53 protein-coding genes, 4 tRNA genes and 1 pseudogene (1 of these 58 only partly in view) are annotated in these 56175 nt (G+C 62.7%); 20 read left to right on the top strand and 38 right to left on the bottom strand.

What is annotated here, in order from left to right; all coding sequences use genetic code 11:
• Together IRZ77_RS16900 and IRZ77_RS16895 are read left to right on the top strand one after the other, a co-directional pair.
• Positions 1–275: the final stretch of an aldehyde dehydrogenase (NADP(+)) gene (locus IRZ77_RS16900; RefSeq protein WP_196173965.1), read on the top strand. It extends 1303 nt beyond the left edge of the window; only the last 275 of its 1578 coding nucleotides appear in the window; its start codon lies off the left edge, out of view; its stop codon occupies positions 273–275.
• Between the two features lie 2 nt (positions 276–277).
• Complete coding sequence (locus tag IRZ77_RS16895) at positions 278–1525, top strand: NAD(P)/FAD-dependent oxidoreductase (RefSeq protein ID WP_108479993.1); 1248 nt, start codon at positions 278–280, stop codon at positions 1523–1525.
• 126 nt (positions 1526–1651) lie between these two features.
• Here the strand turns inward: IRZ77_RS16895 and xenA are convergent, their stop codons facing one another.
• Positions 1652–2743, bottom strand: a complete 1092-nt coding sequence (gene xenA / locus IRZ77_RS16890) for a xenobiotic reductase XenA (protein WP_046616488.1) — start codon at positions 2741–2743, stop codon at positions 1652–1654.
• A 50-nt stretch (positions 2744–2793) separates the two neighbouring features.
• Here xenA and IRZ77_RS16885 point away from each other — a divergent pair, with 50 nt between their 5' ends.
• Complete coding sequence (locus IRZ77_RS16885) at positions 2794–3129, top strand: ArsR/SmtB family transcription factor (protein ID WP_046616489.1); 336 nt, start codon at positions 2794–2796, stop codon at positions 3127–3129.
• Between the two features lie 167 nt (positions 3130–3296).
• Here the strand turns inward: IRZ77_RS16885 and mqo are convergent, their stop codons facing one another.
• Together mqo and IRZ77_RS16875 are read right to left on the bottom strand one after the other, a co-directional pair.
• The gene (mqo, locus tag IRZ77_RS16880; RefSeq protein ID WP_108479994.1) at positions 3297–4934 is read right to left on the bottom strand and encodes a malate dehydrogenase (quinone); all 1638 of its coding nucleotides are present in this window, start codon (positions 4932–4934) and stop codon (positions 3297–3299) included.
• A gap of 328 nt (positions 4935–5262) precedes the next feature.
• On the bottom strand, positions 5263–5454 hold the full coding sequence (locus IRZ77_RS16875) for a YhfL family protein (RefSeq protein WP_046616491.1): 192 nt from the start codon (positions 5452–5454) through the stop codon (positions 5263–5265).
• Positions 5455–5711: 257 nt separating this feature from the next.
• Here IRZ77_RS16875 and IRZ77_RS16870 point away from each other — a divergent pair, with 257 nt between their 5' ends.
• Positions 5712–6329, top strand: a complete 618-nt coding sequence (locus tag IRZ77_RS16870; RefSeq protein WP_025340245.1) for a LysE family transporter — start codon at positions 5712–5714, stop codon at positions 6327–6329.
• Positions 6330–6399: 70 nt separating this feature from the next.
• Positions 6400–6504: pseudogene (locus IRZ77_RS26980) on the top strand (addiction module antidote protein); the annotation flags it as partial.
• 97 nt (positions 6505–6601) lie between these two features.
• Here IRZ77_RS26980 and IRZ77_RS16865 read toward each other — a convergent pair.
• The 5 genes from IRZ77_RS16865 to dapA all read right to left on the bottom strand — a co-directional run bounded on the left by IRZ77_RS16865 (position 6602) and on the right by dapA (position 10307).
• Positions 6602–6691: transfer RNA gene (locus IRZ77_RS16865), tRNA-Ser, on the bottom strand.
• Between the two features lie 91 nt (positions 6692–6782).
• On the bottom strand, positions 6783–7493 hold the full coding sequence (purC, locus tag IRZ77_RS16860) for a phosphoribosylaminoimidazolesuccinocarboxamide synthase (protein ID WP_004375217.1): 711 nt from the start codon (positions 7491–7493) through the stop codon (positions 6783–6785).
• A 30-nt stretch (positions 7494–7523) separates the two neighbouring features.
• Complete coding sequence (locus IRZ77_RS16855; protein ID WP_046616493.1) at positions 7524–8282, bottom strand: MBL fold metallo-hydrolase; 759 nt, start codon at positions 8280–8282, stop codon at positions 7524–7526.
• Complete coding sequence (gene bamC / locus IRZ77_RS16850; RefSeq protein ID WP_004375223.1) at positions 8283–9404, bottom strand: outer membrane protein assembly factor BamC; 1122 nt, start codon at positions 9402–9404, stop codon at positions 8283–8285.
• A gap of 15 nt (positions 9405–9419) precedes the next feature.
• Positions 9420–10307 carry a 4-hydroxy-tetrahydrodipicolinate synthase gene (gene dapA, locus IRZ77_RS16845; protein WP_046616494.1) on the bottom strand — a complete coding sequence of 296 codons (888 nt, stop codon included), beginning with the start codon at positions 10305–10307 and terminating at the stop codon, positions 9420–9422.
• 259 nt (positions 10308–10566) lie between these two features.
• Here dapA and IRZ77_RS16840 point away from each other — a divergent pair, with 259 nt between their 5' ends.
• Complete coding sequence (locus tag IRZ77_RS16840; protein WP_013973793.1) at positions 10567–11127, top strand: glycine cleavage system protein R; 561 nt, start codon at positions 10567–10569, stop codon at positions 11125–11127.
• Positions 11128–11138: 11 nt separating this feature from the next.
• Entirely contained in the window at positions 11139–11612 is a 474-nt protein-coding gene (locus tag IRZ77_RS16835) for a peroxiredoxin (RefSeq protein WP_013973794.1), read from the top strand.
• A 116-nt stretch (positions 11613–11728) separates the two neighbouring features.
• Here the strand turns inward: IRZ77_RS16835 and IRZ77_RS16830 are convergent, their stop codons facing one another.
• Complete coding sequence (locus IRZ77_RS16830) at positions 11729–12799, bottom strand: AI-2E family transporter (protein WP_085600999.1); 1071 nt, start codon at positions 12797–12799, stop codon at positions 11729–11731.
• A gap of 19 nt (positions 12800–12818) precedes the next feature.
• Positions 12819–13058, bottom strand: a complete 240-nt coding sequence (locus IRZ77_RS16825) for a sulfurtransferase TusA family protein (protein WP_004375233.1) — start codon at positions 13056–13058, stop codon at positions 12819–12821.
• Between the two features lie 122 nt (positions 13059–13180).
• Here IRZ77_RS16825 and IRZ77_RS16820 point away from each other — a divergent pair, with 122 nt between their 5' ends.
• Positions 13181–14617: a M48 family metalloprotease gene (locus IRZ77_RS16820; RefSeq protein ID WP_025340255.1), complete on the top strand. Its 1437-nt coding sequence runs from the start codon at positions 13181–13183 to the stop codon at positions 14615–14617.
• 109 nt (positions 14618–14726) lie between these two features.
• Here the strand turns inward: IRZ77_RS16820 and nadA are convergent, their stop codons facing one another.
• Together nadA and IRZ77_RS16810 are read right to left on the bottom strand one after the other, a co-directional pair.
• Positions 14727–15785, bottom strand: coding sequence for a quinolinate synthase NadA (gene nadA / locus IRZ77_RS16815; RefSeq protein WP_003254747.1), 1059 nt, complete (start codon positions 15783–15785; stop codon positions 14727–14729).
• 295 nt (positions 15786–16080) lie between these two features.
• Positions 16081–17589: a YdgA family protein gene (locus tag IRZ77_RS16810; protein ID WP_108480116.1), complete on the bottom strand. Its 1509-nt coding sequence runs from the start codon at positions 17587–17589 to the stop codon at positions 16081–16083.
• 445 nt (positions 17590–18034) lie between these two features.
• Here IRZ77_RS16810 and IRZ77_RS16805 point away from each other — a divergent pair, with 445 nt between their 5' ends.
• The 3 genes from IRZ77_RS16805 (at position 18035) to IRZ77_RS16795 (ending at position 22632) form a co-directional block, all read left to right on the top strand.
• Positions 18035–19387 (top strand): APC family permease, encoded by a 1353-nt coding sequence (locus IRZ77_RS16805; RefSeq protein WP_085600996.1) that lies wholly within the window; start codon positions 18035–18037, stop codon positions 19385–19387.
• A gap of 66 nt (positions 19388–19453) precedes the next feature.
• The gene (gene mcpU, locus IRZ77_RS27440; RefSeq protein ID WP_085600995.1) at positions 19454–21517 is read left to right on the top strand and encodes a methyl-accepting chemotaxis protein McpU; all 2064 of its coding nucleotides are present in this window, start codon (positions 19454–19456) and stop codon (positions 21515–21517) included.
• A 155-nt stretch (positions 21518–21672) separates the two neighbouring features.
• Complete coding sequence (locus tag IRZ77_RS16795) at positions 21673–22632, top strand: cation diffusion facilitator family transporter (protein WP_085600994.1); 960 nt, start codon at positions 21673–21675, stop codon at positions 22630–22632.
• 166 nt (positions 22633–22798) lie between these two features.
• Here the strand turns inward: IRZ77_RS16795 and IRZ77_RS16790 are convergent.
• The 18 genes from IRZ77_RS16790 to IRZ77_RS16705 all read right to left on the bottom strand — a co-directional run bounded on the left by IRZ77_RS16790 (position 22799) and on the right by IRZ77_RS16705 (position 36430).
• Positions 22799–22874: transfer RNA gene (locus tag IRZ77_RS16790), tRNA-Lys, on the bottom strand.
• A gap of 60 nt (positions 22875–22934) precedes the next feature.
• Positions 22935–23609 (bottom strand): 7-cyano-7-deazaguanine synthase QueC, encoded by a 675-nt coding sequence (gene queC / locus IRZ77_RS16785; protein ID WP_108480114.1) that lies wholly within the window; start codon positions 23607–23609, stop codon positions 22935–22937.
• Positions 23610–23626: 17 nt separating this feature from the next.
• Positions 23627–24274: a 7-carboxy-7-deazaguanine synthase QueE gene (gene queE / locus IRZ77_RS16780; protein WP_015271468.1), complete on the bottom strand. Its 648-nt coding sequence runs from the start codon at positions 24272–24274 to the stop codon at positions 23627–23629.
• A 160-nt stretch (positions 24275–24434) separates the two neighbouring features.
• On the bottom strand, positions 24435–25241 hold the full coding sequence (gene ybgF / locus IRZ77_RS16775) for a tol-pal system protein YbgF (protein WP_135002173.1): 807 nt from the start codon (positions 25239–25241) through the stop codon (positions 24435–24437).
• A gap of 6 nt (positions 25242–25247) precedes the next feature.
• The gene (gene pal, locus IRZ77_RS16770) at positions 25248–25748 is read right to left on the bottom strand and encodes a peptidoglycan-associated lipoprotein Pal (protein WP_003254755.1); all 501 of its coding nucleotides are present in this window, start codon (positions 25746–25748) and stop codon (positions 25248–25250) included.
• A 53-nt stretch (positions 25749–25801) separates the two neighbouring features.
• Positions 25802–27073, bottom strand: coding sequence for a Tol-Pal system beta propeller repeat protein TolB (gene tolB, locus IRZ77_RS16765; RefSeq protein WP_046617157.1), 1272 nt, complete (start codon positions 27071–27073; stop codon positions 25802–25804).
• 26 nt (positions 27074–27099) lie between these two features.
• Entirely contained in the window at positions 27100–28197 is a 1098-nt protein-coding gene (tolA, locus tag IRZ77_RS16760; protein WP_046617158.1) for a cell envelope integrity protein TolA, read from the bottom strand.
• The gene (gene tolR / locus IRZ77_RS16755) at positions 28197–28649 is read right to left on the bottom strand and encodes a protein TolR (protein WP_196173963.1); all 453 of its coding nucleotides are present in this window, start codon (positions 28647–28649) and stop codon (positions 28197–28199) included. The genes tolA and tolR overlap by 1 nt, the downstream gene beginning before the upstream one ends.
• A 14-nt stretch (positions 28650–28663) precedes the next feature.
• Positions 28664–29359 carry a protein TolQ gene (gene tolQ, locus IRZ77_RS16750; RefSeq protein WP_015271471.1) on the bottom strand — a complete coding sequence of 232 codons (696 nt, stop codon included), beginning with the start codon at positions 29357–29359 and terminating at the stop codon, positions 28664–28666.
• Between the two features lie 2 nt (positions 29360–29361).
• Positions 29362–29814 carry a tol-pal system-associated acyl-CoA thioesterase gene (gene ybgC, locus IRZ77_RS16745; protein ID WP_015271472.1) on the bottom strand — a complete coding sequence of 151 codons (453 nt, stop codon included), beginning with the start codon at positions 29812–29814 and terminating at the stop codon, positions 29362–29364.
• Positions 29815–29939: 125 nt separating this feature from the next.
• The gene (gene ruvB, locus IRZ77_RS16740; RefSeq protein WP_108480111.1) at positions 29940–30986 is read right to left on the bottom strand and encodes a Holliday junction branch migration DNA helicase RuvB; all 1047 of its coding nucleotides are present in this window, start codon (positions 30984–30986) and stop codon (positions 29940–29942) included.
• Positions 30983–31600, bottom strand: coding sequence for a Holliday junction branch migration protein RuvA (ruvA, locus tag IRZ77_RS16735; protein ID WP_015271473.1), 618 nt, complete (start codon positions 31598–31600; stop codon positions 30983–30985). The genes ruvB and ruvA overlap by 4 nt, the downstream gene beginning before the upstream one ends.
• A gap of 109 nt (positions 31601–31709) precedes the next feature.
• Positions 31710–32234 carry a crossover junction endodeoxyribonuclease RuvC gene (gene ruvC, locus IRZ77_RS16730; protein WP_004375291.1) on the bottom strand — a complete coding sequence of 175 codons (525 nt, stop codon included), beginning with the start codon at positions 32232–32234 and terminating at the stop codon, positions 31710–31712.
• 185 nt (positions 32235–32419) lie between these two features.
• Positions 32420–33166 carry a YebC/PmpR family DNA-binding transcriptional regulator gene (locus IRZ77_RS16725; protein WP_108480109.1) on the bottom strand — a complete coding sequence of 249 codons (747 nt, stop codon included), beginning with the start codon at positions 33164–33166 and terminating at the stop codon, positions 32420–32422.
• A 114-nt stretch (positions 33167–33280) separates the two neighbouring features.
• Positions 33281–35056: an aspartate--tRNA ligase gene (aspS, locus tag IRZ77_RS16720; protein WP_025340263.1), complete on the bottom strand. Its 1776-nt coding sequence runs from the start codon at positions 35054–35056 to the stop codon at positions 33281–33283.
• Between the two features lie 95 nt (positions 35057–35151).
• Entirely contained in the window at positions 35152–35373 is a 222-nt protein-coding gene (locus IRZ77_RS16715) for an FmdB family zinc ribbon protein (RefSeq protein ID WP_003254776.1), read from the bottom strand.
• A gap of 92 nt (positions 35374–35465) precedes the next feature.
• On the bottom strand, positions 35466–35795 hold the full coding sequence (locus tag IRZ77_RS16710) for a ribbon-helix-helix domain-containing protein (protein ID WP_024087590.1): 330 nt from the start codon (positions 35793–35795) through the stop codon (positions 35466–35468).
• 161 nt (positions 35796–35956) lie between these two features.
• On the bottom strand, positions 35957–36430 hold the full coding sequence (locus IRZ77_RS16705; RefSeq protein ID WP_025340264.1) for a Dps family protein: 474 nt from the start codon (positions 36428–36430) through the stop codon (positions 35957–35959).
• Positions 36431–36708: 278 nt separating this feature from the next.
• On the opposite strand from IRZ77_RS16705, the gene IRZ77_RS27180 reads away from it, so the two are divergent.
• Positions 36709–37302 (top strand): cold-shock protein, encoded by a 594-nt coding sequence (locus IRZ77_RS27180; protein ID WP_085600991.1) that lies wholly within the window; start codon positions 36709–36711, stop codon positions 37300–37302.
• Positions 37303–37364: 62 nt separating this feature from the next.
• On the opposite strand, the gene IRZ77_RS16695 is transcribed toward IRZ77_RS27180, so the two are convergent.
• Both IRZ77_RS16695 and IRZ77_RS16690 read right to left on the bottom strand, forming a co-directional pair.
• Complete coding sequence (locus IRZ77_RS16695) at positions 37365–37571, bottom strand: SlyX family protein (protein WP_025340266.1); 207 nt, start codon at positions 37569–37571, stop codon at positions 37365–37367.
• A 1-nt stretch (position 37572) separates the two neighbouring features.
• On the bottom strand, positions 37573–37992 hold the full coding sequence (locus IRZ77_RS16690; protein ID WP_046616207.1) for an HIT family protein: 420 nt from the start codon (positions 37990–37992) through the stop codon (positions 37573–37575).
• Between the two features lie 692 nt (positions 37993–38684).
• Between IRZ77_RS16690 and IRZ77_RS16685 the strand changes: the two genes are divergently transcribed.
• From IRZ77_RS16685 to IRZ77_RS16675, 3 genes are all read left to right on the top strand, one after another.
• On the top strand, positions 38685–39950 hold the full coding sequence (locus IRZ77_RS16685) for an OprD family porin (RefSeq protein ID WP_108480107.1): 1266 nt from the start codon (positions 38685–38687) through the stop codon (positions 39948–39950).
• A gap of 160 nt (positions 39951–40110) precedes the next feature.
• Positions 40111–41826 (top strand): proline--tRNA ligase, encoded by a 1716-nt coding sequence (locus IRZ77_RS16680; RefSeq protein ID WP_046616209.1) that lies wholly within the window; start codon positions 40111–40113, stop codon positions 41824–41826.
• A gap of 20 nt (positions 41827–41846) precedes the next feature.
• Entirely contained in the window at positions 41847–42800 is a 954-nt protein-coding gene (locus tag IRZ77_RS16675; protein WP_046616210.1) for a lipoprotein, read from the top strand.
• Positions 42801–42827: 27 nt separating this feature from the next.
• Here the strand turns inward: IRZ77_RS16675 and dinB are convergent, their stop codons facing one another.
• A complete protein-coding gene (gene dinB / locus IRZ77_RS16670) occupies positions 42828–43886 on the bottom strand; it encodes a DNA polymerase IV (RefSeq protein ID WP_178081787.1) in 1059 nt (352 codons plus the stop codon).
• Between the two features lie 220 nt (positions 43887–44106).
• Between dinB and IRZ77_RS16665 the strand changes: the two genes are divergently transcribed.
• From IRZ77_RS16665 to IRZ77_RS16650, 4 genes are all read left to right on the top strand, one after another.
• Positions 44107–44183 (top strand) — tRNA-Met (locus IRZ77_RS16665).
• Between the two features lie 134 nt (positions 44184–44317).
• A tRNA-Met gene (locus IRZ77_RS16660) sits at positions 44318–44394 on the top strand.
• A 259-nt stretch (positions 44395–44653) separates the two neighbouring features.
• Positions 44654–47296: a bifunctional lysylphosphatidylglycerol flippase/synthetase MprF gene (gene mprF / locus IRZ77_RS16655; RefSeq protein WP_196173961.1), complete on the top strand. Its 2643-nt coding sequence runs from the start codon at positions 44654–44656 to the stop codon at positions 47294–47296.
• Positions 47296–48588 (top strand): virulence factor family protein, encoded by a 1293-nt coding sequence (locus IRZ77_RS16650; protein ID WP_135002171.1) that lies wholly within the window; start codon positions 47296–47298, stop codon positions 48586–48588. Before mprF ends, IRZ77_RS16650 begins: the two co-directional genes overlap by 1 nt.
• Positions 48589–48652: 64 nt before the next feature.
• Here the strand turns inward: IRZ77_RS16650 and IRZ77_RS16645 are convergent, their stop codons facing one another.
• Positions 48653–50563, bottom strand: coding sequence for a potassium transporter Kup (locus IRZ77_RS16645; protein ID WP_046616214.1), 1911 nt, complete (start codon positions 50561–50563; stop codon positions 48653–48655).
• A gap of 235 nt (positions 50564–50798) precedes the next feature.
• On the opposite strand from IRZ77_RS16645, the gene rimO reads away from it, so the two are divergent.
• The gene (rimO, locus tag IRZ77_RS16640; protein ID WP_013973825.1) at positions 50799–52130 is read left to right on the top strand and encodes a 30S ribosomal protein S12 methylthiotransferase RimO; all 1332 of its coding nucleotides are present in this window, start codon (positions 50799–50801) and stop codon (positions 52128–52130) included.
• Between the two features lie 71 nt (positions 52131–52201).
• Here the strand turns inward: rimO and IRZ77_RS16635 are convergent, their stop codons facing one another.
• From IRZ77_RS16635 to IRZ77_RS26970, 4 genes are all read right to left on the bottom strand, one after another.
• Entirely contained in the window at positions 52202–52951 is a 750-nt protein-coding gene (locus IRZ77_RS16635; RefSeq protein WP_108480106.1) for a hypothetical protein, read from the bottom strand.
• Positions 52952–53007: 56 nt separating this feature from the next.
• Complete coding sequence (locus tag IRZ77_RS16630) at positions 53008–54681, bottom strand: DUF5666 domain-containing protein (RefSeq protein WP_153671178.1); 1674 nt, start codon at positions 54679–54681, stop codon at positions 53008–53010.
• Entirely contained in the window at positions 54678–55523 is an 846-nt protein-coding gene (locus tag IRZ77_RS16625) for a DUF6502 family protein (protein ID WP_135002168.1), read from the bottom strand. The genes IRZ77_RS16630 and IRZ77_RS16625 overlap by 4 nt, the downstream gene beginning before the upstream one ends.
• Before the next feature lie 143 nt (positions 55524–55666).
• Positions 55667–56175 (bottom strand): hypothetical protein (locus IRZ77_RS26970; RefSeq protein ID WP_230388101.1); only part of this gene is annotated, 509 nt, incomplete at its 5' end.

Genomic DNA, 56175 nt, shown 5'->3' with positions numbered 1-56175 from the left:
CCCGAGCGCTGCTGCCGACCCTTGAACGCAAGGCTGGCCGCATCCTGGTCAATGGCTGGCCGACCGGTGTAGAGGTATGCGACGCGATGGTCCATGGCGGGCCGTTCCCGGCCACCTCCGATGCCCGCAGCACCTCGGTGGGCACGGCGGCGATCCTGCGCTTCCTGCGCCCGGTGTGCTACCAGGACTTCCCCGATGCCCTGCTGCCGCAGGCGCTGAAGCACGGCAACCCGCTGCAACTGCGGCGCCTGCTCGACGGTAAACGGGAAGGCTGAGCATGGTCGAAACCGCTGAAACCGATATCGTCGTGGTCGGCGCCGGCATTGTCGGCGTCGCCTGTGCCCTGCAACTGGCCCGCCAAGGCCGCCGGGTAACCCTGGTCGACCGCCAGGCACCCGGCCAGGGCGCGTCCTACGGCAACGCCGGGCACCTGGCCACCGAGCAGGTATTTCCGATTGCAGACCTGTCGATTCTCAAACGCCTGCCGCGCATGCTGCTGGACCCGATGGGCCCGCTGCGCCTGGACTGGAAGTACCTGCCCAAGGCCATGCCATGGTTCACCCGCTTGCTGCTCAACCTGCGCCCGGGCCCGTTTCAGCGCAGCGTCGCCGGCATCCGCACGTTGAACGAAGGCAGCCTGGGTGCCTGGCAGCGGCTGCTGGGTTCGATCGGGCGCAGCGAGCTGTTCCAGGAAGATGGCTCGTTGCTGGTTTTCGAGCGCCCGGAGTCGCGCCAGGCTCTGGAGGCCTTGCGCACACGCATGCTGCAGCAGGCGGTGCCGGTGGACTTCTGGTCAGCCGACACCGTGCGCGAAGCGGCGCCGCAACTGAGCCCGTCGTTGCTGGGTGGGCTGTTCTTCCCGCGTACCGGGCACTTCATCGACCCGTACCGGGTGGTGTGCGAACTGTTCGAAGCAGCCAAGGCCAGTGGCGTGCGCTTTGTTCAGGCGCAGGTCGATGGCGGACGTCTGCACGGCGGCGGGGTCAGCCTGGCCAGCGACCAGGGCTCGCTCGATGCCCGCCAGGTACTGATCAGTTGTGGCGCGCATTCTGCGCGGTTGACCGCCGCGCTGACCGGCAAGCAGGTGCCACTGGACACCGAGCGCGGCTACCACCTGATGTTGCCTGGCGAGCATCAGCGTTTGCCGTTTGCAGTCACATCGCTGGAGCGCAAGTTCATCATGACGCCCATGGCCGAGGGCTTGCGCCTGGCCGGCACGGTGGAATTCGCCGGGCTGGACGCGCCGCCGAGCATGCAACGGGCGTGGCAGTTGCACAGGTTGAGCAAGGGGTTGTTCCAGCGGGACTTGAGTGTGGAGGGAGCAACGCCGTGGATGGGCTTGCGGCCTTCGTTGCCGGATTCGTTGCCGGTGATCGACCGGGTGTGTGATGGGCGAGTGCTGTTGGCATTCGGGCATCAGCACCTGGGGTTGACCCAGGCAGCAGTGACAGCGGAATGGGTGGGACGGTTGGCTGAGATGGCCGGTGGACCGGAGATGGCGGCTTACCGGTTGGATCGGTTTTAGCCTGTGCTGGCCTCTTCGCGGGTGAACTCGCTCCCACAGGGATCGCACAGGCCTTGAGGGCAGTGGAGATCCTGTGGGAGCGGGTTTACCCGCGAATGGGCTGTGTACAGCAGCCCCCTTCTGAACTCAGCGATAACGCTCGAGCCAGTGCGCATACGGTGCAGGCAAGGTCCAGGAGGCTTTCTCCACACCCAACTCCTTGGCCGCAAAGTAAGCCCAGTGCGGGTCGGCCAGGTGCGCACGCCCTACCGATACCAGGTCCAGCTGGTTGGCCTGCAGCGCTGCTTCCGCCAGTTGCGGCGTACCAAACCCCCACGCAGAGGTAACCGGCAGCTTCGCCTCACGGCGCACGCGCTCGGCAATCGGCCCCATGAACGCCGGGCCCCACGGGATCTTGGTATCGGGAATGGTGAAGCCGACACTCACGCTCAGCAGGTCGAGGCCACCAGTCTTGAAGCGGCGTGCCAGTTCGATCGACTCTTCCAGGGTCTGCTCATCGCGACCGTCGTATTCCAGCACACCAAAACGCGCGGTCAGTGGCAGGTTCTCTGGCCATACCTCACGCACCGCTGCCAAAGTTTCCAGCAGGAAGCGGCTGCGGTTGTCGAAGCTGCCACCGTAGGCATCGGTACGCTTGTTGGAGTGTTCGGAGAAGAAGCTCTGGCCCAGGTAACCATGGGCAAAGTGCAGCTCGATCCATTCGAAACCGGCATCGCGCGCACGGCGGGCGGCATCGACGAAGTCCTGCTTGACCCGGGCGATGTCGTCCAGAGTCATCTCGCGCGGCACTTTTGGCAGATGCGCGCCAAAGGCGATGGCGGACGGGGCGATGGTTTCCCAACCACGGGCGTCGTCGGCAGCAATGTGGTCGTCACCTTCCCACGGGCGGTTGGCGCTGGCCTTGCGCCCGGCGTGGGCAATCTGGATACCCGGCACGGAACCGGCGGCCTTGATTGCCTGCACCACCGGCACGAAAGCCTGGGCGTGGGCATCGCTCCAGATACCGGCGCAACCGGGGGTGATGCGCCCTTCCGGTGCCACGGCAGTGGCCTCGACCACCAGCAGGCCGGCTCCGCCACGGGCCAGGCCGGCCAGATGCACGTGATGCCAGTCGTTGATCATGCCGTCCTCGGCCATGTACTGGCACATCGGAGGAATGGCAATGCGGTTGCGCAGGGTGACGTCCTTGAGGGTATAGGGTTCGAACAAGGCGGACATGGGCAAGCTCCAGAGCTGTTTGATTACGATAGTTCGATCATAATCGAACTATGGCAATTAATGATAGCCCCGTTATCATGACGACCATGCGAGCCTATCAACATCCCAATTCTGAAGACCTTACCCTGGAACGCCTGCTCTACGCCCTGAGCGACCCGGTGCGCCTGGGTATCGTGCGTCACCTGGCGGGCGTGGCCGAAGCCAGCTGTGGCGAGCTGGACGGCGGCCGGCCGAAGTCAAGCATGTCCCACCATTTTCGCGTGCTGCGTGATGCGGGGTTGGTGCATACCCGCAATGTGGGGACTACCCATATGAATTCGTTGCGTAGCGAGATGCTGGCGGAGCGGTTTCCCGGGTTGCTGGACTGCATTCTGCGGCAGCAGTGATTTACCTGTGCCGGCCTTTTCGCGGGTAAACCCGCTCCCACAGGGATAGCGCTGGCCACAGGCTTGGCGCTATTTCTGTGGGAGCGGGTTTACCCGCGAAAGGGCCGGTACAGGCAACAAAAAAGCCACGAGGTCTCCCCCGTGGCTTCTTTCAAAACAATGGCCGATTACAGCGCCATGTCATTCTCAGGCTTGCTCTCGACCGGCTGGCTCGGTGCAGCCGTGGTGCCGACACTCTCGTCGATCACCGGTGGCTTCTCGAGCTGCAGCACTTCAGCGGTGTAGTTCCACTCTTTCTGGGTGGCCGCCGCCGAGTCGTTCAGCTTGGTGCCGTAGCTCGGCACGATCTGCTTGATCTTGGCCTGCCACTCAGGGGTGGCGACCTTCTCCTTGAACACGGTTTCCAGCACGTTCAGCATGATCGGTGCAGCAGTCGAAGCACCTGGCGATGCCCCCAGCAGGCCGGCGATGGTGCGGTCTTCGGAAGCGACCACTTCGGTGCCCAGCTTCAGCACGCCGCCCTTCTCGGCATCACGCTTGATGATCTGCACGCGCTGGCCGGCCTGCCACAGGCGCCAGTCTTCCTTCTTGGCGTTCGGGAAGTAGGTGCGCAGGGCTTCGAAGCGGTCGTCGTCAGACAGCATCAACTGGCCAGCGAGGTATTCCACCAGCGGGTACTGATCGATGCCGACCTTGGTCATCGGCCACACGTTGTGGGTGGTGGTGCTACTCAGCAGGTCCAGGTACGAGCCGTTCTTCAGGAACTTGGTCGAGAAGGTGGCGAATGGACCAAACAGGATCACGCGCTTGCCGTCAAGCACGCGGGTGTCCAGGTGCGGAACCGACATGGGTGGCGCGCCGGTCGAGGCGATACCGTAGGCCTTGGCCATGTGCTGCATGGCCACGGTCGGGTTCTCGGTCACCAGGAACGAGCCGCCCACCGGGAAGCCCGCGTATTCCTTGGCTTCAGGAATGCCCGACTTCTGCAGCAGCTTCAGCGCGCCGCCGCCGGCACCGATGAACAGGAACTTGGCGTCGGTGGCCGATTCGCTACCGTCCTTCAGGTTCTTGTACTCGACGTGCCACGAGCCGTCCTTGTTGCGAGTGATGTCCTGCACTTCGCTGGACAGCTTCAGGTCGAAGTTTTCCTGGGTTTTCAGGTGGCCGACGAACTGGCGGGTGATCTCGCCGAAGTTGACATCGGTACCGATTGGCGTCCAGGTCACGGCCAGCTTCTGGTTCGGGTCGCGGCCTTCCATCATCAGCGGGACCCACTTGGCGATCTGCGCGTGGTCCTCGGAGTACTGCATCGGGCGGAACAGCGGGCTGGCCTGCAGCGCGTCATAACGCTTTTTCAGGAACTTGATGTTGTCATCGCCCCACACGAAGCTCATGTGCGGCGTGGTGTTGATGAACGAATGCGGGTTCTTCAACACGCCCTGGCGGACCTGCCACGACCAGAACTGGCGGGAGATCTGGAAGGCCTCGTTGATTTCGATGGCCTTGGTGATGTTGACGTTGCCGTCCTTGTCTTCCGGGGTGTAGTTCAGCTCGGCCAGCGCGGAGTGGCCGGTACCGGCGTTGTTCCAGCCGTTGGAGCTTTCTTCGGCCACACCATCCAGGCGCTCGACCATTTCCATCGACCAGCTTGGCTCCAGCTCGTGCAGCCAAACGGCCAGGGTAGAGCTCATGATGCCGCCGCCGACCAGCAGCACATCTACTTTCTTGGTTTCTGCGGCGTGCGCTTGCATGACGCTTGCAGCGACAGCCAGACCCAGCAAGGTCTTGCCAGCTTTCTTGAACATTGATCGATTCCAGTCAGGAGAACAGAGGGCGGGCCTGTGGCTGGCCCAGGTAAAGCGTGTTCTGCAGCGCAGGCTTGTTGTTGATCATTGTTCAGCAGCCAGAGAACCAGAAAACGACTCGGCCTTTTGTCGAATTGACCGACACGGCTGAATCGTTTTTCCGATTGTAGCTTAAATGCCAGCACAAACAAATTGCCACCCGGAGCGTCAAGGCGACGGGTTGCCTCAGTGGCAGATTGTCACGCGGAAAAACAAAAACCCCCGATCACGGAAATGACCGGGGGCCTTGGATCACGCTGCAAGCGTCGCGATCAGGGTACCGCCAAGATTACTGCTGCTGAGGCAGTTTATCGATCGGGCCGCAGCCACCGATGATCTTGGAGATGGAAACCGAAGGGTGGAACAGGTAGTCGTAGCTGCAGTTTTTCGGCTGGTTGTAAACCTGGCCGGTGCAACCCGACAGCAGGGCAACACCCGAAACGACAGCAACGGCAACGGTAGCCTTGAACAGCTTTTTCATACTAAGTCCTTTAAATGAATCATCTAAGGCCATCATTCTGATGGCGGCGGGATGATACAGAACCCAAGCATTGGATCCAAGCTTCAAGGTGCAGTTGTTGGTTGCACGTGTGCAACAACTAGTTGCCGTTGTAGGAAATGTCCCGCACTTCTGAAATTTGAGCGCCTGTTTTCAATTTTCGGGCAGATGGTTGAAAAGCGGACCGGTGGCGACGATAGTCTTGAACTCTGCCTACGCACCATCAACAGGAGTTTTCCATGCTCGGCGTCACCGACTACGGCGCGTTCGTCATCGCCTTCATCATCGTCCTGGCCATCCCCGGGCCAGGCAACTTCGCCCTGATCACCGCCACCGGCAAGGGCGGGATCAAGGCAGGCATGGCCGCGACCTGTGGGGTTATCCTGGGTGACCAGGTGCTGCTGTGGCTGGCGGTGGCTGGTGTTGCCACCCTGCTGGCGGCCTACCCTGCCGCCTTCCACGTGGTGCAATGGGCCGGTGCTGCGTACCTGGCCTACCTGGGCCTGCGCATGCTGCTGAGCAAACCCGGTGGCGCGCCGCGGGCCAGCCGTATGGACAACGGCCAGTACCTGCGCCAGACCATGATGATCACCCTGCTCAACCCCAAGGCGATCATGTTCTACATGGCATTTTTCCCGTTGTTCGTCGACCCGGTGAAGCATCAGGGGCTGGTGACCTTCGGCTTCCTCGCGGCGACAGTGGCAGTGGTGACCTTCCTGTACGGGTTGATTGCCGTGGTGCTGACGCACCAGTTGGCCGAGCGCATGCGCGCCAACCCACGGATTGCCAATATGTTCGAGCGGTTGGCGGGGGCTTGCCTGGTGGGGTTCGGCATCAAGCTGGCCGCGATGCGCTGACGGCCCTGGGGGCGCTTTGCGCTCCCGGTCCTACAGTTGAAACTCAGAATAATCCCCTTCCTTGTAGGCCAAGGGCGGCGATAAAACCCGTTTTTCTACAATTCAGAAGCTGATGCTTGCCTTGGGCGTAGAACTCACCTACAGGCTGCTCAAGAAGCTCCCCGCGTCTTCATAGGCTCGCCCGCGCAAATGGGATGCTCGCTACGAACAACTTCGCGCCACACAACGAAAAAGCCCCTGGAAACTTTCGTTCCCAGGGGCTTCATCTTGTATGGCGGAGAGATAGGGATTTGAACCCTAGGTACTGTTGCCAGTACAACGGATTTCGAATCCGTCCCGTTCGACCACTCCGGCATCTCTCCAATGCCGCGCATCATACCAGCGTTCTTTTAAAACGCAAACCTTTTTTTAAAAAAAATCGCGTGGTATCAGGCGCTTGCGTGAACGTGCCGCTTACAGCGGCACGCCCAGGCGCTTGGCAACTTCTTCGTAGGCTTCGATCACGTCGCCCAGGCCCTGGCGGAAGCGGTCCTTGTCCATCTTCTTGCGGGTCTCTTTGTCCCACAGGCGGCAGCCGTCCGGGCTGAACTCGTCGCCCAGCACGATCTGGCCGTGGAATACGCCGAATTCCAGCTTGAAGTCGACCAGCAGCAGGCCGGCGTCATCGAACAGCTTGCTCAGGACTTCGTTGACCTTCAGCGACAGCTTTTTCATTTCGGCCAGCTGCTCGGCGGTGCCCCAGCCGAACGCGACAACGTGAGATTCGTTGATGAAGGGGTCGCCCTTCTCGTCGTTCTTCAGGAACAGCTCGAAGGTGGACGGCTCCAGCTTGATGCCCTCCTCCACGCCCAGGCGCTTGACCAGGCTGCCGGCGGCGTAGTTGCGCACCACGCACTCGACCGGAATCATGTCCAGCTTCTTCACCAGGCACTCGTTGTCGCCCAGCAGCTTGTCGAACTGGGTCGGCACGCCGGCTTCTTCCAGTTTCTGCATGATGAAGGCGTTGAACTTGTTGTTCACCATGCCTTTGCGGTCGAGCTGTTCGATACGCTTGCCGTCGAACGCCGAAGTGTCGTTACGGAACAGCAGGATCAAGCGGTCGGCGTCGTCGGTCTTGTAAACCGATTTGGCCTTGCCGCGGTAGAGTTCGTCGCGTTTTTCCATGATTGGGCTCCGCTTGCTTGAGGTGTTGGGCTAGGCGATTTCGCGCCAGTCGAGCCCGTGTTCCTGATTCGCCACCTGGAGCCAGTCCGGGTCGCACCCAAGGGTGTCGACGAAGCACTGGCGAGCCAACTGTGGCAGGTTGTTCTTGCTGCTGAGGTGGGCCAGCACCAGGTGTTGCAAGTTGCTCCAGCCCAACTCGTGCACCAGGCGCGCGGCCTGGTGATTGTTCAAATGCCCTTGCATGCCACCCACCCGCTGCTTCAGGAAGGCCGGGTAGTGACCGCGTGCCAGCAGGTCGCGGCAGTGGTTGGCCTCGATCAACAGTGCATCCAGGCCCTGATAACGCTCCAGCAGCAGCGCGTCGTACGAGCCAAGGTCGGTCAGCATGCCGAAGCGCCGCTGGCCGTCGCTGACCACGTACTGCAGCGGCTCGTAGGCGTCGTGCTCGACCCGCGCCGCGGTCACTTCCAGGCTGCCGATACGCAGGCTTTCGCCACAAGCGAGAAAACCGGCCACCTCCACCGGCTTGCGCATGCCGCGCAAGGTCCCCTGGCTGAGGTAGACCGGTACATTGTAGCGCCGTGACAGCAAGCCGACCCCATGTACGTGGTCGGCATGTTCGTGGGTAACCAGTACCGCACTGAGCTGGGCCGCCGATACGCCGAGCAGCGCCAGGCGCCGCTCGGTCTCGCGCAGGGAAAACCCGCAATCGACCAGGATGAACGTGTCACCACTGGCGATCAGCGTGCCGTTTCCCTGGCTGCCGCTTCCGAGTACCGCGAAGCGCACTTAGCCCAGGTGGTCCTGAATGGCGCTCAGCACGCGGCGGGCGACATCGGCCGGGGCCACGGTGTTGATGTTCTTCTCGACCGTGACCTGCACGCTCTCACCTACCTTGCTCAGACGAACCTGGTAGCGTTCGGCACGGGCTTCACGCTCTTCCTTGGTCGGCTCGCTGCCGAACATGCGGCCAAAGAAGCCAGGCTGGTTCTGCTTGTCTTCAGGCTTTTCAGACAGGTTGATGTAGTACAGGCCCAGGCTGCGGTTGATGTCCTCGACACGCCACTCGCCACCCTGCTCCAGGGCACGGCCCACGCTGGACCAGGCGCGGTCCAGGTCGGCGCCCAGGTACAGCACCGGGTTGCCGCTGCCGTCTTCGCTCAGGCTGACGCGGCTTGGCGCGTCGAAATCGCGCGCGGCCAGCAGCGATACCGAACCGCCCTTCTCGGCGCTGCGGTTCATGCTGGCAAGCATTTCGTCGACCAGCAGGGCATCGGCACCGGTGTTGCTGGAGGTGGACGGGAAATCGGGTTCGGCAGTGCTGCCAGCCGGGCGCTCGACGCTGACCACATACACCTCGGAGGTGTTGCGCTGCACACCAGGCTCCATGCGCACACGCACGCGCACTTCGCTGTCAGCGCTGCTCGCAGTGCTGGCCAGGCGCTGGCCGAGCGAAGCCGAAAGTTCGTCGAAACGCTGCCAGGTGGTGTTGAATTCGCCGGTCTGCGGGCGCTCTTCGGCGATGCGGAAGCCGTTGTCTTCGAAGAACTGGCGGGCCACAGGCCATACTTCGGCCGGCGAATGCTGGGCCAGCACCCAACGGCTGCTGCCGCTGCGCTGCAGGCTGTAGTCGGTAACCTGGGCGGCGCCACCGGTCATCGGTTGCGGGCGCGGCACCTCGAACTCGCCGGTGGCGCTGTCGTCGGCGACGTTGCGCGGGATCGGTAGCAGCGGGTCAAGGCGCTTGACGTTGCTGGCGTCCGGCGGCAGCTGCATCGGCGCAGTCGGGCGCGCCTGCAGGTAATCGCTGCCGCGGTCGCGGAAATAGCCATCCTCGCCCCACAGCCAGCCACACCCACTGGTGCTGGAGATGATCAGGGCAAGGGCGGAAAGACCAGCCAGTCGCTTCATGCGGTGTACTTCCTCTTAAACCAGTACGCCGGACTGGCGCAAGGCAGTACGGACTTTTTCGTGGCAGCCTTCGCTCAGCCAGGTCAGCGGCAGGCGAATGCCTTTTTGCATCAGGCCCATCTCGACGAGCGCCCATTTCACCGGGATCGGGTTGGCTTCGCAGAACAGGTCCTTGTGCAGCGGCATGAGTTTTTCGTTGATTGCGCGGGCCTTCTCGGCATTGCCCTCAAGGGCGGCCTCGCACAGGTCGGCCATTTCGCGCGGGGCGACGTTGGCGGTGACGGAGATGTTGCCTTTGCCGCCCATCAGGATCAGCTCGACGGCGGTCGGGTCATCGCCGGACAGGACGATGAAGTCCTTGTCGACGCCATCCAGGATGGCCTTGGCACGGGCCAGGTCGCCGGTGGCTTCCTTGATGCCGATGATGTTCTTGACCTTCGACAGGCGGATCACGGTATCGGCCTGCATGTCGCAGGAGGTGCGGCCGGGTACGTTGTAGAGAATCTGCGGGATGTCGACGGCTTCGGCGATGTGCTTGAAGTGCTGGTACAGGCCTTCTTGCGTCGGCTTGTTGTAGTACGGTACCACCAGCAGGCAGGCGTCGGCGCCGGCATTCTTGGCGTTCTGGGTCAGGTGCACGGCTTCAGCAGTGGCGTTGGCACCGGTGCCGGCGATGACCGGGATCGGTTTGTTGCTGCGCTTGACGCGCTCGACCACGTGCTTGATGACCAGGATGTGTTCTTCGACATCCAACGTGGCGGACTCACCGGTTGTGCCGACAGCGACAATCGCGTGGGTGCCGTTTTCCAGGTGGAAGTCTACAAGTTTGTCGAGGCTGCCCCAGTCCACACGCCCTTGTGCATCCATGGGTGTGACCAATGCCACCATACTGCCCGCAATCATGTAACTGCTCCTGCCGGAAAAAGAGAGCGGTAATGGTACTGGGGGCATCGGCCTTGCACAAGCGAAGCAGGCGGGCGGAGCATTCCCCTCGGCGCCTTATTTCGCTACCCTTGATGCTTTGATCGGTGCAGCGCGGCCCGCCGGGCCGTCGACCTTGCTCCCCGCCAGCGTCCACGACCTCGCATGCGAGCCCCGGGCCCTGCCGACAGGAGGCTTTCGCCCGTCCTGTGCCGACCGCTCATCGCTTTAGGAATGCTGCATGTCCACCCCCACCGTCCGCGAACAATTCCTTGTCATCAGTGCCCTGGGCCCCAACCCCATGGAGCTGGCCAACGTCCTCAGCCGCGCTGCCTTCGAAAACCGCTGCGCGGTGGTCACCTCGCGCCTGAGCCGCCACGGCGAGACCAGCGCCCTGGTACTGCAGGTAGGCGGTAGCTGGGACGCCCTGGCGCGCCTCGAAGCCATGCTGCCTGGCCTGGGCAAGAAGCACGGCCTGACCCTGGACGTGGTGCGCAGCGCCGACCAGGAAGTGCGCCCGCAGGCCCTGCCCTACGTGGCCTACGTCAGCGCCGCCTACCGGCCGGACATCATCAACGAGCTGTGCCAGTTCTTCCTCGACCACCGCGTCGAGCTGGAAGCCATGACCTGCGATACCTACCTGGCGCCGCAGACCGGCAGCAGCATGCTCAATGCCCAGTTCACCGTGATTCTGCCGGCCGGCACCCAGATCAGCTGGCTGCGTGACCAGTTCCTGGACTTTGCCGATGCCCTGAACCTCGATGCGCTGATCGAGCCATGGCGTCCACAGAACCCAATGTAAGGAAACCGAACATGGCTGTAGCACTCGACCAACCCGTTGCCGACTTCCAGGCCCAGGCTACCAGCGGGCAGACCGTCAGCCTGGCCGAGCTCAAGGGCCGGCAGGTGGTGGTGTATTTCTACCCGAAGGACAGCACCCCGGGCTGCACCACCGAAGGCCAGGGCTTCCGTGACCAGCACGATGCCTTTGCCGCGGCCAACACCGTGGTGTTCGGCGTGTCGCGCGATGGCATCAAGTCGCACGAAAACTTCAAGGCCAAGCAAGGCTTCCCGTTCGAGCTGATCAGCGACAAGGACGAAGCCCTGTGTCAGCTGTTCGACGTGATCAAGCTGAAGAAGCTGTATGGCAAGGAATACATGGGCGTTGACCGCAGCACCTTCCTGATCGACAAGGACGGTGTACTGCGCCAGGAATGGCGCGGGGTGAAGGTGCCCGGGCATGTGGATGCAGTACTGGCTGCTGCCCAGGCCCTGAACAAGGCTTGAGATCGTTGGGGGGGCGCTTTGCGCCCCTTTCGCGACACAAGGCCGCTCCTACAGGAAATCGCGTATCCCTGCAGGAGCGGCCTTGTGTCGCGATGGGCGGCAAAGCAGCCCCAAAATTACAGCATCGGTGACACACTAGGCTCCTGCCGCGGCCAGGCATCCAGCACAGCCTTGATCAGCGTCGCCAGCGGGATGGCAAAGAAGATCCCCCAAAACCCCCACAACCCGCCAAACAGCAACACCGCGCAGATGATCGCCACCGGGTGCAGGCTGACCGCCTCGGAGAACAGCAGCGGCACCAGCACGTTGCCGTCCAGCGCCTGGATGATCGCGTACACCGTCATCAGGTAGATGAACTGGTCACCCCAGCCCCACTGGAACAGTGCGATCAACGTCACCGGCACGGTCACCACCACCGCGCCCACGTAAGGCACCACCACCGACAGCCCTACCAGCAGCGCCAGCAACGCGGCGTAGTTGAGCCCCAGGCTGATGAAGGCGATATAGGTGGCGATGCCGCAGATCAGGATCTCGATGCCCTTGCCGCGGATGTAGTTGGCGATCTGCCGGTTCATCTCGCTGCCAACCCGGTTCAGCAGGCTGCGCTGGCGTGGCAGGTAGCCGCTGACCCAACGGCCGATCAGTTCGCGGTCCTTGAGAAAGAAAAATACCAGGATCGGCACCAGTACCAGGTAGATCATGGCGTTGACCAGCAACGGCAGGCTCGATAGCGAGAAGGTGAGCGCCCACTGGCCGAACTTGCCGATCTCCCCGCGCACCGACTCGATGGCATGCAGCACCTGCTCGTCCGACACCAGGTGCGGGTAGCGCTCGGGCAACAGCAACAACAGCGACTGCCACTTGCCGAGCATGCCCGGCAGTTCGTTGAACAGGGTGATCAGCTGGTGCCACAGCAGCGGCACCAGCACCAGCATGAACACCGCCAGCGCGCCCATGAACAGGGCGAACACCAGCATCACCGCCAATCGGGAGGGTACCCGCAAGCGCTCCAGGGCATTGACCAACCCTTGCATCAGAAACGCCAGCACCATGCCCGCCAGCACCGGCGCAAGCATGCCACCCAGGGTGAGTACCGCGGTAAAAGCAAGGAACAGCAGGACCGCCAGCACCACCGCTTCCTCATCGGAGAAGTAGCGCTGCATCCAGTCGCGAAGCACTTTGAACATTGACGATCCTTGGAAAGACTCAGGCCTTGCGCAGCCAGTAAGTGTAGGTGCCGGCCTCGGCCGTTTCCCGCAGCAGGGTATGACCTGCCAACTGGGCGAAAGTGCGGAAGTCACGCTGGGAGCCGGCGTCGGTGGCGATTACCTTGAGCACCGCGCCGCTGGCCAGGCGGTTGAGCTCCATCTTGGCCTTCAGCAGCGGTAAAGGGCAATTCAGCCCGCTGGCGTCCAGTTCGGCGTCACAAGTCAGGGTTTCACTCATTGCGGGGCTCTCCAACGGTATTGCCAGGCGGTATCTGGATTTGGCCGGCTAGGATAGCGCCACTGGTCGCCAACGTGTGAGCCCGCTACAGTAGGTATCTTTGACCGACGCGAGCTTCATGCATGAATCTACTGCGCCCTACCCTGCTGACGCTGGCCTGCCTGTTGGCCCTTCCCGGCCATGCTGACGACCTGCCATCACTGGGCGACGCCAGTTCCGCGATCGTCTCGCCACAGCAGGAGCACCAGCTCGGCCGTGCCTGGCTGAGCCTGCTGCGCGGCCAGGTCAACCAGCTCAACGACCCGCAGCTGAAGGACTACGTCGAAACCAGCGTGTACCGCCTGGCCGAAACCAGCCAACTGCAGGACCGCCGCCTGGAATTCATCCTCATCGATAGCCGCGAGCTCAATGCCTTTGCCGCCCCGGGCGGTATCGTGGGGGTCAACGGCGGGCTGTTCCTCAACGCCCAGACCGAAGGCGAGTACGCCTCGGTACTGGCCCACGAACTGGCGCACTTGTCGCAGCGCCACTTCGCCCGCGGCGTCGAGGCCCAGCAGCGCATGCAGCTACCGATGATGGCGGCGCTGCTGGCCGGTATCGTGCTGGCGGCCGGTGGCGGCGGTGATGCCGGTATCGGTGTGATCGCCGGTACCCAGGCGGCAGCGATCCAGGAACAGCGGCGCTTCTCGCGGCAGAACGAACAGGAAGCCGACCGCATCGGCATCCAGAACCTGGAAAAGGCCGGCTACGACCCGCGCAACATGCCGACCATGTTCGAGCGCCTGGCCCGGCAGTACCGTTACGATGCAAAGCCGCCGGAATTCCTGCTGACCCACCCGGTAACCGAGTCGCGTATCGCCGACACCCGCAACCGCGCCGAGCAGGCTCCCAAGGGCGGCGTCGAGGACAGCATGCGCTACCAGCTGATCCGTGCCCGGGTGGCGCTGACCTACGAAGGCACCCCTGGGCTGGCGGCCAAACGCTTCCGCGCCCAGCTGGACGAAGACCCCAAGCTGGACGCCGCGCGTTACGGCCTGGCCCTGGCGCAGATCAAGGGCGGCCAGCTGAACGAGGCGCGCGAACTGCTCAAGCCGCTGCTGGCCAAGGCGCCCAACGACATTACCTACAACCTGGCGCAGATCGACCTGGACATCACCAACAACCGCCTGGCCGACGCGCAGCAGCGCGCCGAACGCATGCAGGGGTTGTACCCGGGCAACTACCCGCTGAAGCAGGTGCGTGCCGATCTGCTGGTGAAGCTGAACAAGCCCGCCGAGGCGGAAAAGGTGCTGAACGAACTGGTGAAGAGCCGGCCGGATGACCCGGACGTGTGGTACGACATGGCCGAAGTGCGGGGGCTTTCGGGCAATACCATTGGCTTGCACCGGGCGCGGGCCGAGTACTTCACCCTGGTGGGCGATTTCGACCAGGCGATCCAGCAGCTGGATTACGCCAAGCGCCGGTCGGGTGGGAACTTCCCGTTGGCAGCACAGATTGACCAGCGCCAGCGCGAGATCATGGAGCAACAGCGCATGGTTCAGGAAATGATGGGGCGTTGACGGCCCTTTCGCGGGTAAACCCGCTCCCACAGGGACCGCACCGCCCGTGAGCGCTGTGCTGTCCCTGTGGGAGCGGGTTTACCCGCGAAGAAAGCGACGCGGTCTGGCGTCAGGCGTTACCGGACAACTTCAGGCGCGCTGCCTGGGTAAAGTCCAGCATCCGGTTCAGCGGCTTGATTGCCTTCGGCACCAGCGCCGGGTCGACGAAGATCTCGTTCGTGCCATTACGCAGGCAATCCAGCACCCGCTCCAGGGTATTCATCGCCATCCACGGGCAATGCGCGCAGCTGCGGCACGCCGCGCCATTACCGGCGGTGGGGGCTTCGACGAACTCCTTGTCCGGGCACAGCTGCTGCATCTTGTAGAAGATGCCGCGGTCGGTGGCGACGATGAAGGTCTTGTTCGGCAGGGTCTGGGCAGCCTTGATCAGCTGGCTGGTGGAGCCCACCGCATCGGCCAGCTCGATCACCGCTTCCGGCGACTCGGGGTGCACCAGAATCGCCGCATCCGGGTACAGCGCCTTCATGTCGGCCAACTGGCGCGACTTGAACTCTTCGTGAACGATGCAGGCACCGTCCCACAGCAGCATGTCGGCACCGGTTTGCTTCTGGATGTAACGCCCCAGGTGCTGGTCCGGGCCCCAGATGATGGTCTCGCCGTTGTCCATCAGGCTTTCGACGATTTCCAGCGCGCAGCTCGAGGTCACCACCCAGTCGGCACGGGCCTTCACGGCAGCGGAAGTGTTGGCGTAGACCACCACGGTACGTTCGGGATGCTGGTCGCAGAAGGCCGAAAACTCTTCTACCGGGCAACCCAGGTCGAGCGAGCAGGTAGCCTCCAGGGTCGGCATCAGCACGCGCTTTTCCGGGGTGAGGATTTTCGCCGTCTCGCCCATGAAGCGCACACCGGCGACGATCACGGTTTCGGCCGGGTGGTTTTTGCCGAAGCGGGCCATTTCCAGCGAGTCGGACACGCAGCCGCCGGTTTCTTCGGCCAGCGCCTGGATGACCGGGTCGCAGTAATAGTGGGCGACCAGCACGGCGTTCTGGGCCTTGAGCTCGGCAGCAATGGCCGCACGGTATTCGGCCTCCTGCTCGGCTGTCAGCGGGTTGGGCTGCTTGGCGTCGAGGTGGGCCTGAACCAACAGGCGTTCGGAAATCTGGGTCATGATCGCTGGACCTGCAGGCGCGTGCGCGCGTCGAATCGAGTGTATCACCCGGCCCTGACAGATCGGCTAAGGGTGCCGGACGGCACGAAGGCCGCCACGGCCCTCTGCGGGCGCGGATTATTATCGGAGGCCGAAGGCTACAGACAATCCAGCGAATTCTAAAGTGGTTTTTGTTTTGCCTGTGCTGGCCTCTTCGCGGGCACGCCCGCTCCCACCGTTACAGCGCTGCCCTCAGGGGCAAGGAGTAACCTGTGGAAGCGGACGCGCCCGCGAAAAGGCCGGAACAGGAGAAACGTCAGCCCTGCGGCGACAGGGCCGCCAGGTGCGAGGCCATGAGCATCGCGAACTCTTCCACGGTCATCTTCTTGCCGTTGAAGTCGACCATGCCATCGGCATAGTGCAGGCTGCTTACCACATCGTTGCCCTGCACGGTGGCCATGCCACTCTGCAGCGCCATCATGCCGACCATTTCCCCGGCCTGGCTCGATTGCATGGCAATGGCTTGGGCGTCGGTCTGGCCATCCAGCAGTGCCTGCAAGGTTGCCAGGTCGCCGATCATAGGCTTGGACAACGACAGCTTGCTCTTCACCTCGGTGATCAGTTGCTTGCTCAATTGATCAGGCGGCAGGTCGAAGCTGGCCGGGGCGGCGAAGCCCATCGACAGGTCAAAGCGGCTTTCGCCATTGGCGGTCCTGAACGACAGGTTTTCCACTGCCACCCGGGGCTTGGCAGCCAGCAACTTCTGCAGCTCGCCCTGGAACCTGGCCTTCTCCTCATCGTCCATCTGGATTTCCGGCACCGGCTGGCCAGCGGCAGTTGCGGCCTCGAATTCCGGCAGGTGCGCCTGGTACCACGTCGACAGCGCCTGTAGCGCCGGCGCGTTGACCGACGTGATGCTCACTGCCATCTGCGCCTTGCCCACCGCACGGCCATCCCAGGTGATATCCCCGACCTTGTACTCCACGCGGCCACCCACGGTATCCGGGCCCTCAAGGGCTTGCAGGGCGTTCTGCTCCAGCCCCTTGACCACCAGCACCTGCTGTTTCGGCCCCAGAGTGACCTTGGTTTCGGCCAGCGCCAGGTCGACATTGCCTACATAGATGGCCTCGTGCGCGGTGGCCGCCAGCTGGCCGCCGACCTTAAGGCCGTTGAGCTCGAAAGTGGCAGGCGGCTGGTCATCGCGTACCAGTTTCATCACGAACCGATCGGCCTGGCCGTGGAAGCTCGAGGCCTTGCCTTCCTGGTCACCACTGACTTGCAGTTGCATGCCCGAGAAGTCGAGGCTGTTGCCGTCCGCTTCGTCGAGCTTGACTGGCGCCAGCTGGACCTGGCTGACAACATTGCCATCGTAGCCCAGGCTGGTCTGGGCACTGACCGGGGCCTGCTCGCCCGCTGCGGCAAACCACGGTGCGGTGGCGTCGTCCTTCTGCAGCGTGCTGTTGCTGACTGCCAGCACCGGCATCAGCTTAAGCGCCTTTACCCGCGACCAGGGGAACGGGCCGTGCTCGATCTGGTCGGTAACGCCCACGTCGAAATTCACAACTTCGCCTTCGCCCAGGTTGATATCGCGGGCCTTGAGCCGGTACTGGGCGGTACTGCTGAAGAAATGCTGCTCCAGCGACACCCGTTCGATGCTCATGCTGCCACCGGTACTCACCAGGGCCTTCTTGAGTTCTGCGTTGCTGCGGACCAGGGCGTTGTCCAGCTCCGCAGGCAGCTGCTTGCCGGTGTACCAGGCACCAGCGGTGGTTACGACGGCAATGGCGATAGCCAGGCCGGAAAGGATGCCAACTGATTTCTTCATGAATAGAACCGATTGCTGTCCATATGGGCTTCGTAGGCGGCCAAGGGCCACACAGGACGCCAAGAGTACCACTGCAGCCCAGCCCTGGCGCTGGCCAGTCTCGAGAAATCCCGTTTTTGGGAAACGCCTGACATATCTTCCAAGTGCGACCGGCCTTCGTTAATTTTTGCGAACACCAAAATTGATCATAACCGCAAAAAAACGCGCAAAAACCGAACAAAACCCCACTTTAATCGATAAATATTTCAATCCAGCAACATCTTGTCATGTTTAACTTGACACTAAGCTACCCATCGTTTTTTATTTTCACCACTTTGCGCGCTCCCCCGCGTCCCCGCTGCTCCAACAATAAAGGTGAACAACATGGAGCCCACCCGCTCGCCCTTGCCGCATGCGCAGTACACCGTGCCCGCCGTTTACGCCCAGCCGCAGGAGCCATGCCAGCATGCAGCCTGATCACAGCGCTTCCGGCAACGGCCAACTCCGTAAAACCCTGCGCCTCTGGCACGTGATCATCATCGGCCTGGCCTACCTGACCCCGATGACCGTGTTCGACACCTTCGGCATCGTTTCCGGGATTACTGCCGGCCACGTACCCAGCGCCTACATCCTGGCGCTGGCCGGGATCCTGTTCACCGCCGTGAGCTACGGCACACTGGTAAGGCGCTTCCCACAGTCGGGCTCGGCCTATACCTACACCCAGCGCGCGATCAACCCGCACGTCGGCTTCCTGGTCGGCTGGTCGTCGTTGCTCGACTACCTGCTGCTGCCAATGGTCAACGCCTTGCTGGCCAAGCTGTACCTTTCGGCCATGTTCCCGGAAGTACCGGAGTGGATGTGGGTAGCCGGCTTCGTCACCCTGATCAGCCTGATCAACATGCGCAGCGTGAACCTGGTGGCGCACTTCAACCTGCTGTTCGTGGCCGTGCAGGTGGCGATCATCGCCGTGTTCATCTACCTGTGCGTGCGTGGCCTGGACCAGGGTGAAGGGCTGGGTACCGCCTGGAGCCTGCTGCCGTTCGCCGACGACAAGACCCAGCTCAGCGCCCTGGCCGCCGGTGCGACCATCCTGTGCTTCTCGTTCCTCGGCTTCGACGCGGTCACCTGCCTGTCCGAAGAAACCCGCGACCCGGGCAAGACCATCCCTCGCGCGATCTTCCTCACCGCCCTGATTGGCGGCCTGGTGTTCATCACCGTGTCGTACTTCATCCAGGCTTACTTCCCGACCATGTCCCGCTTCCACGACCAGGAAGCGGCACTGCCGGAAATCGCCCTGTACGTCGGCGGCAAGCTGTTCCAGTCGATCTTCATCGCCTGCACCGTGATCAACACCATCGCCTCGGGCCTGGCCTCACAGACCAGCGTGTCGCGCCTGCTGTACGTGATGGGCCGCGATAACGTGATCCCGGCCAGCCTGTTCGCCCGGCTGCACTCGCGCTACAAGACGCCGGTGCTGAACATCGCGGTGGTGGGCCTGATTTCGCTGTCGGCGATCTTCTTCGACCTGGTCACCGCCACCTCGATCATCAACTTCGGTGCGCTGGTCGCGTTCAGCTTCGTCAACCTGTCGGTGATCAACCACTGCTACCTGCGCGAAGGCAAGCGCCAGGGCCTGGCCAATCAGCTGACGTACCTGGTGGCGCCCACCATCGGCTTCTGCATAATCGTCTCGCTGTGGCTGGACCTGAACGCCCACTCGCTGCTGTTCGGTGGTGTCTGGGCACTGCTCGGCCTGCTGTACCTGGCCTGGCTGACCAAAGCTTTCAGGGACTCCCCACCCAACTACATCGCTGAATGACCCATGCTGTCGACAACGCCCGCGCCTGATCGCGGGCGTTGCATTTGATCGAAAAGGAAAGCCCTCATGCCGCTGCGTCGCCTCTCCATCCAGTGGAAGATCACCCTGCTCGCCGGCCTGTGCCTGCTGGCCATCGTCGCCCTGCTGGTAACCACGTCGCTGGCCCAGGCGCGGCGCAGCGCAGCATTGGTCAACCAGGCCAACACCGAAATGCTCGACAGCAGCGCACGCCTGCGCCTGCAGGCCCATGCCGAAACCCAGGCCCTGCGCATCCAGCGCTATTTCATGGACGCCTACCAGTACGGCAATGGCTTTGCCCGCCTGGTGCAGGTGCTCAAGGCCCGTGGCGGCAACGACCTGCGCGCCGAACTGACGCGCCAGGCCCGCGCCAGCCTGGCCGGCAACCCGGATGTGATCGGCCTTTACCTGGTGTTCCAGCCCAACGCCCTGGACCCGGACAGCCAGTACCTCGGCCAGGATGCCATGGGCAGCAATGAGCGCGGGCGCTTCTCGCTGTACTGGTCACAACCCCGCCCCGGCACCCTGGAGCTTGAAGCCATGCCGGAATCGATGCTCGGTGACGCCAGCATCGGCAGCAACGGTGTGGCGAAGAACCGCTGGCTGACCTGTCCGCAGGACACCGCCAGAACCTGCATGCTCGAGCCATACCTCGACGAAGTGAATGGCCGCGAGGTGCTGATGACCAGCATCGCCCTGCCGCTGCTGGAGCACGGCAAGGTGGTCGGCGTGGTCGGCCTGGACATCGGCCTGGCCAACCTGCAGCAGCTCAGCCTGGACGGCCGCCGGGAACTGTTCGACGGCCAGGGCCAGGTCAGTATCGCCAGCGCGGCTGGCCTGCTGGCCGGCAACAGCCGCGACGACAGCAAACTCGGCGAGCCCATGGACAAGGCGGTAGCCGACGGCCTGCTGCGTGTTGCCCACCCGTTCACGCCAATCCCTGATGCCGCACCTTGGCAGGTATTGCTGGAACTGCCGGAAAGCGTGCTGCAGGCGCCTGCGGTCGCCCTCAACCAGCGCCTGGATGCGCACAACCACAGCGCCAACCTCACCAGCCTGCTGGTTGGCCTGGGCGCGGCGGTAGTCGGTTTGCTGCTTGTATGGCTGACCGCGCGCGGCGTGACCCGGCCAATCCTGGCCGTGGCCGCGCGCCTGGAAGACATCGCCAGCGGCGAAGGCGACCTGACCCGCCGCCTGGACTACGCCCGCCAGGACGAACTGGGCCAGCTTACCGGTTGGTTCAACCGCTTTCTCGACAAGCTGCAGCCGGTCATAGCCCAGGTCAAAGGCTCGCTGCAGGAAGCCCGAGGCACCGCCGACCAGTCGGCAGCCATCGCCAGCCAGACCAGCAGCGGCATGCAGCAACAGCACCGCGAAATCGAACAGGTGGCCACAGCCGCCAATGAAATGAGCGCCACCGCTCTTGATGTCGCCCATAACGCTTCGCAGGCGGCCCAGGCCGCACGCGCTGCCGACCAGGCCAGCCGCGAGGGCCTGCAACTGATCGACAGCACCCGCCAGGGCATCGACCGCCTGGCCGCCGGCATGAACAGCGCCATGGACGAAGCACGCGCACTGGAAGGCCGCAGTGGGCAGATCGGTTCGGTGCTGGAAGTGATCCGCACCATTGCCGAGCAAACCAACCTGCTGGCGCTCAACGCGGCCATCGAAGCCGCCCGTGCAGGCGAAGCCGGGCGTGGTTTTGCCGTGGTGGCCGATGAAGTGCGCGGTCTGGCCCAGCGTACCCAGGTGTCGGTGGAGGAAATTCGCCAGGTCATCGAAGGCTTGCAGCAAGGCACCCAGGATGTGGTGGGCGCCATGCACGAAGGCCAGCGCCAGGCCCAGGACAGCGCTGCGCGGATGGAACAGGCGCTGCCGGCGCTACAACGTATTGGCGAGGCAGTGGCGGTGATCAGCGACATGAACCTGCAGATTGCCTCGGCGGCTGAAGAGCAGAGCGCGGTGGCCGAGGAAGTAAACCGCAATGTTGCCGGCATTCGCGATGTGACCGAATCGCTGGCAGGCCAGGCCGATGAATCAGCGCGGATCAGCCAGGCCCTGAACCGGCTGGCCAACCAGCAGCAGGCGCTGATGGAGCAGTTCCGCGTCTAACCTGTCAGGGCCGGTGCGCCTTCTTCGCGGGTGAACCCGCTCCCACAGGGTTTTGCGCCGATCTCGAAGGCGACGCCAGCCTGTGGGAGCGCGTTCACCCGTGAAGAGGCCCTGACAGGCAATTCAGCATCACCGTTTCTTCTAGAGCACAATTTATGCAAAACCCAACCAGATCCACCTTCTTCGACATCACCAGCGAACAGGGCCTGTTACGCACCTCGATCGCCGTCACCCTGTTCATTGCCATCATCGGCATCGCCTTCGGCCTGGCCTCCGGCTCGTTCTCCATCGTGTTCGACGGCGTCTATTCGCTGGTCGATGCCAGCATGAGCGGGCTGTCGCTGGTAGTGGTCAGGCTGATTACCGCGCACACCACCAGCGTGCAGATGTCACGCAAGTTGCGAGAGCGCTTTACCATGGGCTTCTGGCACCTGGAGCCTATGGTGCTGGCGCTCAACGGCATCCTGCTCAGCGGCGTGGCCATCTATGCACTGATCAACGCCGTCAGCAGCCTGCTGCAAGGCGGGCGTCACCTGGAGTTCGGCATCGCCATGGTCTACGCGGTGCTGACCGTGATCGCCTGCGTGACCATCGCGATTGTCGAGGCCCGCGCCAACCGCAAGCTGGGCTCGGATTTCGTGCGCATGGACGTCAAGGGCTGGGTGATGTCGGCCAGCATCACCGCCGCGCTGCTGATCGCGTTCTGCTTTGGCTATGCAGTGCAGGGTACATCGCTGGAGTGGGTGTCGCCGTATATCGACCCGGCGGTGCTGGCGCTGGTCTGCCTGGTGATCGTGCCACTGCCGATGTCGGTGGTGCGCCAGGCCCTTTCGGAAATTTTCCTGGTGACCCCTGGTGACCTCAAGCTGCACGTGGATGAAGTCGCCAAGGCCTTCGTTGCCCGCCACGGGCTGCAGTCATACCGCGCCTATGTGGCCAAGGTCGGGCGCTCGCGGGAGATCGAACTGTATTTCATCGTGCCGAAAGCAATGGCCGCGAAAACCATCGATGAATGGGATGCGTGGCGCAACGAGATCGGTGATGCCGTGGGTGGTGAAGGGCCGGACCGTTGGCTGACGGTGGTGTTTACAGGGGATCCGGAGTGGGCTGAATAAGGCATCTGGAGTCTGCACAGCCCCTGTAGGAGCGGCCTTGCGCAGCCCCATCGCGACGCAAGGCCGCTCCTACAGGCGATCGAGCAAACCGAGCAATAAAACTCGGCCAACGGAAAACGAAAAAGCCCGCCACCGTTGCCGGTAGCGGGCTTTGACGTACTGCATATGGTGGGTCGTGTAGGATTCGAACCTACGACCAATTGGTTAAAAGCCAACTGCTCTACCAACTGAGCTAACGACCCGTTGGATGGCGCGTATAATACTGATTTCTAACGGGAAATCAACACCCCATCAAACTTTTTTCAAAAGTAACGCGTCGGGTCTTCGACTCCGGCGGCCTTGAAGCCGTCGGCACGCAGGCGGCAGCTGTCACATTTGCCGCAGGCACGGCCGTCATCATCGGCCTGGTAGCAGGAAACGGTCAGGCTGTAATCCACGCCACGAGCCATACCGGCCTGCACGATCTGCGCCTTGCTCATGTTCTGCAGCGGTGCCCGTATACGGAAGCCCTGCCCTTCGACACCGGCCTTGGTCGCAAGGTTGGCCATGCGCTCGAAGGCTTCGACGAACTCGGGGCGGCAATCGGGGTAGCCGGAGTAATCCACGGCATTCACACCAATGAAGATGTCACGGGCTTCAAGCACCTCTGCCCAGCCCAGGGCCAGGGACAGGAATACGGTGTTGCGCGCCGGTACGTAGGTGACCGGGATACCTTCACCCGGGGTTTCCGGCACGTCGATGCTGCTGTCGGTCAATGCCGAGCCGCCGATGCCATCCAGGTTCAGGCCAATCACCTTGTGTTCGACCACACTCAGGTTGCGGGCTACGCGGGCTGCGGCGTTCAGTTCCGCGCGGTGGCGCTGGCCGTAGTCGAAACTCATGGTGTAGCAGCTGTAGCCTTCGGCCTTGGCCATGGCGACCACGGTGGCCGAGTCCAGGCCGCCGGACAACAGGATTACTGCGCGTTTTTCGGTCATCTGTGCTTGCTCCTCAATCAACGTCCGGGTTCGTCGTTCCACAGCAGCTTGTGCAGCTGCAGCTGGAAGCGTACGGGCAGGTTGTCGGCGACGATCCAGTCCGCCAGCTCGCTGGCGTTTACCTGGTGGTGGCTGGGCGAGAACAACACCTCGCCGGCACGCTCTGCCAGGTTGTACTGGATCAGCTTGGAGACCGCCCAGTCGTAGTCCTCGCGGGAACAGATAACGAACTTGACCTGGTCGTTGCGGGTCAGCTGTTCGATGTTCTCGTAGCGGTTACGGTGCGACTCTTCGGAGCCAGGGGTCTTCAAGTCGACCACGCGGCTGACGCGGGTGTCGGTGCCGGCAATATCCAGCGCACCGCTGGTTTCCAGCGACACCTCGTAACCGGCGTCACACAGGCGCTGCAACAGCGGTAAGGCGTTGGGCTGGGCCAGTGGCTCGCCACCGGTGACACAGACGTAGCGCGGCTTGAAGCCGGCGACCTGCTCAAGGATCGAATCGAGGGTGCGAACGGTACCGCCACTGAAGGCATAGGCACTGTCACAGTACTGGCAGCGCAGGGGGCAACCGGTGAGGCGCACGAAAACCGTGGGCAACCCAGCCGTTCGCGTTTCACCCTGCAAGGAGTAAAAGACTTCGGTGATGCGTAATGTGTCTTGCATGCTCGCCACGGGCGTGACAGCTAAACAGGCTGTCCGCCTCCGTCAGGCACTGTCGCGGACTCGACATAGCGTTATCCGCAGCAGCGTGTTTACGAAAAAAGGGCAGTGATTCTAACGAAAAAACCCGCGACAGGCGCGGGTTTCTTTCAAACGGTACGGCTTAGAGCTTCTGCAGGTCTCGCTGGGCCAGTTGCGCGGCCGAGGTGCCAGGGTACTGGGTAATGACCTGCTGCAGGATACCCTTGACCTTGTCGGTGTGGCCCATGCGGCGCTCGACGTCGGCCAGCTTGTACAGCGAGTCCGGCACCTTGCTGTGCTTCGGATACTTCTGACTGACCTGGGCGAACGCCTGGCTGGCAGCAGGCAGGTCGCCCTTGGCCAGGTTAACTTCACCCAACCAGTACTGGGCATTTCCGGCGTACTGGCTGTTAGGGTACTTGCGCAGGAAGGCGCTGAACGCCTGGCTGGCCTTGTCGAAGTCTTTCTGCTTGATCAGGTCGAAAGCGGCATCGTAGTAGAGCTTTTCTTTCGCCGGATCACCGGGCTCGCTACTGGCGGCCGGTTGTTGCGCAGCAGCACCTGCTGCTGCATCGGGGGCGGCATTGGAGGCACCACCACCGGAGGAATTGTCAGGGGTCGCGGCAGGCGCGGCGCCACTGTTGATGCGACGGTCCAGGTCCTGGTAACGCTCCAGGTTTTCCTGCTTCATGCGCGACACATCGTTCTGCAGCTCTTCGATGATGCCTTGCTGGCGGGAAAGCTGATCCTGCATCTGTTGCAGCTGCATGAACAGCTGGCCCTGTGCAGAGGCAGGGGCCGAAGCCCCTGACCCGGCATAGGCGCCGCTCGTGCCATAACCCGCAGGCGGATAACTGCCTGCGTTGTCATCAACTACAGGGACCTCAGCCCAGGCCGCGAGCGGCAGGCTGAGTGCGAGGACGGTTACTACACGGCGGCACATACGCATGAGAACTTACTTACGCAGTTCTACGCGACGGTTCTGAGCCCAGGACTGCTCGTCGTTGCCAGTGGCAACCGGACGCTCTTCACCGTAGGAGACCAGTTCCAGCTGAGCAGGGGAAACGCCCTGCAGAACCAGGTAGCGCTGAACGGCCTTGGCACGACGCTCACCCAGAGCCATGTTGTACTCGCGGGTGCCGCGCTCGTCGGTGTTGCCTTCCAGAACAACGCGGTTGCCGTTGGCTTTCAGGTCCTTGGCGTGAACGTCCAGAGCGCGCATGGCTTCTGGCTTCAGGTCCGAGCTGTCGTATTCGAAGTAGAAGGTGGTGATTGCGCGCAGGGCAGCTTCTTCGCTCAGGGAGCCGTCAACAGCGCCAGTGTTGGCACCGTAGCCAGCGTTCGGATCTACAGCAGCGCCTTCGCCTGCGTTGTCACCGCCCTTCGAGGAGCAACCTACAGCTACGGCCATGGCCAGAGCCAGCGCAGCAAATTTACCAAACTTCAGCATTTCCATCGTGAAACTCCTAATGAAACCCCAGTGTGTTAAGCAAAAGTATTACGCCGCAATCAGTTCAGGTAAGGGGACCAGGACGGTTCTCTGACTTCGCCTTGAGCGGTAGGAAGTGGGAGCCTCACGCGGCCATTAAGCGACACGAGCATCAAGACTCCCCGGCCCTGCTGGCGGGTGGCGTAGATTAGCATGGTGCCGTTTGGCGCAACAGTGGGTGACTCATCAAGACTCGTTTCCGAGAGAATCTTTACACTTCCGCGCTGCAAATCCTGGGCTGCAACTTTGAAGTTGGTGAAGCCCTGCTGGCGATGGATCATCACCAGGGTCTTTTCGTCCGCCGACAGTTTCGGGTTGGCGTTGTAGTTACCCACGAAAGTTACACGCTCGGCACCACCGCCACTGACCGACTGCTTGTAGATCTGTGGCTTGCCGCCGCGGTCGGAGGTGAAGTACAGGGTGTTGCCATCCTTGCCCCAGAACGGCTCGGTGTTGATGCCCGGGCCGGCAGTGACACGGCTGATCTGGCGCGAAGCCACGTTCATAACGTAGATGTCCGGGTTGCCGTCCTTCGACAGCACGAACGCCAGGCGCGTGCCGTCCGGCGACCAGGCTGGCGCACCGTTCAGGCCTTCGAAGTTGGTGACCTGCTCGCGGCGACCGGTATCGATGTGCTGGACGAAGATGCGCGGGCGCTTCTGCTCGAACGAAACATAGGCGATGCGCTTGCCATCCGGAGCAAAGCGCGGCGACAGGATGGGCTCGCGCGATTGCAGCAGGGTAACCGCACGTGCACCGTCGTAGTCCGAACGCTGCAGGGTATAGCGGGTGTTGTTGGTGGAGAAGCGCTCGGCCGTCACGTACAGCATGCGGGTGGAGAACGCCCCCTTGATGCCGGTGAGCTTCTCGAACGACTGGTCGGCGATGTAGTGCGCCATGTCGCGCAGCTGGTCGACGCTGCCCGCGACGCTACCGGTCAGCACTTGCTGCTCGGTGGCGACGTTGAACAGTGCGTACTGCACCTGCAGGCGACCGCCGGACGGCACGATGCTGCCGACCATCACGTACTGTGCGCCCAGCGCTTTCCAGTCACGGAAGATCACTTCGCTGGCCTGCGACGGCTGGCTGATCATGTTCTGCCGCGGAATCGGCGAGTAGTAGCCGGAGTTGCGCAGGTCGTTGCCGATGATGTCGGCCATGTCTTCCGGCAGCACGCTGCCGCCCTGCAGACCGAACGGCACTACCGCGATGGGCGTGGCCCGGTCGCTGCCGCTGGTGACCAGGATGTTCTTTTCCTCTGCCACGGCCATGCCTGCCACGCAGCACAGCATGACCAGCAGTCCTCTCAGACGTTTAATCACAACGCTAGATCCTCAGGTGTAAATGTCATCTTGAACGAACGATATTGGTTGAAATCGCTCGGCTTCATACCCTGCATCTCGGTCAGTCGACCGATGTTCTTCACTGCTGCCACCGCCGAGCTGTCGTACGGGCCGTCACCACTGGACCGGGCCACGCTGACGCTGGTGATGGTACCGTCCGGCAACATGTTGATCTGCAGGACCACCGTCATGCCCTTGCGCGCGGAAGGCGGACGTGCCCAGCCCTCGGCCGCGCGCATGCGGATCAGGTCGTCGAAGTCGCCGGCCACCTGGTCGCCCTGCTCGTCGGCCAGCGCCTGCTGCCGTTCGGTGGTATCGGACAACAGCTCGGCCAGGGCCTGGGCTTTCTTGTCTTCCGCCGCCTTGCGGGCCGCTTCCTGTGCCTTTTTCTTCTGGGCATCTGCAGCGGCCTTTTTCTTGGCCTCTTCAGCTGCCTTCTTCTTCGCTTCCTCGGCCGCCGCTTTCTTCTTGGCGTCCTCGGCTGCTTTCTTCTTGGCCTCTTCGGCCGCCTTTTTCTTGGCGTCCTCGGCGGCTTTTTTCTTCGCCTCTTCAGCGGCCTCTTTCTTGGCCTCTTCCTCGGCTTTTTTCTTTTCTTCCTCGGCCTTCTTCTTGGCGATGTCGGCCTGCTGCTTCTCGGCAGCCTTCTTCGCCTCTTCGGCCTTCTTGGCTTCTGCTGCTTTCTTGGCCTCTGCGGCTTCGGCAGCTGCCTCGGCTTTCTTGGCTTCGGCGGCCTCGCGAGCCTCTTCGGCCTTTTGAGCGGCGTCGGCTTTCTTTTGTTCCGCGGCCTTCACGGCCTCCTGCTCGACCTTCTTCTGTTCCAGCTGCTCGACCTCGGTCTGGCGCGAAGCGGTTTTCTTCGCTTCCCCGGCAATCTTCTGATTGGTCTGGGTGGTCGCCTGGCTCTTGGACTTGAGCTGGTACAGGGTAGCCTGGACGATCGGCTTGGATGGCGGCAGCTCAGGCGTCATGGCAAAACTGACGAACAGCAGGGCGAACACCAGCACATGCAGGCCGATGGCCCAGATACTGGGCCAGAAGTAGCTTTCCGAGGCGGATGGCTCTCGCTGTTGCATCAGGGCGCCTCGGTAATCAGGCCAACGTTACCGACACCGGCCTTCTGCAACCCGCCCATGGCACCCATGACCGCGCCATAGTCGACAGCCTTGTCGCCACGAATGAACACCTGGGTCTGCTTGCCCTGGTCACGGCCGGCGGCAATGATCTTGGTCACCGCGTCGGTCATGGCAGGCAAGGTCATGGCCTTGTCCATCTGCTTGTCGGTATCGACTTCGCTGCCAAGGTTCCAGTAGTAGGTCTTGTCGGCCCTGATGGAGATGGTGAGGATCTGGACGTTGTTGTCCTGCGGCAAGGCTTCACTGGATACCTTGGGCAGGTCTACCTTCACGCCCTGGTTGAGCATGGGCGCCGTCACCATGAAGATGACCAGCAGTACCAGCATCACGTCGATGTAGGGCACCACGTTCATCTCGGCGACGGGCTTGCGTTTGTGGCGAACTCGGGCCATGGGCTTCTACCTGATTACTCTTCGCTGGTGTGCACTTTGCGGTGCAGGATCGCCTGGAACTCGTCGGCGAAGGTGTAGTAACGGCCGATCAGCACTTCGCTGCGGGCAGAGAAGCGGTTGTAGGCGATAACCGCCGGGATTGCCGCGAACAGGCCGATGGCGGTGGCGATCAGCGCTTCGGCGATACCCGGGGCAACCGTGGCCAGGGTGGCCTGCTGGGCGCTGGCCAGGCCGCGGAAGGAGTTCATGATGCCCCATACGGTACCGAACAGGCCGATGTACGGGCTGGTCGAACCGACGGTGGCCAGGAATGGCAGGCTCTGCTCGAGCTTTTCTTCCTCGCGCGAGATGGCTACGCGCATGGCACGGGCAACACCCTCCATGACCGCGTCCGGGTCGACGCCCGGCTGCTGGCGCAGGCGCGAGAATTCCTTGAAGCCGGCACGGAAGACCTGCTCGACACCGGAATCCGGGTCTGGGTTGCTGCCTGCCTGGCGGTACAGCTTGGACAGGTCGATGCCCGACCAGAAGCGCTCCTCGAAGGCATCCAGCGCACGACGACCGGCGCGCAGCATGGTGCTGCGCTGGAAGATCATGACCCATGAGGTGACCGAGGCGGCCACCAGGGTCAGCATTACCAGCTGTACCAACACGCTGGCATTGCTGACCAGACTCCACATGGAGGTATGGTCGACGACGTTAGCTTCCACGCTTATTCTCCTGCATTCGATTGAGTACCCGAGCCGTCCGCCGCAAAGGCGTCACGCAGCTCCGGGGGTATGGCTCGGGGTTTGAAAGTGTCGGCGCGCACGGCGGCCACCAGGAACTGCCCTTCGCAGAGCAGCGTTTCATCTTTTTCCCGCCAGACCTGCTGCACGAAGCGCAGGCTGGCGCGATTGAGTTCAAGTACTTGCGCGGTGACCCGCAGCTCGTCGTCCAGCCGCGCCGGCGCGTGATAGCGCGCTTCGCTGGAGTGGACCACGAACAGCAGGTTGTCTTCAGCCAGCTGCGCCTGTGAAAAACCCAGGTGCCGCAGCCGCTCGGTACGCGCGCGCTCCATGAATTTCAGGTAATTGACGTAATACACCACGCCACCGGCATCGGTATCTTCGTAATAGACGCGACAACGGTGTGCGAAAGGTTCCAGGCCATTTTGCGCGCGCATACTCTAGTGCTTACTCCTCAGCTTGCCAATCCGCTGTGGCAACTGTTTTTTCTTCATTAATGTCTTATTGCCAGCGCACCCTCGGCATGCCAGCGGTAGGACCACGAAAAGCCGTTTTCGATCTGTCACTCATCGCCCATTTCGGAAAAATCCCCACCCTCCCCCAGGCGCCCGGGTACGTTCAGGCCAAAGTGCAGGTAGGCATGCCGGGTGACCACGCGGCCGCGCGGCGTGCGCATGATGTAGCCTTGCTGGATCAGGTACGGTTCGAGCACGTCCTCGATGGTGTGGCGCTCTTCACTGATGGCCGCGGCCAGGTTGTCCACGCCGACCGGGCCACCGTCGAACTTCTCGATCATGGTCAGCAGCAAGCGGCGGTCGGAGTGGTCGAAACCGCGCTCGTCGACGTCCAGCAGGTTGAGCGCCATGTCGGCCACGGCCTTGGTGATCTGCCCCTTGCCGCGCACTTCGGCGTAGTCGCGCACGCGGCGCAGCAGGCGGTTGGCGATACGTGGCGTGCCACGAGCCCGGCGGGCGATCTCATAGGCACCCTGGTCTTCGATGGCCAGGCCAAGGATGCCGGCCGAACGGCTGACGATGGTGGCCAGGTCCTTGTCGCTGTAGAACTCCAGGCGCTGGACGATACCGAAACGGTCCCGCAGCGGGTTGGTGAGCATGCCGGCACGGGTGGTGGCGCCAACCAGGGTGAACGGCGGCAGGTCGAGCTTGATCGAACGGGCCGCTGGCCCTTCGCCGATCATGATGTCGAGCTGGAAGTCCTCCATCGCCGGGTACAGCACCTCCTCGACGACCGGTGACAACCGGTGGATCTCGTCGATGAACAGCACATCGTGCGGTTCGAGGTTGGTCAGCATCGCAGCGAGGTCACCCGGGCGCTCGAGGATCGGCCCCGAAGTACTCTTGACCGACACGCCCATTTCCTGGGCGATGATGTTGGCCAGGGTAGTCTTGCCCAGGCCGGGTGGGCCGAAGATCAGCGTGTGGTCGAGCGACTCGCTGCGGCCACGGGCGGCCTGGATGAACAGCGCCATCTGCTCGCGCACCACCGGCTGGCCGATGTACTCGTCCAGCCGCAGCGGGCGGATCGCACGGTCCTGGACTTCTTCACGGTCGCGGCCACTGGCGGCGATCAAACGGTCGGCTTCGATCACTTGGTAATCATCCCTTTCAGGCTGCGGCGGATCAGTTCCTCACTGCTCAGGCCGGCCTTGTCCTTGATCGCGGCGATCGCCTTGCTGGCTTCCTGCGGCTTGTAGCCCAGCGAAACCAGGGCGCTGACGGCATCGGCTTCGGCTGTGGATGCACTGGCGACCGGCAGCGGCCCATCAGAGACCAGGGTGAACATGGCCGGGGAAGTTTCCCAAGCCTTGAAGCGATCCTTGAGCTCGACCAGCAGGCGTTCGGCGGTTTTTTTGCCGACACCAGGCACGCGCACCAGGGCCGAGGTGTCCTGGGCCTGCACGCAGCGCACCAGTTCGTCCACTTCCAGCCCGGACATCAACGCCAGGGCCAGCTTCGGCCCTACGCCATTCAGGCGGATGAGCTCGCGGAACAGCTCGCGCTCGCGCTTTTCGGCAAAACCGTAGAGCAGGTGAGCATCCTCGCGCACCACCAGGTGGGTGTGCACGGTGACGGGTTCGCCCACCTTGGGCAGACGGTACAGCGTGGTCATGGGAACTTCCAGTTCATAACCCACGCCGTTGACGTCGATAATCAGGTGCGGCGGCTGTTTTTCCGCCAGGGTGCCGCGCAAACGTCCAATCACGTTCCGATCCTTCCTCTCGGGGAGCCGGTCAAAGACCGCTCAACCCTATCAGCAAATGCAGCGGGTGAACGCATCACCCGAACAAAATGTGTATCAGCGCATGAAGCGCCTACAGACGCAAGCGCCCGCCGCGTCGCCGTGCCGTGGCCAGGCCATGCGGCACCAGGCTGGAGCGGGTATGCGCGTGGCACAGGGCGATGGCCAGGGCGTCGGAGGCGTCGATCTGCGGTTTCTGCGTCAGTTTCAGCAGGTGCATGACCATCATCATCACCTGCTCCTTGTTGGCCCCACCAGTACCGGCTACCGCCTGCTTGACCTGGGTGGCGCTGTATTCGGCGATTTCCAGGCCGGCTTCGGCGGCGGCGACGATGGCCGCACCACGGGCCTGGCCGAGCTTGAGCGCCGAATCGGCGTTACGGGCCATGAATACCCGCTCGATGCCCATGGTGACCGGGCCGTGCTGGGCGATGATTTCACCCACGCCACGAAAAACGATCTGCAAACGTTCGTGCAGCTCGCCGCTGCCGGTGCGAATGCAGCCCGACGCCACGTACTCGCAACCACGGGCGGTCTGGCGTACCACGCCATAGCCGGTGATGCGCGAGCCGGGGTCGATACCAAGAATCAGAGTCATAGTGCCTGTCGAAAAGTTGATGCATCTCTGCAAACTGTACCGGCCCTTTCGCGGGTAAACCCGCTCCCACAGGTACTGCACCGACTCTGAATGTGGTGCAGTACCTGTGGGAGCGGGTTTACCCGCGAAAGGGCCGGTACAGGCGCTGACAAACTTGAAGAACTGGCCTGGATCGCCAGGATACCTTAGCCGAGGTTTTCCATGATCTCGTCGGAAATCTGGGCATTGGAGTAGACGTTCTGCACGTCATCGAGGTCTTCGAGCATGTCGATCAGCTTGAGCACCTTTTCGGCACCCTCCTGGTCGAGTTCGGCGCTGGTGGTCGGCTGCATGACGATTTCCGCGTCAGCGGCCTTGAAGCCCGCCTCTTCCAGCGCATTGCGCACGGAATAGAAGCTGTTGAACGAGGTGAACACGTCGAACGAGCCGTCGTCGTTGGCCACCACGTCATCGGCATCGGCTTCCATCGCCGCTTCCATCAGCGCATCTTCTTCAACGCCCGGGGCAAAGCTGATCTGCCCCTTGCGCTCGAACAGGTAGGCCACCGAACCGTCGGTACCCAGGTTGCCACCACACTTGGTGAAGGCATGACGCACGGCAGCGGCGGTACGGTTGCGGTTGTCGGTCATGGCCTCGACCATGATCGCCACGCCACCCGGGCCGTAACCTTCGTAGCTGAGCTCTTCGACGTTGTCGCTTTCGTTGGTGCCGGCACCACGGGCCACGGCACGATCGATGATGTCGCGGCTCATGTTGGCGCCCAGTGCCTTGTCCAGCGCCAGGCGCAGGCGCGGGTTGGATGCCGGGTCAGCACCACCCTGCTTGGCAGCGACCGTCAGTTCGCGGATCCACTTGGTGAAGATCTTGCCTCTCTTGGCATCCTGGCGCTCTTTGCGGTGCTTGATGTTCGCCCACTTGGAATGACCAGCCATAACGACTCCGAATCCTTTGAATCACAAACAGCCCCGCCCCAGTAAGGGGCGGGGCGGGAAATTGCCTGCGCCGAAACGCAAAGGCGCATCCATGTGGATGCGCCCGGGGACTGCTTACTCGACCTTGGTCTGTTCGCGCAGTCGGATGTGCAGCTCGCGCAGGGCCTTGGCGTCGACCATGCCAGGGGCCTGGGTCATGACGCAAGCGGCGCTCTGGGTTTTCGGGAAGGCGATCACTTCACGGATCGACTGGGCGCCAGTCATCAGCATGACCAGGCGGTCCAGGCCGAAGGCCAGGCCACCGTGAGGCGGCGCACCGAACTTAAGGGCGTCGAGCAGGAAGCCGAACTTCTCTTCTTGTTCTGCCGCCTCGATGCCCAGCAGGCGGAACACGGCCTGCTGCATCTCTTTACGGTGGATACGGATCGAACCGCCACCCAGTTCGGTACCGTTCAGGACCATGTCGTAGGCACGGGACAGAGCCACGGCCGGGTTGGCCTCGAGCTCTTCCGGGGTGCACTTCGGCGCGGTGAACGGATGGTGCAGCGCGGTGAAGCTGCCGTCCTCGTTCTCTTCGAACATCGGGAAGTCGACCACCCACATCGGTGCCCATTCGCAGGTCAGCAGCTCGAAGTCGTGACCCAGGCGGATACGCAGCGCGCCCAGGGCTTCGCTGACCACCTTGAACTTGTCGGCACCGAAGAACACGATGTCGCCGTCAACGGCGCCAACGCGGTCGAGGATGGTGTTGAGGTTGGCCTCGGGGATGTTCTTGACGATCGGCGACTGCAGGCCTTCGACGCCCTTGGCGCGCTCGTTGACCTTGATGTAGGCAAGGCCCTTGGCACCGTAGATGCCGACGAACTTGGTGTACTCGTCGATCTTGCTGCGCGGCATGCTGGCGCCGCCTGGCAGGCGCAGGGCGGTGACGCGGCACTTGGGATCGTTGGCCGGGCCGGCGAACACCTTGAAGTCGACGTCCTTGAGCTGGTCGGCGACGTCGACCAGTTCCAGCGGAATACGCAGGTCCGGCTTGTCGGAGCCGTAGCGGCGCATGGCCTCTTCGAAGGTCATGTGCGGGAATTCGCCGAATTCCAGGTCCAGCACTTCCTTGAACAGCTTGCGGATCATGCTTTCGGTCAGGCCCATGATCTCGCTTTCATCGAGGAAGCTGGTCTCGATGTCGATCTGGGTGAATTCCGGCTGGCGGTCGGCACGCAGGTCTTCGTCACGGAAGCACTTGGCGATCTGGTAGTAGCGGTCGAAGCCGGCGACCATCAGCAACTGCTTGAACAGCTGCGGCGACTGCGGCAGGGCGAAGAAGCTGCCGGCGTGGGTACGGCTAGGCACCAGGTAGTCACGCGCGCCTTCCGGGGTGGCACGAGTCAGGATCGGCGTCTCGACGTCGAGGAAGCCGTTCTCGTCGAGGAAGCGACGGATGCTGCTGGTGATGCGCGAACGCAGGCGCAGCTTGTCGGCCATTTCCGGGCGACGCAGGTCGATGAAACGGTAACGCAGGCGGGTTTCCTCGCCGACGTCGGAGTATTCGTTCAGCGGGAACGGCGGGGTTTCCGCTTCGTTGAGCACGTTCAGCTGGTAGCCGAGGATCTCGATGGCGCCGGAAGCCATGTTGGCATTCACCGCACCTTCAGGGCGCTTGCGGACCTTGCCGGTGATCTGCACGACGTATTCGCTGCGCACGCGGTCGGCAGCAGCGAAGGTTTCGGCGCGATCCGGGTCGAACACGACCTGGGCCATGCCTTCGCGGTCACGGATGTCGAGGAAGATCACCCCGCCGTGGTCGCGGCGACGATGGACCCAGCCGCAAAGGGTGACTTCCTGGCCGTCCAGGCTCTCGTTCAGTTGGCCGCAATAATGGCTGCGCATCATGATGGTGGTTTCGCTTCTCGTGATTCGTGTATTCGGTGGAGGCCTTGGCCGCCCGGAGAGGGCTAATACTGCAAGACCCGGTCACAGCATTCAACTCAGTCGGCCTTGTCGCCGCCTGCCAGATTCTTTTTCGCCCCGGTCTTGAAGTCGGTTTCGTACCAACCGTTACCGCTCAGGCGGAAGCCGGGCACCGACAACAGCTTCTTCAGCGCCGGCGCCTGGCAGGCCGGGCAATCGGTCAGCGGCGCGGCGCTGATCTTCTGCAGCACTTCCATGCGGTGCTCGCAGGATGCACATTGATAGTCATAAAGGGGCATGGGTGTCTCTCGTCAACCACAACGCTGGCTGCCGGGGCAGCAAAAAGCGGGATTATATATGGTTAGCAAGCACTGCGCAGCCCGCCAGGCGATCAGCGCACACTTGGCGGGTCCAGCAGCCAGGCGACGCAGATCACCCTGATCAGCCCGCTGAAGTTGCGCACCCCACCCTGGCGCAGGTGTACCTCGCGGTCGACGTAGGACAGCACCGCGCTGACCGAGCAGCGGTTGGCCGCGGCGATGCGCTCCAGGATGCCCCAGTAGACGGCCTCCAGCCGCAGGCAGGTGGAAAAACCGTTGAGCCGCACCGAGCGCGACACCGGCTGGGTCTGCAACATGTCGAAATCCGCCTTGAACGGGTCGATGCACTGTTTACCTGGCCAACGCCCCTGGCCAGCCACACGTTTGCTTGCTTGCATCATGCGCCACACTTCCTCGTCACAGGTACCAGGTGGCCTATGAAGCGCTGATGGGCGAGCTTAAAGCAGTGGCAAAATCTTCCTGCACAAAATTGCGCAGAACCTGTAGGAGCAGCCCATCGCGACACAAGGCCGCTCCTACGGGCCGGTACAGCGCAGGGTATCTACTTGCCGTCGAGCAGCACCCGCAGCATCCAGGCGGTTTTTTCGTGCACCTGCATGCGCTGCGTGAGCAGGTCGGCGGTTGGCTCGTCACTGACCTTGTCCACCACAGGGAAGATGCTGCGCGCGGTACGCACCACGGCTTCCTGGCCCTGGACCAGCTGGCGGATCATCTCGTCGGCAGGCGGCACCCCTTCTTCCTCCTTGATCGAGGAGTGCCGCGCATAGAATGCATAGGCTCCCGGTGCCGGGAAGCCCAGGGCGCGGATGCGCTCGGCGATCGAGTCGACCGCCAGTGCCAGTTCGTTGTACTGCTCTTCGAACATCAGGTGCAGGGTGCGGAACGACGGACCGGTGACGTTCCAGTGGAAGTTATGGGTTTTCAGATACAGCACGTAGGTATCCGACAACAGGCGGGACAGCCCATCGACGATGGACTTGCGATCTTCTTCACTGATACCGATATCGATTGCCATGAAGTTCCCCTTTCCATAAGGCTTGAGACCCAAGCGGGTGCCGACCACTTTAGCAACACTTGGCACACGCCGCATGTGACATGGCGCAACACATCGCCCGTCGCGGCCTGCGGTTTGAGTAGCCTGCGGCTTTACTGTTAAATAGGCAGGGTGCCACCCGTGCGGCTTGTCATTGCCGGGTGCATAGGCTGGCTACCGCGTGTTCGCGCTCTACACCTCATGCGCACCGTGCTGCCAGCTCTTCCTGTGATCGGCCTTATCAACTGTGAGCCAACCCCATGTTCAAGATCGTCCATCTGGTGACGGGCGTGGCAGCCTTGCTGCTATCGCTCATACCCAGCCTGAAAACCGATGCTTCACCCTTCCTGCAACAACCCGACGCGGTTTACCTGAGCCTGCTCGGCCTGCTCAACCTGGTGCTGGCCCCGGTCGTGCCACTGTACTACCGCGGCGCGCGGCAGCAGTTGCAGCATTTGGCCTGCGCCCTGCTGGTAGTGGCGGTGGTACTGCAGACCCTGACATTGCTGGCCCGCCCGGAAATGGGCAACCTGGCCGCACTGGTCTGCGCGGCGCTGGCCGTGGCCGTGCACCTGGCCGTGGGCTTCGCCCGCAGCCCGCGCAAGGCCCGCGCCAGCCAACATGCTGCGCAGGATACCGGCAATCGTGATACCGGTACCGTGAAGTGGTTCAACACATCCAAGGGCTTCGGCTTCATCTCCCGCGACTCGGGCGATGATATCTTCGTGCACTTTCGCGCCATTCGCGGCGAAGGCCACCGCATCCTGGTGGAAGGCCAGCGCGTGGAATTTTCCGTTATGCACCGCGACAAAGGCCTGCAGGCCGAGGATGTGGTTGCGGTAACCCGCCGCTGATCTGACTGCAGAAACCATCCCCTGCAGGAGCGGGCATTCCCGCTCCTGCAGGGTTTCAGGTATCAATAATGAGGCGGTGGCGCCTCGTCCCCTTCGCTGCCGTACTGACCAACCATCTCTTCGTAACGCTTGATCAGCTCGGCCATCTGCAACTGCAGCCGCTCGATCACCCGCCCTTGCTCGACCACCACGTCATTCAGCGCCTGGATGGTGTCATCCTGGAACGCCTGGCGGGTTTCCAGTTCGACCACTCGCGATTCAAGCGACATGTCAGGCCTCCTGGTAGCCGGCGAGCTGCAGCCCGCGCAAGCGCTGGCGAATCGCTTGCACCTGATCGTCGGTGTAGGCCACTGCCGGGCACTTGCCCCACACCGGTGCCGGCCAGGCCGCGTCGTCGCGCTGGCGCACGATCACGTGCATGTGCAACTGGCTGACCACATTGCCCAAGGTGGCCACGTTCATCTTGTCGGCGCTGTAGCTGGCTTTCAGCGCTTCGGCCAGGTTGGTGGTTTCCTGCCACAACTGCTGCTGCTCCGCAGCATCGAGCTCGAACAGTTCGCTGATGCCGGCGCGCTTGGGCACCAGGATGAACCATGGGTAGTTGGCATCCTTGCTCAGCAGCAACTGGCACAACGCAAATTCCCCCAGCACCAGCGAATCCTGCTGCAAACGCGAATCGAGGACGAACACGGCAAATCTCCTTCAGGCAGAACCAACCCGCGTCACGCGGAAAACAGACCTGCAAGGATACCGTGCACGCTCCCGGTAACACAGCGCTACTTTTCGCACCAAAATGAGGCTGCCGGCACACCTCGCACCACACTTGCCACCCCACAGGTGACGCTGCATGAACAAGTTGCGGTAACACATTGACTTTCATGACAGCTTTTCAAATTTTAATGATTCTTGACTGTAATACCCCGCCAGGCGGCTCTCGCCCCGTGTTTACGGCACTTTCCGACCCCCGGTAGCAGGTTTTGTGAAAATTTCATGAAGCGTTGCGAATTTTGAGCACGCTTGTTGCATTCCTTTCACGCCAAGTCGGCACGACATCTGCATCGGCAGGTGTACGCGACAAATAACAACAGCGGCATTGGTTACCAGGGAGTTTCCGCAACCGGAATCGGTAGTTACAGCTTCGTTACGGTGAAAGAAACAGCGCTGGAGTTGTACGGCCCTTAAACCGGGGCGTGATTTGCGACATGGAAATACCTAAAAGCGACATGGTGAAAAAGTTCCGAAAAGGATGTTTATACCCATATCGCCAACAACAGTCTGCGTGCTATACATTTTCGCCGACATAACAAGAAAGAGCTGCCCCATATAACTAGAAAACTTGGACGCAGCGGTACTCTTCCTAAAAACCAAAGGAGCAAATCACGATGCGCGTGATGAAGTGGAGCATGATCGCCCTGGCCGTTGCGGCAGGGACCTCGCAGTTGGCAGTGGCCTCTTCCCAGGACGAGTCCAAAGGTTTCATCGAAGACAGCAAGCTGAACGTCAAGACCCGCATGCTGTACTTCAGCCGTGACTTCCGTAACAACGAAGGCGGCCAGAGCCGTCGCGAAGAAACCGGCCTGGGCTTCCTCGGCACCTTCGAGTCCGGCTTCACCCAGGGCACCGTGGGTGTGGGTGTCGATGCCATCGGCATGCTCGGCCTGAAACTGGACAGCGGCAAGGGCCGCGCCGGTACCGGCCTGTTCCCGACCGGCTCCGACGGCCGTTCGCAGGATGACTACTCCAAGGGCGGTGGTGCGGTTAAGTTCCGTATCTCCGACACCGTGCTGAAAGTGGGTGACCAGTTCACCGCACTGCCGGTCTTCGCTACCGACGACAGCCGCCTGCTGCCAGAAATCGCTCAGGGCACCCTGATCACCAGCAACGAGATCGAGGGCCTGACCCTGCATGCTGGTCACTTCACCAGCCTGACCGCCCAGGAGCAGACCAACCGCGACAGCTTCGGCCTGAAGGAAGCCAACGTGGTCGGTGGTACCTACGCCTTCACCGACAACCTCAGCACCAGCCTGTACTACTCGAAGGTCGAAGACTACTGGCGCAAGTACTACGCCAACGTCAACTGGGCACTGCCGATCTCGGACAAACAAGGCCTGGTGTTCGACTTCAACATCTATGACACCAAGAGCGAAGGCTCGGCCGATTACCTCGCATTCGATGGCGACAAGCTGGACAACCGCGCGTTCAGCCTGTCGGGCGCCTACAACATCGGCGCTCACACCTTCACCCTGGCCTACCAGAAAGTCACCGGCGACGGCGACTATGGCTATGGCATCGACGGTGGCGGCACCATCTTCCTGGCCAACTCCGTGGCCCGTTCCGACTTCAACGCCGAAGACGAGAAATCCTGGCAGGCTCGCTACGACCTGAACTTCGCCGAATACGGCATCCCGGGCCTGACCTTCATGACCCGTTATGTACGCGGTACCGACGCCAACGTCGCCGGCACCAGCAACGGCAAGGAATGGGAACGCGACGTCGATATCAAGTACGTACTGCAGAGCGGCCCGGCGAAAGACCTGAGCTTCCGCGTACGTCAGGCCACCTACCGCTCTTCCGATGGCGTTTACTACGATTCCCCATCGATCGACGAACTGCGCCTGATCGTGGAGTACCCGCTGAGCATCCTGTAAGCCTGGCTTGCAGTGCCCCGCACCTGAAAAAGCCCGGCGATCACGCCGGGCTTTTTCTTGGCTGACAAGTGTCACGCCCTGGGGCATCCTGTACGCCTTCGTTTCGCCCCCGTACAATGCGGGGTCATTTCAATGTCTTAGGCAATCGACACGGCTCACCATGCGCACCAGTCAATATTTGCTCGCCACCCAGAAAGAAACCCCTGCCGACGCAGTGGTCATCAGCCATCAGCTCATGCTGCGTGCCGGCATGATCCGCAAACTGGCCTCCGGCCTGTACACCTGGCTGCCGATGGGCTTGCGGGTGATGCGCAAGGTCGAGGCCGTGGTGCGTGAGGAAATGAACGCCGCCGGCGCCCTGGAAGTGCTGATGCCCAGCATCCAGCCCGCCGAGCTGTGGCAGGAATCCGGCCGCTGGGAACAGTACGGCCCCGAGCTGCTGCGCCTGAAGGACCGCCACCAGCGCGACTTCTGCGTTGGCCCGACCCACGAAGAAGTCATCACCGACCTGGCCCGCAACGAGCTGTCCAGCTATAAACAGCTGCCGCTCAACATGTACCAGATCCAGACCAAGTTCCGTGACGAGATCCGCCCGCGCTTCGGCCTGATGCGCGGCCGCGAGTTCATCATGAAGGACGCCTACTCGTTCCATGCCGACCAGGCTTCCCTGCAGGAAACCTACGACCGCATGCACCAGGCGTACAGCAACGTGTTCACCCGCCTGGGCCTGGACTTCCGCCCAGTGCAAGCCGACACCGGTTCCATCGGTGGCAGCTATTCGCACGAATTCCACGTACTGGCCGAGTCCGGCGAAGACGACGTGATCTTCAGCGACAGCTCCGACTACGCCGCCAACATCGAGAAGGCCGAGGCCATCCCGCGTGAAACCGTGCGCCCGGCTCCTACCGAGGAGCTGCGCCTGGTCGACACCCCGAACGCCAAGACCATCGCCCAACTGGTGGAAAACTTCGGCCTGCCGATCGAGAAAACCGTCAAGACCCTGATCGTGCGCGGTGCCGAGGAAGGCAAGCTGGTCGCCCTGATCGTACGGGGCGACCACGAACTGAACGAAATCAAGGCGGCCAAGCTGGAACAGGTTGCCGACCCGCTGGTCATGGCTACCGATGCCGAACTGCGCGAGGCCATCGGTGCCGGCGCCGGCTCGCTCGGCCCGCTGAACCTGCCGCTGGAAATCGTCATTGACCGCTCGGTTGCCCTGATGAGCGACTTCGGCATTGGCGCCAACATCGACGACAAGCACTACTTCGGCGTGAACTGGGAGCGCGACCTGCCGGTTCCACAGGTCGCCGACCTGCGAAACGTGGTCGAAGGCGACCCGAGCCCGGACGGCCAGGGCACCCTGGTGATCAAGCGCGGTATCGAAGTAGGCCACATCTTCCAGCTCGGCACCAAGTACAGCGAGGCACTGAAGTGCCAGGTACTGGGCGAGAACGGCAAACCGGTAACCCTTTCCATGGGCTGCTACGGCATCGGTGTGTCCCGCGTGGTCGCCGCTGCCATCGAGCAGAGCTATGACGACAAGGGCATCATCTGGAACGACGCCCTGGCCCCGTTCCAGATCGCCCTGGTACCGCTGCGCTACGAAACCGAGGTGGTTCGCGAGGCGACCGACAAGCTGTACGCCGAACTGACTGCTGCCGGTTACGAAGTGCTGCTGGACGACCGTGACAAGAAGACCAGCCCAGGCATCAAGTTTGCCGACATGGAGCTGATCGGCATCCCGCACCGCATCGTTGTCAGCGATCGCGGCCTGGCCGAAGGCAACCTGGAGTACAAGCACCGCACCGAGCAGGACGCCCAGGCGTTGCCGCTCAATGAAGTGCTGACCTTCCTGCAGGCCCGCGTTCGCCGCTGATAACCAATGCACGAGTGATCATGTTCAAGCGAAGTACCTTTCCCCTGGGGGGCGCCGCACTGTGCGGCGCCCTGCTCGTCAGCGGCTGCGCCAACCAGATGTCCCAGCGCAGCGACCATGAGGAGCGCGTCGAGCGCAAACTGCTCGAGCACACCCTGCAGATCGATGTCGGCGAGCCGAAGGTGATGGAGCTTCCGCAACGACGTGTGCGCGTGCATGAGCAGAAACGCTTCGAAGTCACCGAGTACGAAGTCACCCGCAGCTATGACCGCTACACGCCTTACCAACCCTGGCGGGAGATCTACGAGATCCCGCTGGGTGCGGTGGCCGTGGTGGCGGGCGTGGGTGCCAACGTGGTCAATGTCTTCGCCCTGGGCAACCTGCCGGAAAGCATCACCCACGACTGGCTCAGCTACGGCGTGGACGGGCTCAACCCGTTCATGAACGTGCCGTCCAACGGCCGTGCCCAGCAGAACCTGGCCGGGATCAGCGAAGTGCAGAAAGGCAAGCGCGAGGAATCTACCAGCGTGCCCTGGAGCGAGCGCCTGGTCGAGGTCAAGGCCGGCAAGATGACTCACGAGCTGACCACCGACAGGAACGGCGTGCTGCGCCTGAACCTGCTCGACAGCCCGTTCTCCGAGCAGAACCTCAACCACATCGGTACCCTGCATCTGCAGGTGCTGGACGAGGACAACGCGGTACGTGGCAATGCCAGCCTGCTGGTCAGTGCCACCCTGCGCAGCAAGCTGCTCGAAGCCCATGAACTGATATTCGATGACCTCGAAGATGACGATGTCGGCCAATGGGTACACCGGGTCAAGCGCTTGTCCGAACTGGGCCTGGAAGAGGAAGCCAGTGAAATGGAACAGAGCCTGATCGAACTGACGCGCAACGACCCGGAGTTGCAGCAGGAGTTTCTGCAGTCGCTGACCAAGGCCACTGGCCGGTTGGTGGCCGACCCAGGCGCGCAGTAACACGTTGGGGCTGCTTTGCGGCCCCTTTCATTTAGGCGGGAACAGCTCCAGCTGCTCATGCGCCCCGCGCAAGTCGCGCAACCTCACGCCTACACCCAGCAAGCGCACCGGCTTGCCACCACGGGCAAACGCCTGCCCCAGCAATTGTCGATAACTCTCCAGGTCCCTGCCCGCCCCCGCCTGCTCCATGGTGGTCTGGCTGAAGTCATGGAACTTGACCTTGACGAAGGGTTTTTCCGGCCGGTAACTGCTGTCCATGCGGGCGATACGCTCGTTCAGGCTTTCCAGCAGCTCGGGCAGCCGTGCCAGGCAACTGGCCAGGTCCGGCAGGTCGGTGTCGTAGGTGTTTTCCACGCTGACCGACTGCCGGCGGCTATCATTGTGCACCGCACGCTCATCGATACCCCGCGCTAGCCCCCACAAACGCTCGCCAAAGCTGCCGAACTCGCGCACCAGCGCCAGGCGCGACCATTCGCGCAGGTCCAGGCAGGTCTCGATACCCAACCGCGCCAGCTTGTCTGCCGTTACCTTGCCCACCCCATGCAACCTGGCTACCGGAAGGGCGGCGACGAATGCCTCCACATCGCCCGGGGTAATCACGAACAGGCCATTGGGTTTGCGCCAGTCACTGGCGATCTTGGCCAGGAACTTGTTCGGCGCCACACCGGCCGAGACAGTGATATGCAGGGTGCGTGCGACCCGGCGACGGATATCCTCGGCAATGCGCGTGGCGCTGCCCGAGTACCACTGGCTGTCGCTCACATCCAGGTAGGCCTCGTCCAGCGACAGCGGCTCGATCAGCTCGGTGTAGTCGCGGAAGATCGTGTGGATTTCCCGCGAGGCCTCACGGTAGGCCTCGAAGCGCGGCTTGACGATAAGCAGGTCCGGGCACAGTTTCAGCGCGTGCCGCGACGACATGGCCGAACGCACGCCATAGGCACGCGCTTCATAGTTGCAGGTGGCGATCACCCCACGGTGGTCGGCCGAGCCCCCCACCGCCATGGGCCGCCCGGCCAGGCGCGGGTCGTCGCGCATCTCGATCGCGGCATAAAAGCAATCGCAGTCGACGTGGATGATCTTGCGCAAGGACATGAATGACCGTCAGCACTGTAAATTCATACAGATAGTATCGCATGCGCCTTCGGGGTATGCAGCCTGTGCGCGGCACTGGTCGATAATCGGCCTGAAAGCCCCGTCGCGCCTGAGCTGCGCGCCATATTCAAACGCTAAGAGTTTGAACAGGAAAGGTTTTTTCAGAAAAAAGCTTGACACTCACGGGTAAATCCGTAGAATTCGATCTCACAGGCGCGGGATGGAGCAGCCTGGTAGCTCGTCGGGCTCATAACCCGAAGGTCGTCGGTTCAAATCCGGCTCCCGCAACCAGATTCGAGAAAAGGCCACTGTTCACACAGTGGCCTTTTTCTTTTGCATCAAATAATGCGCTGAAAGAAATTTCAAAAAAATCAACGACTAGCGCTTGACATCCATTCTGGAAACTGTAGAATTCGCCCCACTGACGCGGGATGGAGCAGCCTGGTAGCTCGTCGGGCTCATAACCCGAAGGTCGTCGGTTCAAATCCGGCTCCCGCAACCATATTCGTCAGAACGAACCCCGCCTGTGTAACAGCAGCGCGGGGTTTGTTGCTTTTCCCCTCCCGACTTACGTCGTCCCCATTTCTCCGCCTTTAAGCCAACCTACAGGCTTGAAAGGTTGCTCCCAGGATGAACTATCTTTAACCCTGCCAAGTGGCTGAAAACGCTTGAGGCCGGAGTAACATTGGATACGTTCACCTAAGGGACTTTCACTTGGCCACACTTTTCCCTCACCTCGCGCTGCAAGGCCGGGGCAATCCATGACTTCGCACAACCCCGAACCACCGGTGCCGCTTGCCTCGGCGCTGCCCGGTGCTGTGCAACGCCTGCCCTTGCTGGAACGCTTGAGCCGCTACCGCCAGCCGATCGGCCTGGCAGTGACCCTGGTGTTGTTCACCATGGCCTTGATCGCCTGCCGCCACCTGTTGAGTGAATTGGACATCTATGCCTTGCACGATGCCATGCTCAGCGTACCGACCCAGTCGTTACTTGGCGCCTTGCTGGCTACCGTGCTCGGTTTCGTTGTCCTGCTGGGCTACGAGTGGTCGGCCAGCCGCTATGCCGGCGTGAAGCTGCCGGTGAGCAGCCTGGTGCTGGGCGGCTTCAGCGCCTTTGCCATCGGCAACGCCATCGGCCTGTCGATGCTTTCGGGCGGTTCGGTGCGCTATCGCCTGTATGCACGCCAGGGGGTTGGCGCAGGTGAAGTTGCACGGATGACCGTTTTTGCCAGCCTGTCATTGGGCTGCGCGCTGCCGCCCCTGGCCGCCTTGGCGACCTTGAGCGACCTGCCGGCGGCGTCTGCCGCACTGGGTTTGGCGCCTGGCTTGCTGGCGGGTGCCTCAATAGCCGTGCTGCTGGCATGCAGCGTGCTGGTGTTCGGGTTGTACCGCCGACGCTTGGCTGAGCAACCACTGGCCAACAGCCTGCTGGTACAACTGGGCCGCCGCACGCTTCGCCTGCCGGGCGCACGCCTGGCCGCCCTGCAATTGCTGATCACCGCACTGGATGTCGCCGCTGCCGCCACCGTGCTGTATCTGCTGCTGCCCGAAGCACCACCGTTCGGTGCCTTTGTCCTGGTGTACCTGCTGGCCTTGGCTGCAGGTGTGCTCAGCCACGTACCGGGCGGCGTCGGGGTATTCGAAGCGATCCTGCTGGCGGCTTTTGCCGACCAACTCGGCGCGGCACCACTGGCAGCGGCCCTGCTGCTGTATCGGCTGATCTACGTGGTGCTGCCGCTGCTGCTGGCCTGCGTGCTGCTGCTGGCCAACGAGGCCCGACGGCTGCTGTTCGCGCAACAGGCAATCAAGGCCGCTTCCGGGCTGGCCGCGCCGATCCTGTCGATCCTGGTGTTCCTGTCCGGGGTGGTGCTGCTGTTCTCCGGGGCCACGCCCGAGATCGACACCCGCCTGGAGCACATGGGGTTCCTGGTGCCGCACCGCCTTATCGATGCCTCGCATTTCGGCGCCAGCCTGATCGGCGTGCTTTGCCTGCTGCTGGCCCAGGGCCTGCGCCGGCGCCTGTCCGCCGCCTGGCTGCTGACCACCGTGCTGTTGCTGGTCGGCGCCCTGCTGTCGCTGCTCAAGGGCTTCGATTGGGAAGAGGCCTGCCTGCTGACTTTCACTGCCGCCCTGCTCGCTCTGTTCCGCCGTTCCTTCTACCGCCCCAGCCGTTTGCTCGAGTTGCCGTTCTCGCCGGTGTTTCTGGTGGCCAGCGCCTGTGTGGTCGGCGCATCGGTGTGGTTGTTGCTGTTCGCCTACCAGGATGTGCCCTACAGCCATCAGCTGTGGTGGCAGTTCACCCTCGACGCCGATGCCCCGCGCGGCCTGCGCGCCGCCATGGGCAGCGCAGTGCTGCTGGCGGCCGTGGCCCTGACCTGGCTGCTGCGCACCGCACCACCGGTGATCCACCTGCCAGACGAAGAAGAGTTGCTGCGTGCCAACCGTATTCTGCTGGCCTCCGACCAGCCCGATGGCGGCCTGGCCCTGACCGGCGACAAGGCGCTGCTGTTCCACCCTCGCGACAACGCATTCCTGATGTACGCCCGTCGCGGTCGCAGCCTGGTAGCCCTGTACGACCCGATCGGCCCGGCCCAGGAGCGTGCCGAGATGATCTGGCAGTTCCGCGACCTGTGCGACCTGCACCATGCCCGCCCGGTGTTCTATCAGGTGCGGGCCGAGAACCTGCCGTTCTACATGGACATCGGCCTGACCGCACTGAAGCTGGGCGAAGAAGCCCGGGTCGACTTGCGCCGCTTCGACCTCGAAGCCAAGGGCAAGGAAATGAAGGACCTGCGCTACACCTGGAACCGCGGCGGCCGTGACGGCCTGAGCCTGGAAATTCACGAACCCGGGCATGCCCCGCTGGCAGAGCTGAAGGAAATCTCCGACGCCTGGCTTGGCGGCAAGAATGTGCGCGAGAAAGGCTTCTCGCTGGGGCGCTTCAGCCCTGAATATCTGCAGCACTTCCGCATTGCCCTGATCCGCTTCCAGGGCCGCCCGGTGGCTTTCGCCAACCTGCTGGAAACCCATGGCAACGAACTGGCCAGCCTCGACCTGATGCGTGCACACCCCGAGGCGCCGAAGCTGACCATGGAGTTCATGATGATCGGCCTGATCCTGCACTACAAAAGCCATGACTACGCCCGCTTCAGCCTGGGCATGGTGCCGCTTTCCGGCCTGCAGCCGCGGCGTGGCGCGCCCTTGACTCAGCGCCTTGGCTCGATGGTGTTCCGCCGTGGCGAGCAGTTGTACAACTTCCAGGGGCTTCGACGCTTCAAGGACAAGTTCCAACCGGACTGGGAACCCCGCTACATGGCCGTGCCGGCCGGGCTCGACCCGCTGGTGGCACTGGCCGACACCGCCGCCCTGATCGCAGGCGGCCTGACTGGATTGGTGAAACGTTGATGACCCGACGCTTTTGGCTGTACCTGCTGGTGCCCCTGCTTTTATCCGCCCTGGGAGGCGCGCTGGCGTTCTGGCTATGGACGCGCCCGGCACCCGAGGCGCACCTGGAACAACTGAGCATCAATGACAACCACATCACCCGTGTGACCCCTGGGGTACACCCCAAGGTTCGAGTGGCCATCGGTGTACCCCAGGACCAGGCGCTGACCGACAGGCAACTGCTGGACCTGGCCCAGGCTGGCGAAGCGCAACTGGTGCAGGTGATCCTGCCGCCCAACGACTGCAGCAAGCAACAACAGGCCATGGACCAGGCCATGGGCCAGTTGCCAGAGAAACCGACCCTGGTCGCCGGTATCGGCCCTGGTGCCGCCCAGGCCTGGCGCTGGCTGGCCAGCCAGAACAACGACAAGGCGCGGGCAATTTCCGTGGACTTCAGCCTGGAACAACCCGGCTGCCAGGCAGCGCTGCCGAAGTCGGCCGCCCACGGCCACTGGAACGTCGCCTGGAACGACAATCCGGATGACGCCAGCGCCGCCTTCGTACGCGACCAGGCCAATGCCGAAACCAGTATCAGCGACTATGACATCCACCTGCCACAAGTGCTCAAGGCCCAGCTGACCCAGGCCCTGGTCGGCCACGACGGCAACGCCCTCGCCATCCCGGTGGTCGAGGTACCAGCCGGGCAGACCACCGACACGGTCACCCTGTTCCTTTCCGGTGACGGCGGCTGGCGGGACCTGGACCGCGACGTGGCCGGCGAAATGGCCAAGCTTGGTTACCCGGTGGTCGGCATTGATACGCTGCGCTACTACTGGCAGCACAAGACCCCGGAACAAAGCGCCGCCGACCTGTCCGAGCTGATGCAGCACTACCGGCAGAAGTGGGGCACCAAGCGCTTCGTGCTGACCGGCTATTCATTCGGTGCCGACGTGCTGCCGGCGATCTACAACCGCCTGCCGGCCGAGGACCAGCAACGTATCGACGCGGTGATGTTGCTGGCCTTTGCCCGCAGCGGCAGCTTCGAGATCGAAGTCGAAGGCTGGCTGGGCAAGGAAGGCCAGGAAGCGCCAACCGGGCCGGAAATGGCCAGGCTGCCTGCTTCCAAGGTGGTGTGCGTGTATGGTGTGGAAGAAACCGACGAGAGCGGTTGCACCGACAAGACTGCGGTGGGTGAACGCCTGAAGCTGCCGGGGGGGCACCACTTCGACGAAAACTACCCGGCACTGGCCAAGCGCTTGATTGGCGAGATCGAGACGCGCCAGGGCAAGTCGAGTGTGGCGGCACAGAACTGATAGCCTTGGGTAAACCCGCTCCTACAGGCTACGCGATCGATGTAGGAGCGGCCTTGGCGCAGGTTCAAATCTCGACCTGGGTCCCCAGCTCGATTACCCGGTTCAGCGGCAGGTTGAAGAAGCGCAAATTGCCGTTGGCATTCTTCAGCAGAAACGCGAACAGGTTGCCCCGCCAGCGCGACATGCCCTCCAGCCGTGAGGCGATCACGGTCTCGCGGCTGAGGAAGAAGGTGGTGCGCATCGGGCTGAAGTCCAGGTCTTCCAGGTGGCACAGCTTCAACGCCGCCGGCACGTCCGGTTCGTCCATGAAGCCGAAGTGCAGCAACACGCGGAAGAACCCATCGCCATAGGCCTCCACTTCAAAGCGTTCCTGCTCCGGTACCCGTGGCCGGTCCTCGCTGACCACCGTCAACAGCACCACCTGGCTGTGCAGCACCTGGTTATGCAGCATGTTGTGCAACAGCGCATGGGGCACCGCATCGGAGCGCGCCGTCAGAAACACCGCAGTGCCTTCGACCCGGTGCGGCGGCTGAATGCGGATACTGCTGATGAACAGCTGCAGCGGCAGCGCGCCTTCGTCGATGCGCTCCATCAGGATCTGCTTGCCGCGCTTCCAGGTGCTCATCAACAGGAACAGCACAGCGCCGGCCAAGACCGGGAAGGCCCCGCCCTGGATGATCTTCGGCACGTTGGCGGCAAAGAACAGCCCATCCACAAACAGGAAACCCAGCAGGATCGGCACCGCCAGCACCGGTGGCCACTTCCACAGCAGCAACATCACCGCCGAGACCAGGAGGGTGGTCATCAGCATGGTACCGGTCACCGCCACGCCGTAGGCTGCCGCCAGGGCGCCGGACGACCCGAAGCCGATCACCAGCAGCACCACGCCAACCATCAGCGCCCAGTTCACCGCACCGATGTAGATCTGCCCCTGCTCGTCGCTTGAGGTGTGCTGGATCTGCATGCGTGGTATGTAGCCCAGCTGGATGGCCTGGCGGGTCAGGGAGAAGGCCCCCGAGATCACCGCCTGCGAGGCGATCACTGTGGCCATGGTGGCCAACGCGACCAACGGCAGCAGTGCCCAGCCCGGCGCCAGCAGGTAGAAGGGGTTACGTGCCGCCTCCGGGTTCTGCAGCAGTATCGCGCCCTGGCCAAAGTAGTTGAGCACCAGCGCCGGCAGCACCAGAAGGAACCAGGCGCGGGCGATCGGCTTGCGGCCAAAGTGGCCCATGTCGGCGTAAAGCGCCTCGGCACCAGTCAGCGCCAGCACCACCGCGCCGAGGATGGCCACACCCATGCCGGGGTGAACCACGAAGAAGTTCACCGCCCAGACCGGGTTGAATGCCTTGAGTACCTCCGGGCTCTGCGAGATGCCATGCACACCCAGCACGCCCAGCGCCACGAACCAGGTGACCATGATCGGGCCGAACAGCTTGCCGATCTTCTCGGTGCCGTGCTTCTGCACCAGGAACAGCGCCACCAGCACCACCAGCGAAATCGGCACCACCCAGTGGTCGATACCTTCGAAGGCCAGCCCCATGCCCTCAACCGCCGACAGCACCGACACCGCCGGGGTGATCATGCTGTCGCCATAGAACAGCGAAGCGCCGATCAACCCGCACACCACCATCAGCGTACGCAACCTCGGATAGGCCGCCGTCGCCCGCCGCGCCAGTGCAGTCAGTGCCATGGTGCCGCCCTCGCCCTGGTTGTCGGCGCGCAGGATGAACATCACGTACTTGAACGACACCACCCACAACAACGACCACAGGATCAGCGACAGGATCCCCAGCACGCCGTCATGGTTGACCGGTACTCCGTACCCGCCGCTGAAGACCTCCTTGAGGGTATACAACGGGCTGGTGCCGATATCGCCATAAACCACCCCGACCGCCGCCACGAGCAGGCTCACCGACCGCGTCGCGCCCTGCTTCCCCTCGTGCCCGCCCTCGGCGTGACTGCTTGCCTGAACCATCGACCACTCCCGCAGACGGCCTTGCAAGGCCAGTAGAATTCCCCATGCGCCAGGTGATACTGGTACCCCCGACACAATGGCGCGAAGCATAGCGCAGCGTTCGTCGCATTTCTGCTGGTCAAGCGACCCTGCGCTCGCTAGAATTGCGCACTTTTTGATCAGAGGCGCCAAAAGCGCCCGTCAAGATCGCCCCCGATTCCGGTCGGGCGACCTGCATTCAATACCGAGGTTAGTCATGTCCACCACGCCCGCCACCCCCAAGGTAGGTTTCGTAAGCCTGGGTTGCCCAAAAGCCCTGGTCGATTCCGAGCGCATCCTGACCCAGCTGCGCATGGAAGGCTATGAAGTCGTGCCCACCTACGAGGACGCCGACGTGGTGGTGGTCAACACCTGCGGCTTCATCGACAGCGCCAAGGCCGAGTCGCTGGAAGTGATCGGCGAAGCGATCAAGGAAAACGGCAAGGTCATCGTCACCGGCTGCATGGGTGTCGAGGAAGGCAGCATTCGTGACGTGCACCCGAGCGTGCTGTCGGTGACCGGCCCGCAGCAGTACGAGCAGGTGGTCAATGCCGTGCACGAAGTAGTGCCGCCACGCCAGGACCACAACCCGCTGATCGACCTGGTGCCGCCGCAAGGCGTCAAGCTGACCCCGCGCCACTATGCGTACCTGAAGATTTCCGAAGGCTGCAACCACAGCTGCAGCTTCTGCATCATCCCGTCGATGCGCGGCAAGCTGGTCAGCCGCCCGGTCGGCGAAGTGCTGAGCGAGGCCGAGCGCCTGGTCAAGGCCGGGGTCAAGGAAATCCTGGTGATTTCCCAGGACACCAGCGCCTACGGCGTCGACGTCAAGTACAAGACCGACTTCTGGAACGGCCGCCCGGTCAAGACCCGCATGCTCGAGCTGTGCGAAGCACTGAGCAGCCTGGGTGCCTGGGTACGCCTGCACTACGTGTACCCGTACCCGAACGTCGACGACGTGATCCCGCTGATGGCCGCCGGCAAGATCCTGCCGTACCTGGACATCCCGTTCCAGCACGCCAGCCCGAAAGTGCTCAAGGCCATGAAGCGCCCGGCCTTCGAAGACCGCACCCTGGCACGTATCAAGAACTGGCGCGAGCAGTGCCCGGAGCTGGTGATTCGCTCCACCTTCATCGTCGGCTTCCCGGGCGAGACCGAAGAAGACTTCCAGTACCTGCTGGACTGGCTGACCGAAGCCCAGCTGGACCGCGTGGGCTGCTTCCAGTACTCGCCGGTGGAAGGCGCCCCGGCCAACGACCTGGGCCTGGAAGAAGTGCCGGACGACGTCAAGCAGGATCGCTGGGACCGCTTCATGGCCCACCAGCAGGCCATCAGCGCCGCCCGCCTGCAGCTGCGCATCGGCAAGGAAATCGACGTGCTGATCGATGAAGTGGAAGAGCAAGGTTCGGTTGGCCGCAGCTTCTTCGATGCCCCGGAAATCGACGGCAGCGTGTTCATCGATGGCGACCACGGCTTCAAGCCGGGTGACAAGGTGCGTTGCCGCGTGGTGGATGCCGACGAATACGACATGTGGGCTGAACCCATCTAAGGCAGCTGCATACTGAAAAGCCCCTGCCCCGCCACTCCCCACAAGGAACTGCCGGGCCAGGGGCTTTTTCGTCAGAACGCGTGAAAAAGCATCAGGCCGCCTTCTGCATCCGGGCTGGCATCCGAGAAGCCTTTGACTGCATAGAGTTGCACTTTCCACTGCTGGTTGAGCTTGTGTGTCAGGAACAGGGTAAGTTCCTTGATCTGCGCGCCCGTCGAGACGACCTTCTGCCGCCAGTCATAGGAGGCACCCGCGGAAGTGCCTGCAGCCACGGGCATGGCGAAGCCGAGACTGGCAAATATTGGGTCGTCGAAATCGCTGTCGGGCGGATCGCCGAACTTCTTCCAGCCCAGGGTCGCGAAGCCGGTCACCGGGCCAAGGGCCTTGGCGATGTCTACCTGGCCGGTGTAGTCGTATTCACCGGTGCCCAGGCACTGGTCTTCATCGGCAGTGGGGAATTTGACCTTGCCGATCAGGTCCAGCATCAGGCCGCCGTCACTGCCATCGAGCAGGGCATAACCGGCGCTGGCAACCGTGTCCCCCAGCCCGCTTTCCACATCCCGGCAGCCACCGGGCAAGGGGTCACCATTCGGGCCCACTTCAGGGTTGGTGATGCGCAGCCAGGGCACTGTGACCTTGTAGGTCATTGGGCCGGTTTCATACTTGCCGACCACGGGGATGTACCAGATTTCCGAGGTTGTACCCGTGCCATAGTCGCCACTTGAATAGTCCATGCCCATGGCGGCGCTGAAGGTATCGCCCAGCACCGACGCGCTGGCGCAACACAGCAAACAGGCAAAAAGAGGGAGCGTGGGTTTCATCTGCACCTCGATATCCCCGGACGGGAAAGGTGATGGCACCTACCCAGCCTAGTTGCCTAATGCCCGGATCGCTCTGGATGCTCCACTTTTTCGACTTTCTCTACTGTCTCAGGCCTTTCGACCTTCTCGACTTTTTCTACTTTTTCGATTTTCTCAGGCTTTTCGATCTTCTCAACCTTTTCGGGCCTCTCGGTTTTCTCGATCTTCTCGATCTTCTCGACCTTTTCGGGCTTTTCGGACTTCTCGACTTTTTCTACTTTCTCTACCTTTTCAAGCTTCTCTGCTTTTTCAATCTTTTCCACCTTTTCAAGCTCGACCTTCTCTACCCGGTCAGAGCTTCCACTATTGCTGCTCTCGGGTTGCTCCACGGTGTCGACATGCTCCGACTTTCCGGACTTGTCCACGCTTTCAGCACTGTCCCGACCACTGGAATCGTCAACACCGCCGTGTCCGCTGTGATCATCGCTGCTTTCGATGCGATCACTGGTCGCATCGCGGCCGCCATGCCCGCTATCGCCGGAACCCTCAGCGTCACGGGTACCGTGTTCGCTGCCACGCCCCGAACGCCCTCTGTCCGGGTTGTCGGCACGGTCGTCGTGGAACTCCACGCGGGTTGCCCGCAGCTCGTGCTTGCCACTGAACACCCCGCTCACCCGCACACGTTGATCGAGCGCCAATGCCGCGGGCTGCTTGCCGACGATCACGGTGCCCTGCCCCAGCGTCACCTTGATACCTGCCACCACCAGTTGCTGAGCGTGGCTGCGCTGCACCAGCCCCTCGATCACCGCCGCCTGCACACGGCCAGCAAAAGGCAGGCTCGGGTCTGGGCGGGTTTGCGCCACTTCCAGCTGGCGTCCGGTCCACTGGCCACGTACCAGCACTTCCCGTGCGGGTGCCACACGGGTCCCCAGCTTCAGCCCCTGTAGGCTGCCGGCACGGTCAACCGCACCGATGGCACTGGCTTCCCTGAGCCCCGGCGCCCGTTCGATACGGCTGGCTACCACTTCGCCCCTGGCATCGCGCAGGCCACTGACCCTGACCGGCTCGCCCGGGCGCAACCCTTCAGCCACCCGCGCCCCTGCAGCAAGCCGCACAGGTTGGCCCATGACCCGCAGAGGGGCCGAAGCATTGGGCAGTGCCGTCAGCGGCCCTTCGTAAACGTTGAGGATCGAGATGCGCCCTGCTTGCAGGCCGCGTTTGCCGGCAAATGCCTCCACCGCGACAACCTGGCCGATTGCCAGGTGAGCGCTACTGGCAGGCGCACCGTTTTCACTCACCGGCACGTCCTTGCCAAAGTGCACTTCCAGGCCATTGACGCAGATCGAGGCGAACCCGGTAATGGTGCCGACAATGCCGGTACCACCGGTACCGCCCGGGCGCAGGATCGGTGCACCGGTACCGCCTGCCCCGCCGTGATCGATGAAGATGCCGTCCACACCGTCGGCCACCGCGCCGGTCCCACCCGTGCCGCCGGGACGCTGCGGCAGCGGCGCACCGGTGCCACCCACTCCGCCGTTTTCGCTGCGTACGCCGGTACCACCGACACCGCCCGTCCTGGCCCCGGTACCACCAATACCGCCTGGGAACTGCAAGCCCGCCGCCCCCGCCATACCCACTTCGTCACGGCTGACACATACCGGTGCTGCGGCCACTTCAGCAGGCGCCACCAGGTTCAACCCGAAACCCAGGACCAGTGTGACGACACTGAGGCAGCGTGCGAGGGAAGTCATGGGTCTGGAGTCTTCGACAAACCGGGGTCGGTAGTTTCAGTGTAGAAATAAAGCCCGACCGTGATGCGCTGACGTTCCTCGGCGCTGGGCACATCGGCATCTTCCAGCTCTGCTGCGAGCCGGCTGAAGGCAAGCAGCATCTGCATGCCGTCCTTGTCCACCGTTGCACGCAAATGGTCGACGCTGGCCGGGCTCAAGGCGTCATAGTGCACACTGCGCTCAAAGAACGGCTGGCCGCCCCCACTCAGGTTGTGCACTGCTGCGCAGGCATGGTCATGCAGGTTGTGGCCAAAGTAAGCGGCCTTTTCGTCGAAGCCTTTCTGCGGCACGAATGCCTGGGCCTGCAGGTGAACACAGTCCTGGTCGTCGAGCCGGACGATACCCAGGCGCAACCACTCATCCAGCACAACCCGCCCGCGGATGTCGGTGCTGATCTTCGCCACCAGGGCATCGAAGGAACAATCGCCGCCAACGCTCGCCAGGCGCGGCAACGGCAGCGCCTGGCCAGGCGCCGAGCAGAACGGCTTGCCGGTGGTCCACATATTGACCAACTGTGCACCTAACGTGATGTTTTCCGGCAGTGCTGCGAGCGATGTGCCCCCTTCGCTGCGCAAACGCCGGACATCCTTGCGATGCACGCCTGTGAGCAGGCTGATGCGGCTGTCGGTCGGTACCGTACCGTCCAGGCGAAACTCGCGGTGGGCCACATCGACGAACACTTCCTTGAGCAGGTCGGCGAACATCGTGTAGGTGACCCCTTTGCGCAGCATCAGGCGCACCAGAGGACGCATGACACGCCGCAGTGCGCTTAACATCGAAGGGGGGATGGTAGGCGATTGCATTGAGCGCATTCCTTGACAGATGAACCCAGTATACGACGCGGGAAAAGATCCCACACCAACTGTGACCATATCCCGGACGAGATGAGGGATAGTCGTCGGCGCTCATTGCATTCGCGTTGAGTGGGGCTGCCGTTCAGCGCCAGTCAGCTCCTGCTGTTGTCATCACCCGGTTCGCCTGCGGCATGCTCACCGCGGTCATCACCCGGTTCGCCACCCAGATGATCGCCACGATCATCACCAGGTTCACCACCAACGTGATTGCCGTGGTCATCGCCAGGCTCACCGCCAACATGATTGCCATGATCGTCCCCGGCCTCACCGCCAACGTGATTGCCATGATCGTCACCGGGCTCGCCGCCAACGTGATTGCCGTGATCGTCCCCAGGCTCACCGCCAACGTGATTGCCATGATCATCACCCGCCTCAGCGTGGTTGCCGCTGCGCCCAGAGTTCGAGGAGCCGTCATGGCCGCGCCCACTGTTGCCGGCATGGCCATCTCCATCTCCGCCAGCGCCGTGGCCACCGCCTTCACCGCCATGGCCACCACCGCTACCACCGTGACCACCGCCGCCACCGCCATGGCCACCACCGCTACCACCGTGACCACCGCCGCCACCGCCATGGCCACCACCGCTACCACCGTGACCACCGC

The organism is Pseudomonas pudica, assembly GCF_015680405.1.
GTDB lineage: Bacteria > Pseudomonadota > Gammaproteobacteria > Pseudomonadales > Pseudomonadaceae > Aquipseudomonas > Aquipseudomonas pudica.
Note: the sequence above shows the minus strand (reverse complement) of the source record. Positions and strands in the feature narration are given on the sequence as shown.

Bases quoted from the DNA above. Each gene is read 5' to 3' on its own strand.
- IRZ77_RS16895 (WP_108479993.1), top strand. From the start codon at position 278: ATGGTCGAAACCGCTGAAACCGATATCGTCGTGGTCGGCGCCGGCATT.
- xenA (WP_046616488.1), bottom strand. From the start codon at position 2,743: ATGTCCGCCTTGTTCGAACCCTATACCCTCAAGGACGTCACCCTGCGC.
- IRZ77_RS16885 (WP_046616489.1), top strand. From the start codon at position 2,794: ATGGCAATTAATGATAGCCCCGTTATCATGACGACCATGCGAGCCTAT.
- mqo (WP_108479994.1), bottom strand. From the start codon at position 4,934: ATGTTCAAGAAAGCTGGCAAGACCTTGCTGGGTCTGGCTGTCGCTGCA.
- IRZ77_RS16875 (WP_046616491.1), bottom strand. From the start codon at position 5,454: ATGAAAAAGCTGTTCAAGGCTACCGTTGCCGTTGCTGTCGTTTCGGGT.
- IRZ77_RS16870 (WP_025340245.1), top strand. From the start codon at position 5,712: ATGCTCGGCGTCACCGACTACGGCGCGTTCGTCATCGCCTTCATCATC.
- purC (WP_004375217.1), bottom strand. From the start codon at position 7,493: ATGGAAAAACGCGACGAACTCTACCGCGGCAAGGCCAAATCGGTTTAC.
- bamC (WP_004375223.1), bottom strand. From the start codon at position 9,404: ATGAAGCGACTGGCTGGTCTTTCCGCCCTTGCCCTGATCATCTCCAGC.
- dapA (WP_046616494.1), bottom strand. From the start codon at position 10,307: ATGATTGCGGGCAGTATGGTGGCATTGGTCACACCCATGGATGCACAA.
- IRZ77_RS16840 (WP_013973793.1), top strand. From the start codon at position 10,567: ATGTCCACCCCCACCGTCCGCGAACAATTCCTTGTCATCAGTGCCCTG.
- IRZ77_RS16835 (WP_013973794.1), top strand. From the start codon at position 11,139: ATGGCTGTAGCACTCGACCAACCCGTTGCCGACTTCCAGGCCCAGGCT.
- IRZ77_RS16830 (WP_085600999.1), bottom strand. From the start codon at position 12,799: ATGTTCAAAGTGCTTCGCGACTGGATGCAGCGCTACTTCTCCGATGAG.
- IRZ77_RS16825 (WP_004375233.1), bottom strand. From the start codon at position 13,058: ATGAGTGAAACCCTGACTTGTGACGCCGAACTGGACGCCAGCGGGCTG.
- IRZ77_RS16820 (WP_025340255.1), top strand. From the start codon at position 13,181: ATGAATCTACTGCGCCCTACCCTGCTGACGCTGGCCTGCCTGTTGGCC.
- nadA (WP_003254747.1), bottom strand. From the start codon at position 15,785: ATGACCCAGATTTCCGAACGCCTGTTGGTTCAGGCCCACCTCGACGCC.
- IRZ77_RS16810 (WP_108480116.1), bottom strand. From the start codon at position 17,589: ATGAAGAAATCAGTTGGCATCCTTTCCGGCCTGGCTATCGCCATTGCC.
- IRZ77_RS16805 (WP_085600996.1), top strand. From the start codon at position 18,035: ATGCAGCCTGATCACAGCGCTTCCGGCAACGGCCAACTCCGTAAAACC.
- mcpU (WP_085600995.1), top strand. From the start codon at position 19,454: ATGCCGCTGCGTCGCCTCTCCATCCAGTGGAAGATCACCCTGCTCGCC.
- IRZ77_RS16795 (WP_085600994.1), top strand. From the start codon at position 21,673: ATGCAAAACCCAACCAGATCCACCTTCTTCGACATCACCAGCGAACAG.
- queC (WP_108480114.1), bottom strand. From the start codon at position 23,609: ATGACCGAAAAACGCGCAGTAATCCTGTTGTCCGGCGGCCTGGACTCG.
- queE (WP_015271468.1), bottom strand. From the start codon at position 24,274: ATGCAAGACACATTACGCATCACCGAAGTCTTTTACTCCTTGCAGGGT.
- ybgF (WP_135002173.1), bottom strand. From the start codon at position 25,241: ATGCGTATGTGCCGCCGTGTAGTAACCGTCCTCGCACTCAGCCTGCCG.
- pal (WP_003254755.1), bottom strand. From the start codon at position 25,748: ATGGAAATGCTGAAGTTTGGTAAATTTGCTGCGCTGGCTCTGGCCATG.
- tolB (WP_046617157.1), bottom strand. From the start codon at position 27,073: ATGCTGTGCTGCGTGGCAGGCATGGCCGTGGCAGAGGAAAAGAACATC.
- tolA (WP_046617158.1), bottom strand. From the start codon at position 28,197: ATGCAACAGCGAGAGCCATCCGCCTCGGAAAGCTACTTCTGGCCCAGT.
- tolR (WP_196173963.1), bottom strand. From the start codon at position 28,649: ATGGCCCGAGTTCGCCACAAACGCAAGCCCGTCGCCGAGATGAACGTG.
- ybgC (WP_015271472.1), bottom strand. From the start codon at position 29,814: ATGCGCGCGCAAAATGGCCTGGAACCTTTCGCACACCGTTGTCGCGTC.
- ruvC (WP_004375291.1), bottom strand. From the start codon at position 32,234: ATGACTCTGATTCTTGGTATCGACCCCGGCTCGCGCATCACCGGCTAT.
- IRZ77_RS16725 (WP_108480109.1), bottom strand. From the start codon at position 33,166: ATGGCTGGTCATTCCAAGTGGGCGAACATCAAGCACCGCAAAGAGCGC.
- aspS (WP_025340263.1), bottom strand. From the start codon at position 35,056: ATGATGCGCAGCCATTATTGCGGCCAACTGAACGAGAGCCTGGACGGC.
- IRZ77_RS16715 (WP_003254776.1), bottom strand. From the start codon at position 35,373: ATGCCCCTTTATGACTATCAATGTGCATCCTGCGAGCACCGCATGGAA.
- IRZ77_RS16710 (WP_024087590.1), bottom strand. From the start codon at position 35,795: ATGATGCAAGCAAGCAAACGTGTGGCTGGCCAGGGGCGTTGGCCAGGT.
- IRZ77_RS16705 (WP_025340264.1), bottom strand. From the start codon at position 36,430: ATGGCAATCGATATCGGTATCAGTGAAGAAGATCGCAAGTCCATCGTC.
- IRZ77_RS27180 (WP_085600991.1), top strand. From the start codon at position 36,709: ATGTTCAAGATCGTCCATCTGGTGACGGGCGTGGCAGCCTTGCTGCTA.
- IRZ77_RS16695 (WP_025340266.1), bottom strand. From the start codon at position 37,571: ATGTCGCTTGAATCGCGAGTGGTCGAACTGGAAACCCGCCAGGCGTTC.
- IRZ77_RS16685 (WP_108480107.1), top strand. From the start codon at position 38,685: ATGCGCGTGATGAAGTGGAGCATGATCGCCCTGGCCGTTGCGGCAGGG.
- IRZ77_RS16680 (WP_046616209.1), top strand. From the start codon at position 40,111: ATGCGCACCAGTCAATATTTGCTCGCCACCCAGAAAGAAACCCCTGCC.
- IRZ77_RS16675 (WP_046616210.1), top strand. From the start codon at position 41,847: ATGTTCAAGCGAAGTACCTTTCCCCTGGGGGGCGCCGCACTGTGCGGC.
- mprF (WP_196173961.1), top strand. From the start codon at position 44,654: ATGACTTCGCACAACCCCGAACCACCGGTGCCGCTTGCCTCGGCGCTG.
- IRZ77_RS16650 (WP_135002171.1), top strand. From the start codon at position 47,296: ATGACCCGACGCTTTTGGCTGTACCTGCTGGTGCCCCTGCTTTTATCC.
- IRZ77_RS16645 (WP_046616214.1), bottom strand. From the start codon at position 50,563: ATGGTTCAGGCAAGCAGTCACGCCGAGGGCGGGCACGAGGGGAAGCAG.
- rimO (WP_013973825.1), top strand. From the start codon at position 50,799: ATGTCCACCACGCCCGCCACCCCCAAGGTAGGTTTCGTAAGCCTGGGT.
- IRZ77_RS16635 (WP_108480106.1), bottom strand. From the start codon at position 52,951: ATGAAACCCACGCTCCCTCTTTTTGCCTGTTTGCTGTGTTGCGCCAGC.
- IRZ77_RS16630 (WP_153671178.1), bottom strand. From the start codon at position 54,681: ATGACTTCCCTCGCACGCTGCCTCAGTGTCGTCACACTGGTCCTGGGT.
- IRZ77_RS16625 (WP_135002168.1), bottom strand. From the start codon at position 55,523: ATGCAATCGCCTACCATCCCCCCTTCGATGTTAAGCGCACTGCGGCGT.